Consider the following 56,796-nt stretch of genomic DNA (forward strand, 5'->3'; position numbering starts at 1 on the left):
GCTGCGTGCAGATACGGAGCTGTGGCCGGCCTCCCACGTGGCGGGGGCGCCCCCGGGGGGCCGGCCCGAGAACTGAGCCCGGGGGGGCCCCCCCGGCCCCCCGCGGCCCCCCCCCCCCGGCCGCCCCCCCCCCCACGGCCGGGGGGGTGCGGCTCTTCCCGTCAGCGCAGGGAGAAGACGGCGACCGTACGTCCGGGGACGGTGAAGGTGCCGGTCTCCTTGTCGTACGCGGACTTCCTTACGGTGGCGTCCGTGCCCGCCGCCTGGACGGGGTGCAGGACGTACGCCGTGCCCGCCCGGTCCGCGAGGCGCTGGCTCTCGGTGCCTGGGGTGGCGTTGATGACGACTACCAGCTTGCCGAGGCGCATCGTGATCACACCGGGTGTCTCGTCCGTCCCCGAGAGCGGGAACGACAGCGCGGACTGGACCTGCTCGGTGGTGGGAAGGGAGAACTCCTTCTCGGTGGTCCGGATGGTGAGCAGGTCGCGGTACGCGGCGGAGGCCCCGTCGATCTGCGGGCACCCGGGGGTGAGCGTGGCCGAGGTCAGCAGCGGCTTGGCGTAGGACCACTTGTCCTTGTTGTCGGCTGCGGGCGGGAGCCCCCGGCCGAACCCGTTGCCGTCGCGGCAGTCCCAGTGCAGCGCGTTGAACCAGTCACCGCTGTCGTACGAGTTGCGGTCGAGCGACTTCGAGCGCAGCAGGTCGGTGCCCGCCTGCGAGAGCGAAGGCCCCTGCGACAGCACGGACGCCCCCATGGCCAGCACCTGCATGCGTGCCCGGTCGGCCGCCGGGGTGCCCGCCGGGAGCTTGAAGGCGAGCGCGTCGTACAGCGTCTCGTTGTCGTGGGCGTCGGAGTAGGCGAGGGCGTCGCCGGGGGCCGCCGCGTATCCGGCGGGCGCCCCGTTGTAGTCGACGGCGGAGCCCTTGACCGTACGGCCGCTGCTGTCGGTGAAGGTGTAGTCGGCGAGGTTGCCGGTCAGCCCGACCTTGATCAGGTCCTGGTAGTGCAGCAGCCGGGCCTTCTGCTCGGCCGTGGTGCCGTTGGCCTTCGAGGTGTTCGGGTCGGTGTAGAGCCCGCTGGCGAAGCCCTGGACGCCGGGGTCCTCGTCGAAGGGGCCGCCGCCGCGCACCGCGTCGCGGGCCCGGTCGGAGAAGGTGGCGATGCCGGTGCCGGCCATGTGCTTCTGGGTGGCCTGGACGAAGCGGGCGTCGTCGGCGATCTCACCGAAGTTCCAGCCCTCGCCGTACAGGATGATCTTCTTTCCGTCGACGCCGTCCCTGGCGACGGTCAGCTCGTCGAGGGCTTTGCGGACCGCGAGGATGTTGGCCTTGGGGTGGTGTCCCATCAGGTCGAAACGGAAGCCGTCGACCTTGTACTCCTTGGCCCACGTGACGACCGAGTCGACGACGAGCTTGCCCATCATCGTGTTCTCGGGAGCGGTGTTGGCGCAGCACGTGGAGGTGGCGACGGTGCCGTCCTCCAGGAGTCGCTGGTAGTAGCCGGGCACGATGCGGTCGAGGATCGACTTGTCGTCCTGGCCGGAGGCGACGGTGTGGTTGTAGACGACGTCCATGACGGTGCGCAGTCCCGCACCGTTGAGCCCCTGCACCATCCGGCGGAATTCGACCGTGCGCTTCGTGCCGTCCGGGTCGGAGGCGTAGGACCCTTCGGGGACCGTGTAGTGCAGCGGGTCGTAGCCCCAGTTGAAGGCGTCCTTCCCGGCGGCCTTCGCCACGCAGTCCTGCTGCTCCTCGGAGTCGGGGGCGTAGACGGACAGGTCGCACGCGGGCTTCTGCTGGTCCGCCCTCTTCTCGGGGATGGTCCCGATGTCGAACGCGGGCAGCAGGTGGACGTAGCCGGTGCCGGCGTCGGCGAGCCGCGTCAGGTGCTTCATTCCGTCCGAGCGGGTGTCGGTGAAGGCCAGGTACTCACCGGGGTGCTTGGACGTCTTGTCCGCGACCGAGAAGTCGCGGATGTGCAGCTCCTGGATCTGCGCGTCGCGCAGCGGGACGGCGGCGGGCTTCTTCAGCCCGGACCAGCCGCGCGGGGCCAGCGCCGGGTCGGCCAGGTCGACGAGGAGGCTGCGGGCGGAGCCCGCGGTCAGTGCGGTGGAGTACGGGTCGGTGACCTTGTTGGTGACGGTCTTCTGGACGGTGGGCGCCCAGACCTTCACGACGTACCGGTAGGGCTTGCCGTACCAGCTCTTCTTCCCCGTGACGGACCAGACGCCGGTGCGGTCGTCGCGCCGCATCGGGACGGACGTGCCGTCCAGTTCGAGCGAGACCGTACGGGCGGTGGGTGCCCAGACGGACAGGGTGGGGCGGCCGTGCAGGAAGACCGGGCCGAGGGCGGAGCCGCTTGCCCGCTCCCCGTACAGATCGTCGAGCACGCCGGCGGTCTGCACCCCGGTGGCGGCGAGCAGGGCGCCGTTCGCGGCGCGCTGGGTGGCGATGAGCTGGCCGCGCAGGGAGTCGCGGACCCTGTCCCGGTCGCGTACGTCGACGCTGAACGCCGGGTAGTCCTTGAGGTGCGGGTACTCGGCCTTCTGCGCGTCCGTGAGCGTCGAGGCGTTGAGCCGCAGCCACTGCCCCTCGTCGGAGAGCGCGCCGTCGACGACGGAGATCCCGCCGTCCTTCGCGTACACGAGCTGCTGGCTGGTGGCGTCGGTGGACTTCACCTTCCAGACGACGGTGTCGCTGTCGATCCACTGGGCCGCGGCCTCGGTGAGGTCCGGGGCGGGTGCGCCGCCTGCCTGCGGCAGGAGGTATCCGGGCTTACCGCCGAGCATCCAGACCTCGTGCCCGTGCGACGCGATGTCCAGGGACTGGTCGCTCGGGAGGTCCTTCTCGTCGCCCTTGTGGAGGATGTAGCTGAGCGAGGTGGCACCGTCGGTGAGCGGGACCTCGAAGGTGACGCCGTAGGCGTCCTTCTTCACCGGCTGAAGGGGCTTGGCCCAGTCGGTGGGGTTCTTCGCCCCGGTCCAGGTGTGCAGCCCCCAGCCGTCATAGTCGCCGTCGGTCCGGTGGTAGTTGAGGACGGCCTTCGTGGTGTCCTGCGGCGGCTGGGCACCGTCGGGCGCCTCGGTCGCCTGTCCCTCCTTGCCCTGTTCGATCCAGACCTGGCCGGTCCTGGCGAGGTCGACACTGCGCTGCGGACCGTCGGCGGCGCCGTCCTTCTCCACGGTGTACGGGACGGTGGAGGCGCCTTCGTCGACCGCGACCCAGGCGAACGCCCCGTAGGCGTCACGCCCGATGAAGCCGGCGGTCTTCTCCCCGGCCTTCAGCTGCCAGCCGTCGTAGTCGCCGTCCGCGCGCTTGTAGTGGACGACGGCGTAGTCGCGTTCCACGGCGACGGGCTTCTCGGCCGGCGGGGCCTGGCCCGCGGTGGTCGAGGCGAGCGCACTCGCGGTGCGTCCCGTCCGGTCGACGACAACGGCCTTGTACCGCAGGGTGGTTCCGGCCGCGACCGAGCGGTCCAGGTACTGCGTGACCTTGTACGGGGCGTGGTCGGCGGAGCCGAGCGTGCGCCACTTACCGTTGCCGGTCTGGGCGGCGAACACGACGCGGTTGAGCTGTCCGCCGTCGACGTCGGCGGTGAGCTCGACGGTGCCGGTGGCTCCGGCGGCGGGCGCCTTCAGGGTGAGGGCGGGCGCGGTGGCCGGGGTGCCCAGCGGGCGGTCGGCCCGCAGCACGATGCTGCCGAGCGCCGGCACGGTGACGCTGATCCTCCTGTCGTCCCCGCTGCGCACGGTGCCCGAACCCCCGTACAAGGTACGGAAGTTCATGCCAGCCGACTCGGTGGCGAGCTCGACGGTCCTGGCCTCGGCGGAGTTGTTGGTGGCGACGACGTACTCGTACGGGCGCTTGGCATCCGTACGGGAGAAGGCGTGGACGGAACCTTCCGCGTACCGCTCGGTCTGGGTGCCGTCACGCAGCGCCGGGTGCTCCTTGGTGAGCTTCGACAGGGCGGCGATGGAGCGGTAGACGGGGTGCTGGGTGTCGTACGCGTCGGAGGCGTGCGTACGGTCCGTGCCGAGCTGGTCGTCGTCGAGGTAGTCGGCGGTCTTCGAGGCGAAGAGGGTCTGCCGGGCGTCCTTGTCGCCGCCCGCGCCGGTGAAGCCCTGCTCGTCGCCGTAGTAGATCACCGGGTTGCCGCGGCCGAGGAACATCAGCTCGTTGGCGAGGCGGGCCCTGCTGACGAGTTCGGCGTCGTCCGCGTCCGGGTTGTCCTGCTTGAGGAAGGTGCCGATACGGCCCATGTCGTGGTTGCCGAGGAACGTGACCTGCTCGTAGGCGTTGGCCTTGTCCGTGGTGTAGCGGTAGTCGTCACCGTAGACGGCGGCGAGCTTCGAGGCAGGCGCACCCTGGGAGGCGTACTGGCGTGCCGCCTCCTGGAAGGGGAAGTCGAGCGTGGAGTCCAGCCGTCCTCGCGTCACGTAGGGCGAGGTGATCGCGGTGTCGGCGGAGTAGACCTCGCCGAACATGAAGAAGTCGTCCCGGCCGCGCTCGGCCGCGTACTCGTCGAGGGCGTTCGCCCACTGGGTCCAGAAGTCCAGGTCGACGTGTTTGACGGTGTCGATGCGGAAGCCGTCGATGTCGAAGTCGCGGACCCACTTCTGGTAGATCTTCGCCATGCCGGAGACGACTTCGGGACGCTCGGTCCACAGGTCGTCGAGGCCGGAGAAGTCGCCGTACTCGGTGGACTCGCCCGCATAGGTCGAGTCACCGCGGTTGTGGTACATCGTGGGGTCGTTGAGCCAGGCGGGCACCTTGGTGCCGGTGCTCTTCGGGGTGTACGGGAAGGCGTCCCCGTCGACCTCCGCCATGCCCGCGGTGTCGTCGAACGGACGGCCGTCCTCGTCGAGGTACGGGAAGGCGCCCTTGGGCTTGTAGCCGTACTCCTTCTCGGCGTAGTCGACGGTGTCGGCGGTGTGGTTGGTGATGACGTCGAAGAAGACCTTCATGCCCTTGCCGTGGGCCTTGTCGATCAGCGTCGACAGGTCGGCGTTGGTCCCGAAGTGCGGGTCCACCTGGGTGAAGTCGGTGATCCAGTAGCCGTGGTAGCCGGCCGACGCGTCCTTGCCCGTGCCCTGCACGGGGCGGTTCTTGAAGATCGGGGCGAGCCAGATGGCCGTGGTGCCGAGGCCCTTGATGTAGTCGAGCTTCTTCGTGAGGCCCTTGAGGTCCCCGCCCTGGTAGAAGCCCTTGTCGGTGGGGTCGTACCCGGTCTCCAGCCGCGAGCCCGTGAGCCCGCCGCGGTCGTTGGAGGTGTCGCCGTTGGCGAACCGGTCGGGCATCACGAAGTAGAACTGCTCGCGGGTCAGATCGTGCCGGGCCGGTTCGGAGGCCAGCTTCGCGTCCGACGGCGGGCCGGGAGGCTTCGGTGCGGCGGACGCGGATGCCGCAGGCACGACGGGCATGAGCGCCACGCACAGGGCGGCGACGGCTCCCCGTCTGAGGGTGGTACGGGACACGGGAAGGGTCTCCTTGGGTGTTCGGTGAGTCGGGGAGTTGGCGGCGTCCGGGGAGCCGCCCCGGTGCGCACCCGGACCCCGGGTGCGCGAACGGGGGCGGCTTCCCGTCGGTGTCAGGCGCGCCAGACGTCGGCCGTCAGCGTGACCTTGCCCGTGGCGGGCACCGTCGCCGTGCGGTTGGCGCCGCTCTCCCAGGTCACGTTGCCGCTCGCGTCCTTGCGGACGTACTTGTACTCGAACGACGTGCCCGCGGGCAGGCTCACGTCGAGCTTCCAGACGGGGTACGTGGCGGGGTCGAGCTTCAGCGCGCCGGCCGGGTTCCAGCTGCCGAGGGCGGACTGGTTGCCGGTGACGTAGATGTTCTGGCCGGGCTGGGTGGTGGCGTTGACGCCGAAGGAGGCGCCGGATGTGCCGGTTCCGGGGTCTGTGCCGCCACCGCCGGTGCACGTACGCGCGTTGACGTGCAGGGCGACCGCCGTTCCGGCGCCGAGCGTGGCCGTGAACTGGCCGGAGCCGTTCACCGTGACGCCCTTGCCGGACTGGACGTCGCAGTAGTCACCTGCGGGCAGCGAGGTCTGGAACGTGCGGGTCAGCGCGGAGCCCTCGTGGTTGAGGGCGACGTACGCCTTGGCACCCCGGCCGAACGCGATCTGGTCGCCGCCGTTGTCCCACCAGTTGGAGAGGGCCTGGCCGCGGGCCGCGTTGCGGAAGCCCACCATCGAGGAGATCTCCCGCCAGGAGTGCTGGCACTTCCAGCCGTCGGCGTAACAGGCGTTCACCGTGCCGCCGTTGGGCGGGCCGGCGTCCTTGTCGGTCCACTCGTAGCCGGAGTGGACGTCCGGGGAGCCGTACGGGTGGGCCAGCATGAAGACGCTGGCCAGCGTGTAGGCGGAGCCGTTCTTGTAGTTCAGGGTGTCGCCGCCCCGCTCCGTGTCGTGGTTGTCCACGAAGACGGCCGACTTGCCGGACTCCATGAAGCCCCAGCCGGCACCGAAGTTCTTCAGGTTGGCGAGGTTCTCGCTGGTGAAGACCTGCTTGAGGCCGCGGGCGTAGCGGAACTCCTGGACGTCGCCGCTTCCGAGGTACTCGGAGGGCGAGACGGCCTCGCCCGCACCGTGGATCGCCTCGTGCTTCCAGTACACGCCCGGGTTGCTCAGCCGGGTCTTGATGTCGGCGAGGTCGGCGGCGGGCATGTGCTTGGCCGCGTCGATCCGGAAGCCGTCGACCCCGAGGGAGAGGAGGTCGTTGAGGTACGTGGCGATCCGGCCGCGCACGTAGTTCTCGCCGGTGTCCAGGTCGGCCAGGCCGACCAGTTCGCAGTTCTGGACGTTGCCGCGGTCGCCGTAGTTGCTGATCTGCGACTGGCAGTCGTTCAGGTCGCCGGCGGAGTAGACGCCCGGGTAGTCGTACTTGGTGTACGAGCTGCCCCCGGTGCCGGTGCCCGAGCCCGCCGACATGTGGTTGATGACGGTGTCGGCGATGACCTTGACGCCCGCACCGTGACAGGCGGCGACCATGGCGGAGAAGGCCGCGCGGTCACCGAGGCGGCCGGCGATCTTGTAGCTGACCGGCTGGTAGGAGGTCCACCACTGGCTGCCCTGGATGTGTTCCTGGGGCGGCGAGACCTGGACGAAGCCGTAACCCGCCGGTCCGAGACTGTCCTTGCACGCCTTGGCTATGGAGTCGAACTTCCACTCGAACATCACGGCGGTGACGTCCTTGTCGCCCGGGCCTGCGGCCTGGGCGGTTCCTGCCGGTCCAAGGCCGGTGGGGACGGCGAGGACGGCGGCGCCTGCCACGAGGGCGAGTGCGGCGGACAGAGATCTGCGTGCCATGTCTTTCCTCCTGCTGTGGGGGAAAATGCGGGTGACGGGGCAGCCTCACGTGACAACGCGCCGTGCCCTCAAGGCTCATGAAGGTTCTTGCTGCAAGAATGCAAACCTTGCCGCGGAGCAGACCGTACGAGCCCGTCCTGCCCTGGTCAACCCTTTGGACACCCGCCGCTCACATCCGCGAAACGATGCAGCTTTCTTCCTGCAAGCTCTTTCGCAAAATATTGCGGTCCTGTTAAGTTCAAGGCGACTCCGGTCCGGTCGGCCGGGGGTCCCGGCCGCTTCGGCGCCGGGCCCCACGCGCCCGGCCGGCCGGGCCGGTCACGACAGAGAGAGGCACCCGGAGTCGTTCAACTCCCCGCCGGCCCATCCTGGGCCGACTCCGGTGCCTCTCCTCTGCGTTGCCGCTCGTCCCGCCTCCGGTCAGACCGTACGGACCGCCGCGGTGGAGCCCCGTACGACCAGCTCCGGCTGGAACACGTACTCCGTGCGCTGCACCGGGCTCCCGCCGATCTCCTCCAGCAGGGCCCCCACCGCCGCCGCCGCCATGGCCTGCACGGGCTGGCGCACGGTCGTCAGCGGCGGGTCGGTGAACGCGATCAGCTGCGAGTCGTCGAAGCCGACGACCGAGACGTCGCGCGGTACGTCGAGTCCCCTCCCCCGGGCGGCACGCACCACACCGAGGGCCATCAGGTCGCTGCCGCAGACGATGCCGGTGCAGCCCCGGTCGAGCAGGGCTCCCGCCGCCACCTGTCCGCCCTCCACGCCGAACAGCGTGGAGCAGACCAGGAGTTCGGCCTCGGCAGGGGACAGCCCGAGCAGCGAGACCGCCGACTCGATGAAGCCGTCCCGCTTTCGGCGGGACGGCACATAGCGCTGCGGTCCGATCGCCAGACCGATCCTGCGGTGACCGAGCGCGGCGAGATGCCCGACCGCCATCCGTACGGCGGCGGCGTCGTCCGGCGAGACGAACGGGGCGCTGATCCGTTCGTTGTAGCCGTTGATCAGGACGAACGGCACGCCGCGGTCGGACAGTGCGGCGTACCGTGCCGGGTCCGCCGACAGGTCGGCGTGCAGCCCGGACAGGAAGACGATGCCGCCGACGCCGCGTTCGACGAGCTGCTCGACGAGCTCGTCCTCCGTGGCGCCGCCCGGCAGCTGGGTGCAGAGCACCGGGGTGTAGCCATGGCCGGCCAGGACCTGCTCGACGGACTGCGCGAACGCCGGGAAGATCGGATTGGTGAGTTCGGGAGTCACCAGTCCGATCAGGCCGGCGCTGCGTCGGCGCAGCCGTACGGGCCGTTCGTAGCCGAGGATGTCGAGCGCCGCGAGCACCCGCTGACGCGTGGTGTCCGCGACGCCCGGCTTCCCGTTGAGCACCCGGCTGACGGTCGCCTCGCTGACCGCCGCCTGTCCGGCGATGTCGGAGAGCCTCAGCGCTCCACCGGTACGGGGTGCGGGGACCGTCACACCGTCCACCACACCGTGGTCTCGGCGGGCAGCTCGAACTCGGCGCCGTCGACGGTCACGGGCGCGCTGGCCAGCAGCACACTGCCGCGGACCGGCATCCGTACCGGGTGGGCGGTGGTGTTGACGGTGCAGACGAAGCCGGGGCGTCCGAAGACGAGGACGCCCTCGGGGGCCTCCAGCCACTCCACGCCGGTCCCGGCGCCGAGTCCCGGGTGGGCGCGGCGGGCGGCGATCGCCGCGCGGTACAGCTCAAGGGTGGAACCCTCGACGCCGGTCTGCGCCTCGACGGAGAGCTCGCCCCAGCCGGTGGGCTGGGGAAGCCAGCTGCCACCCTCGCCGAAGCCGTACGAGCTGCCTTCGCGGGTCCACGGGATCGGCACCCGGCAGCCGTCGCGGAAGCCGTCCTGGCCCTCGGCGCGGAAGAACGACGGGTCCTGGCGTGCCTCGTCGGGCAGGTCGGTGACGTCGGGCAGGCCGAGCTCCTCGCCCTGGTAGACGTAGGCGGAGCCGGGCAGCGCCAGCATCAGGAGGGTCGCGGCGCGGGCGCGGCGCAGACCCATCTCACGGTCGCCCGCGGTGCGGATCTGGGTGCCGAGGCCCGGCGGGTTGGCGAAACGGGTGGCGTGCCGGGTCACGTCGTGGTTGGAGAGCACCCAGGTGGTGGGGGCTCCGACGGGACGCATGGCGTCGAGCGAGGTGTCGATGACCTTGCGCAGCTCGGCGGCCTCGAAGGCGGTGCCGAGGTACTGGAAGTTGAACGCCTGGTGCATCTCGTCGCTGCGCACGTAGTTGGCGGTGCGCTCGACGGTGGGCGTCCACGCCTCGGCGACGGCGATCCGCTCACCGGGGTACTCGTCGAGGATGACGCGCCAGCTGCGGTAGATCTCGTGCACGCCGTCCTGGTCGAAGAACGGCATGACGTCGTTGCCGAGCAGCTTGAGCTGGTCGTGCGCGCCGAGGTCGGGCAGGCCCTCGGCCTTGACGAGGCCGTGGGCGACGTCGACGCGGAACCCGTCGACGCCCATGTCGAGCCAGAATCGCAGGATCGAGCGGAACTCGTCGGCGACGGCCGGGTGTTCCCAGTTGAAGTCGGGCTGCTCCGGGGCGAACAGGTGGAGGTACCAGTCGCCGGGCGTGCCGTCGGGGTCGGTGGTCCGGGTCCAGGCGGGGCCGCCGAAGATGGACTCCCAGTCGTTGGGCGGGAGTTCACCGTTCATGCCCTTGCCGGGGCGGAAGTGGTAGCGCTCGCGCAGGGCCGATCCGGGGCCTTCGGCGAGGGCGCGCTTGAACCACTCGTGCTGGTCGGAGGAGTGGTTGGGCACCAGGTCGACGATGATGCGCAGGTCCAGCCCGTGGGCCTCGCGGATCAGGGCGTCGGCATCCAGCAGGGTTCCGAACATCGGGTCGATGGCCCGGTAGTCGGCGACGTCGTAGCCGGCGTCGGCCTGGGGCGAGGCGTAGAAGGGGCTGAGCCAGACCGCGTCGACGCCGAGGCTCTTGAGGTACGGGAGACGGGCGGTGACGCCTGCGAGATCGCCCATGCCGTCGCCGTTGCCGTCGGCGAAGCTCCGTGGATAGACCTGGTAGATCACCGCGTCCTGCCACCAGCCGGTGCGGTGGCCCGGGGCGCCGTCGGACGTGCCGGTGGAGGGGGCAGCGAGGTGCTGGGTCATGTCGTCCCTGGGGTGTCTGGGAGGGGAGCGGCGCCGTGACCGGGTCGGGGCCCCGGCGCCGCGTGACTGGTGCGATCGGTCGTACGTTCGTGCGTGCGGGTGTCCGAGGCCACCCGGCAGGCTCTCAGCCCTTGACGGCTCCGGCGGACATGCCGGTCACCAGGTGACGCTGCGCGAAGAGGAAGACGAGCGCCGCCGGTATCGCGATGAGCACGGACGCGGCGGTCATCGGGCCCCACTGGGCGCCGTACTGGTTGACGAACTTCTGCAGTCCGCCGGCGAGCGTGAGGTTCTCGTCGCCGACCATGAAGGCGGAGGCGTACGCCACTTCGCCCCAGGCGGTGATGAAGGAGTAGAACGCGGTGACGGCGAGTCCGGGCTTGGCGAGCGGCAGGATGAGCCGCCAGAACGTGCCGAACGGGGTGAGGCCGTCGACCTGTCCCGACTCGTCGATCTCCCGCGGGATGGTGTCGAAGAAGCCCTTCATCATCCAGGCGCAGAACGGCACCGAGATGGTGAGGTAGGTGATCACGAGACCGGCGGGCTGATTGAGCAGGCCGATGCTCGACATGATGTTGTAGATCGGCACGATGAGGACGGCGACCGGGAACATCTGGGTGATCAGCAGCGTCCACATCAGCCCGCGCTTGCCGGGGAAGCGGAAGCGGCTGACGGCGTAGCCCGTGGTGGCGGAGACGAAGACACCGATGACGGTGGAGAGTCCCGCGATGATCACGGAGTTGCCGAACCAGCTCAGGAACTCCGTGTCCTTGATGAGGTTCGTGTAGTTGACGAACGTCGTCTCGCGGAAGAAGTCCGTCGTCGTCGCGTACTTGGCGGGCTTCAGCGAGGTCAGCAGGACCCAGAGCACCGGGAAGACCGCGATGACGGACGCGATGATCAGGGTGAGGTGCAGGCCCACGGAGGCGAGCGGGGAGCGGTCACCGCGCTGCCGCGGCTTGCGGACGGCGTGCCGGCCGGAGGTTTCCGTAACGGTGGTCACCAGTTGTCTCCCTGCGTGCGGAGCACTCGCCGGTAGACCACGGCGAAGAGCATCAGGAGTACGAGGATCAGCACGCCCCAGGTGGAGGACTGCGCGAAGTCGCGCGGGCTGATCTCGAAGGAGAATTTGTACGCCTGGGTGACCAGGATCTGGGTGGCTTCGCCGGGTCCGCCGCGGGTCAGCAGGAAGATGACCGGGAACATGTTGAAGGTCCAGATGGTGGAGAGCAGGATCACCGTGGTCGAGACCGGGCGCAGTCCGGGGAGCGTGATGTGGCGGAACCGCTGCCAGGCGGTGGCGCCGTCCATCTCCGCGGCCTCGTACTGCTCAGAGGGTATGGACTGCAGCCCGCCGAGCAGGGCGACCATCATGAACGGGATGCCGAGCCATACGTTGACGGCGATGACGGAGAACTTGGCCCAGGTCGGGTCGTTGAGCCACGGCACGCCGTCGATCCCCGCGCCGCCGAGGATCTTGTTGAGCAGCCCGCGGTCCTCGTTGTAGAGGAAGCGCCAGGCGAAGACCGAGACGAAGCCGGGGATGGCCCAGGGAAGGATGAGTGCCATCCGGTAGGCGGAGCGCCCGGCGAAACGGCGGTTGAGCATGTTGGCGAGGATCATGCCGAGGCAGAACGTGATGCTCACGCAGGAGACCGTCCACACCAGTGTCCAGCCGAGCGTGCCGAGGAACTGGGTACCCGTCAGTGCGTCGACGTAGTTGTCCACACCCACGAACTCGTAGGTGGCGGGCATCTCGTTGACGCCGATGGACCGAGCGACGTTGCGCTCGTTGGCGTCCGTCAGCGACAGGTAGATACCGCGGACCAGCGGATAGCCGATGATCACGCCGATCACGAGGACGACGGGGGCGACCATCGTCCAGGCGTACCAGTGGATCGACAGAGCCCGCCGGAGCCTGCTCGGCGGCGGGGGGTTACCAGTACCGCGGCTCCGGCCGCGGGCGACATCGTCGCCCGCGGCCTTCGCCACCGACTGGCTGGTGTGGACAGCCATCAGCCGGCCTGCCTTCCTGGGTTACTTCCAGCCCTTGAGGAGCTTGCGGTAGGAGTCACCGGTGGCCGACGCGGCCTTCTCCGGCGTGGTCTGGCCGGTGAGGACCTTGGTGTACTCGGTGACGAGCGGCGCGAAGAGGCTGCCGGTCTCCGGGATCCAGGGGCGCTCGACGGCGGTCTCGACGACCGGCTTGAAGAAGCCGACGATCTCGCTGTCCACGGCTTCCTGCTTGGCGTACGCGGAGGTGCGGGTCGGGAGCAGGTTCAGCTCACCGGCGGTCTGCGCCTGGGTCTCCACGGACGTCATGTACTCGACGAAGGCGTAGGAGGCGTCGAGGTTCTTGGAGCCGGCGTAGACGGCGAGGTTGTGGCCGCCCTGCGGGGCACCCTGACCGGCGGAGCCGGCCGGGACCGGGGCGATGCCCAGGTTCGTCTTGTCCTTGAACTCGTTACCGGCGAGCGTGTCGGCCACGGCCCACGGGCCGTTGATCATCATCGCGACCTTGCCGTCCTTGAACGACGACTGCATGTTCTCCCAGCCGTCGGTGGCGTCGGTCTTGGCGGCGCCGGAGTCCACGAGGTCCTTGACGACCTCGAACGCCTTGACGCCCTCGGGCTTGTCGACGGTGATCGACTTGTCGGCCGCGCTGACCAGGTCGCCGCCCTCGCCGTACAGGAAGGAGAGGAACCAGTACGCGTCGTCGCCGCGCAGGTAGAGGCCGGTCTTGCCGGTCTTGTCCTTGATCTTCTTCGAGACGGTCTTCAGGTCCGCGATCGACGCCGGAACCTCGACACCGGCCTCCTTGAAGATCTTCTTGTTGTAGAAGATGCCCATGGAGTCGATGACCTGCGGGACCGCGTACGTCTTGTCCTTGTACTCGGTGGACGCGGCGGCCTGCTTGAGGAAGTCGTCCTGGTCCTTCAGCGCGGTGGTGCCGTCGAGCGGCGCCAGGTAGCCGAGGTCCGCGAACTCCGGCGTCCAGGCGACCTCGGAGCGGATCACGTCGGGGGCGCCGGCGCCGGCCTGTGCGGCGTTCTTGAACTTGTTCTGCGCCTCGCCGAAGGGCACGTTGACGTACTTGACGTCGACCTTCGGGTGCTTCTTCTCGAAGCCCTCGGCCAGCTTCTTGAAGACCTTGTCCTCACTGCCGACGGTGGAGGTGTCCCACCAGGTCACCGTGCCGGAGAGCTCTCCCGAGCTCTTGCTGCCCTCGGACTTGTCGTCGCTGCCGCAGGCGGTCGCCGCGAGCGCCAGGGCCGCAACCAGGGCGGTGGCCGTTATGCCACGTCGCATCTGAACTCCTTCAACTGCCGTACCGCTCCGTCGCGGCGCCGGGTCGACGTGAACGTAACAAGGATGAAAGACGACCGAAAGACCTTGCGGAAGATTTCTGCAAGGCCCGGCGATCGTTACATCCGCGTGTCCTCAAGGTTGCCGTCAGGGCTCTTGACGAGAGCGTCGTACCCCTGCCTCTCGCAGGCCACACCCGGTATATCCGCAGTGCGACTATGTGATTGCGGTCAGCGAACAGCGCTCGCAAGTCCTTGCAAGATATTGCCGACGAAAGGCCGGGGGCCCTCGATTCCACGGGTCCTGAACAGCCCCCACGGCCGATTCCCGCACACGGTGGGCAATCCGACACAGGCCCGGTACAGTCCCCTTTCATGACCGCACGGCTTGCCGATATCGCAACTCAGGCGGGGGTCAGCGAAGCTACGGTCAGCCGTGTACTGAACGGCAAGCCCGGTGTTGCCGCGACCACCCGTGAATCCGTCCTCGCGGCGCTCGACGTCCTGGGCTACGAGCGCCCGGTACGCCTGCGCAGGCGCAGTGCGGGCCTGGTCGGTCTCATCACGCCCGAGCTGGAGAACCCGATCTTCCCGGCACTGGCCCAGGTCATCGGCCAGGCGCTGACCCGGCAGGGCTACACCCCGGTGCTTGCGACCCAGACTCCCGGCGGCTCCACCGAGGACGAACTCACCGAAATGCTCGTCGACCGGGGCGTATCGGGCATCATCTTCGTCTCGGGGCTGCACGCCGACACCTCCGCCGATATGCAGCGCTACGAACAACTGCGCGCACAGGGCGTGCCCTTCGTCCTCGTCAACGGTTTCTCGCCCAAGGTCCAGGCGCCGTTCATCTCCCCCGACGACCGGGCCGCGATGCGGCTCGCGGTGACGCACCTGGTCTCCCTCGGGCACCAGCGGATCGGCCTGGCGGTGGGCCCCAAGCGCTTCGTGCCGGTGCTCCGCAAGATCGAGGGCTTCCACACCACGATGCGCGAGCAGCTGGGCCTCACCGCCGACGAGGTGGAGGAGTTGATCCAGCACTCCCTGTACACGCTGGAGGGCGGCCAGGCGGCCGCCTCGGCGCTGATGGAGCGAGGCTGCACCGCGGTGGTGTGCGCGAGCGACATGATGGCGCTCGGCGCGATCCGCGCGGCCCGCCGGCTGTCGCTGGAGGTGCCGCGCGATCTGTCGGTGGTGGGGTACGACGATTCGCCGCTCATAGCGTTCACCGATCCGCCCCTCACCACGATCCGGCAGCCGGTGACGGCGATGGGACAGGCCGCGGTGCGCACCCTGCTCGAAGAGATCGGCGGGACTCCAGCCCCGCACAGTGAGTTCGTCTTCATGCCTGAACTGGTGGTTCGCGGCTCGACGGCCTCCGGCCCGGGGCCGGATTCCGGCCCTCCCGCCCGCTCGTAGGGTGCAGGGCGTGCAACCGGGGCCCGACCGGAGGATGATCGGGGAGTGTGGGACGTATCTGGCAGACTCTGCGCCTATGGGTGAATCGCAAGTGAAGACACAGGAAGGCCGGACGGCGGCCACCGCGGCACCCACGGTCGACGAGGCAGCGCCCGAACCGAAGCGGAGCAGCGCGTCGACGAGACTCCGGTCGATGCGGTCACCCCGTCGGCCACGGCTCTGGTTCGAGATCCTCCTGATCGCGGTGAGTTACTGGCTGTACTCGCTGGTGCGCAACGCCGTTCCCGAGCAGCGGGCCGCGGCCCTGCGCAACGCGGACTGGATCTGGTCGGCGGAGAAGGCCATGGGCATCGCCTTCGAGGAGACGCTCAACCGGACCGTCAACTCGGTGACATGGCTGATCGTGTCGATGAACTACTACTACGCGACGCTGCACTTCGTCGTCACCATCGGTGTGCTCATCTGGCTGTTCCGCCGGCATCCGGGCCGATACGCGGCGACCAGACTGGTCCTCTTCGCGACCACGGGCGTCGCCCTGCTCGGCTACTACCTGTATCCGCTCGCGCCGCCCCGCCTGATGAACGGCGGGAATTTCATCGACACCGTGCTGCTGCACCAGACCTGGGGCTCGATGGCCTCGGGCAACTTCAAGAACATGTCGAACCAGTACGCCGCGATGCCGTCGATGCACATCGGCTGGTCGCTGTGGTGCGGCCTGACCATCTTCGCGCTGGCCTCGGCGCCCTGGGCGCGCATCCTGGGGCTGCTCTATCCGACGGCCACGCTGGTCGTGATCGTGGCGACGGCCAACCACTTCTGGCTGGACGCGGTGGGCGGCATCGCCTGCCTGAGCTTCGGCTACGCGGTGTCGTACGCCTGGTACGGCTCGCTGCCGCACCGCCTCCCGAAGCTGGTGCCCACCGGCCGTAAACGGCTGGGAGCACTGTCCCCGGAGGCAGCGACGGCGCGGTCCGGCTCCTCCCGGGCCTGAGGAACCGGGCCCACCCGGTCACGCCCCGTAGAACCGCTCCTCCACCACCGCACGGGCCCGCCGCGTGATCCGCCGGTAGTCGTCGAGCATGTCGCCGACGTGCCCCGGCTCGTACCCCAGGTAACGCCCTACAGCCGTGAGCTCCCGCGGGTTCGAGGGGAACGTGTCGCCCGGCCGCCCCCGGGCCAGCATCACCGCGTTGCGCACCCGGGTCGCCAGCACCCACGCGTCGTCCAGCGTCTGCGCGTCCTCGGTCGGGATCAGTCCGGCCGCGCACGCCGCGGCCAGCGCCTCCCTCGTACGCGTCGTCCGCAGCCCCGGCTCGACCCAGCCGTGCTGCATCTGCATCAGCTGTACGGTCCACTCGACGTCGCTGAGCCCACCGCGCCCCAGCTTGGCGTGCAGCGTCGGGTCGGCGCCGCGCGGCATGCGCTCGGACTCCATCCGGGCCTTGAGCCGGCGGATCTCGCGGACGGCGTCGTCCCCCAGGCCCTCCATCGGGTACCGCAGCTGATCGATCAGGTCGATGAACTCGCGCCCCAGCTCCTCGTCACCCGCGACCGGTTCGGCCCGCAGCAGTGCCTGGCTCTCCCAGACCAGCGCCCAACGCCGGTAATACGCCTCGTACGACTTCAGGGTGCGCACCATCGGGCCGCTCTTGCCCTCCGGCCGCAGATCCGCGTCGATCAGCAACGGCGGGTCGGCCGTGGGCAGTTGCAGCAGTCTCCGCATCTCGGACACGACCGTGTTGGCGGCCCGGCTCGCCTCCTGGTCGCTCACGCCCTCGCGCGGTTCGTGGACGAACAGCACGTCCGCGTCGGAGCCGTATCCCAGCTCGTGTCCCCCGAAGCGGCCCATGCCGATCACCGCGAACCGGGTCGGCAGGGTGTCCCCCCAGCGCTCCCGCACGGCGGCGCGCAGGGCGCCCGAGAGAGTGGCGGCGTTCAGGTCGGAGACCGCGGAGCCGACCCGGTCGACGAGTGCGCCCAGGTCCTGTTCGGCGGGGCTCTCCTCCGTACCGTAGGAGCGGATGATGTCGGCGGCGGTCGTCCGGAACAGCTCCCGGCGCCGTACGCCACGCACCACGGCGACGGCGGCCTCGGCGCCGTCGGCCCGCCCCACCGCGGCCAGCACCTCCTGCTCCAGGTGGTCACGGGTGCGCGGCTTCAGGCCCTCCGGGTCACCGAGGATCGCCACCGCTTCCGGGGCCCGGAGCAGCAGGTCCGGGGCGAGGCGCCCGGCCGACAGGACGCGGGCGAGGTTCTCCGCCGCCGCCCCCTCGTCACGCAGCAGCCGCAGGTACCAAGGGGTCTTGCCCAGCGCGTCGGAGACCTTGCGGAAGCCCAGCAGTCCGGCGTCCGGGTCGGCGGAGTCCGCGAACCAGCCGAGCAGCACCGGCAGCAGCGTGCGCTGGATGGCGGCCTTGCGGGACACTCCGGACGACAGCGCCTCCAGGTGGCGCAGGGCCGCGATCGGGTCCGCGTATCCGAGGGCTTCCAGCCGGATGCCGGCAGCCTTGGCGCTGAGCCGGGACTCACCGGGCGCCAGCTGGGCGACGGCGTCCAGAAGCGGCCGGTAGAAGAGCTTCTCGTGCAGCCGGCGTACGACGGACGCGTGGCGCTTCCACGCCTTGTTGAGCTCGGCGACCGGGTCCGTGCGCATCCCGAGGGAGCGGCCGAGCCGGCGCAGGTCGGCCTCGTCCTCGGGCACCAGATGGGTGCGGCGCAGCCGGTAGAGCTGGATGCGGTGCTCCATGGCGCGCAGGAAGCGGTACGCCTCGTCGAAGTGTGCGGCGTCTACGCGCCCCACGTAACCGCCCTCGGCGAGCGCCCGCAGCGCCTCCAGCGTCGAGCCGCTGTGCAGACTCGCGTCGCTGCGGCCGTGCACGAGCTGGAGCAGCTGGACGGCGAACTCGACGTCCCGCAGCCCGCCGGGGCCGAGCTTGAGCTCGCGGTGGACACGGTCGACCGGGATGTTGTCGACGACGCGGCGGCGCATCTTCTGTACGTCGGCGACGAAGTTCTCCCGGTCGGCGGCCTGCCACACCAGGGGCGAGACCGCCTCCACGTACTCGGCGCCCAGCTCGGGGTCCCCCGCGACCGGCCGGGCCTTCAGCAGCGCCTGGAACTCCCAGGTCTTGGCCCAGCGCTGGTAGTACGCGAGGTGGGAGGAGAGGGTCCGGACGAGCGGGCCGTTGCGCCCCTCGGGGCGGAGGTTGGCGTCGACCGGCCAGATGGTGCCCTCGACGGTCGTGTCGGAGCAGATCCGCATCATCTGCGCGGCGAGCCGGGTGGCGGCGGGCACGGCCCGGCTCTCCTCGACGCCGTCGATGGGCTCCCCCACGAAGATCACGTCTACGTCGGAGACGTAGTTCAGCTCATGGCCGCCGCACTTGCCCATCGCGATGACGGCGATCCGGCAGAGGGCGGCGTCGTCGGGAGCGGCCCTTCGGGCGATGGCGAGCGCCGCCCGCAGGGTGGCTGTCGCCAGGTCGGCCAGTTCGGCGGCGGTCTCGGCGACATCGATGGTGCCGCACACATCACGTGCCGCGATGGCCAGCAGGCAGCGGCGGTAGGAGACGCGCAGCGAGTCCGGGTCGACGGCGTCGGCGAGCCCCCGCTCGAATTCGGCGACCCCCGGGTGCAGGTCGGTGGCCTCGTACGTGACGAGCGCCCGCCAGTCACGCGGGTGGCGCGCCAGATGGTCCCCGAGCGCCTCCGAGGCGCCGAGGACCCCGAGGAGCCGGTCCCGCAACGGCTTGGCGGTGACCAGCGTGTCGAGCAGCCTCCGCCGCTCGTCGGCCTCCTCGGCCTCGACCACGCGCACGAGGCTCCGCAGCGCCAGATCCGGGTCGGCGGTCGCGCCGAGCGCGTCGAGCAGGACGGGATCGGACCGTACGGAGGCGAGGGCGTCGAGTTCCAGGAGGCGTTCCGCGGCGGAGGGGTCGGTGAAACCGTGCCGCAGCAGTCGGGTGAACGTACTGCTACTGCGCCCCGGCACCGTCGTCATCCCACGCTCTCCTGCCCGCCGACCTTCATGGACCCGCAGGTCGAGCCTAGCCGGGCACCGATGAATCCGGAGCGGCGGCGGAGTCCGCACATCGGATGCACGATGAGGAAGAGGAGGCCCGCCATGTCGGAGAAGGACCCGGTCACCGAGCTGGACGCCCGCTACAGCAGCGAAGGCGCCACGGCCCGCCCCTGGGAGGAGGCCGCCGCGCTGCTCGCGGAGGCGGAGCTGTACTGGCTGTCCACGGTCCGCCCGGACGGCCGCCCGCACGTCACCCCGCTGATCGGGGTCTGGTCGGCGGGCGCCCTGCACTTCTGCACGGGCCCGGCCGAACGCAAGGCACGCAATCTGCTCGCCAACCCCGAGGTCGTCCTGACCACCGGGGCCAACAGCCTGGGCGGGGGATTCGACCTGGTGGTCGAGGGCCGGGCGGACCCGGTGACGGACGAGGCGGGGCTGTCCCGGCTGGCCGGCGCCTGGGTGGCGAAGTACGGCAAGGACTGGCACTTCGACGTCCGGGAAGGCGCGTTCTTCAGCGAGGCCGGTGGCCGGGCGCTGGTCTTCGCGGTGGCCCCGCGCACGGCGTTCGGCTTCACGAAGGGCGAGCCGTTCGGCCAGACGCGGTGGCGTTTCACCTGACGGGGCCGGGCTCCCGGCCCCGTCAGGTGCCACCTTGCTCAGACCGCCGGTCTGGTGCCGATCACGACGGTGGCGTACAGCTCATCGGAGGTGACCACGCGCGGGATCAGCCCGCCGCTGCCCACCGCCTCCCGCGCACGCGACGCCTGTCGCTCGCTCGTCTCCACGAGCAGGCTGCCGCCCGGCGCCAGCCACCGTGGTGCCTCCGCGGCCACCCGGCGCATGACGTCGAGCCCGTCGCCACCGCCGTCGAGTGCCACGCGCGGCTCGTGGATGCGCGCTTCGGCGGGCAGCAGTTCGACATCGTAGGTCGGTACGTACGGGACGTTGGCGAGCAGTACGTCGACGCGTCCGCGCAGGGAGTCCGGCAGGGGTGCGAAGAGGTCGCCCTCGTAGACCTGCCCGAGGTCGCCGACATTGCGCCGGGCGCACCGTACGGCCGCCGGCTCGACGTCACTGGCGTACAGTTCGACCCCGTCGAGTGCCGCTGCCAGGGCGGCTCCGAGCGCTCCCGAACCGCAGCAGAGGTCGACGACGACGGACGGGGTGGGGGTGAGACCCACGGCCTGCTGGACCAGGAACTCGGTGCGTCGGCGGGGCACGAAGACGCCGGGGCCGACATGGACGCGCAGTCCGCAGAACTCGGCCCAGCCGAGGACGTGTTCGAGGGGCAGACCCGCGACGCGGCGCTCGACCATGGCGGCCAGGACGGCCGGGGTGCCAGCGGTGGAGAGCAGAAGCGCGGCCTCGTCCTCGGCGAAGACACAGCCTGCGGCGCGGAGGGTGGTGACGATCGTCGAGAGGGAAAGCGGTGACACGGAAACCGACATGGAGCGGAGCCTTTCGGAAATGCCGATGGGCGCTCCGCGATCGTCTATGTGGGGTCGACCACGCGATCGTCGGAAGGGAGCACCCAGCCTGATACAGCGGTAATGGGTCTCACCTCCTGAGTACGTCCCCGTGTGGGGGGGGGATCACCTTACCCCAGGGCCTGATGAACAGCGCAGGCCCTGGGGCAGGGGTCAGCGTCGGGTCGAGCGGGGGTCGCGGCCACCGTCGATGAACCGGTTGTGGACGGCTATCGAGGTGTTGGCCGCCCGGGTCTCCCGGATCTCCGCGCTGTGGTGGCGTTCGATCTGCAGGCCGTCGAAGTTCTGCGTGCGGCGTCGCGCCCGCAGGCTCACCTTCACGGCGAGGAAGACGGTCAGTGAGAACAACGTGCCAAGAAGTACGAGCACTGCGGTCATGGGTCCCCCCCGGATCAACGAGGCTTCATTGTCCGCACCCGGTCACGGCCCGTCCAGCGGTAATCGCGCGAAACGGCTGGAGGTCCACGCTGTCGCGCAGCTTCGTCGGCGTCAGGAACATCGAGGCGACGACGCCGAACACGGCGATGGCTGCCGAGATCAGGCAGATGCGGCCCGTCGCGTCCCCGTACGCGGCCCGTACGACCTCCTGGATCTCCGGCGGCATGACCGCCACGTTCAGGGTCGAGCCGCCGGACGACGAGGGGGCCGGGTCGATGCCCGGCTTACCGTGTTCCGGAGGACCAGGACGAGGTTCCGCATCGACATACCGACACCGACGCCGACCGCGGCCATGCCGAACGACACGATCACCAGGGGGGTTTCGTGGCCGATCGTGGACAGACCGAGGAAGCCCAGGGTGAGGACGAAGACTCCGGCGATGATGTACGGCTTGACCTTGCCGGACCTGGAGACCAGGCGCCCGGCCACGGTCGAGGAGAACCCTGCACCCATTTGCTTCCTGACATAATTTCCGCCACCGGAACACTCGCCCGCCACCGGATCAGGAGCATCGGCCCGTGCCGAATCATGACGCGTCAGCACGCTACCTGCGACGCCAGCACCCCACCGAAGTCACCGGTTTCACCTGGGAGTTCACCGGCGAGGCGCTGACGGTCCGCGGCAACTGCCCGCGGTGCGAGGGCGAGACCAGTTACCAGCCCCCGATCGAGGTCCAGGTCGGTGTCACGAAGGGCCCCGGAGGCCCGGCGGAGATCGACTTTATGGGGCCGGAGGAGACGTACGAGGAGACGTACATGGTGTGCCAGTGCGCCCACGCCCATCCCGGGGACACCCAGGAGAAGGGCGGCTGCGGCCTCTCCTGGGTCGCGGTGCGCCCGCCGGCCGCTCCCGCATGAGCGCGGCCGGCCGGTACACGACGGACCAGCTGGACCGGGCCGACGCACGGCTCCGGGAGATGGTCGACGCGCAACTGGACATCGCGCGCCGCCAGGCCGAGGGATGGCGCAACTTCCTCACCCTCGCCACGGGTCTGCTGACCGCGGTCCTGATCCTTAAGGGCCGCGACAACGTCACAGAACTCACCACGGGCTACCGGCCGGCCGTGATCGGCCTCCTCGTGTGCGCCTTCGCGGGCCTGCTGGCAGCCGCGTTCGCCGCGGTGTCCGCGGCGCACGGGAGGCCGGGCGACCATCTGCGGTACGCCGACGCCGTGCGCCTGCTCGACTGGGAGGAGACCGAACGGAAGCGGATCGTGAGCCGCGTCCACTTCGTCCGCTGGGCGACCACCGGCGGCGTCGTCGCGGTCGCGGCGGCCGTCCTGCTCACCTGGACCGCCCCCGCGGCCGAGGAGAAGAAACCGGACCCCCAGCTCGTGACCGTACGGACCCCGGCCGGGCCGGTCTGCGGCGAACTCGTCGCGGTGGACGCGAAGGGCGTCACACTCCGGGTGGTGCCCGCCACGGGAACCGGGAGGAAGGCGAAGGACGACAGGGCGGGCAGCCCGGAGAGGCCCGCGGGCGTCCTGCGCCATCTGCCCTGGGGACCGGACACCACCGAAGCGACCCCGGCCCCCACCTGCTGACCTGCGCCTACAGCACCGGCAGGAGGTTCTTCAGCTCGAAGGCCGTGACCTCGCTGCGGTACTCCTCCCACTCCTGCTTCTTGTTGCGGAGGAAGAAGTCGAAGACGTGCTCGCCGAGCGTCTCGGCGACCAGTTCGCTCTTCTCCATGAGGGCGATCGCCTCGCCGAGGTTCTGCGGGAGCGGCTCGATGCCCATCGCGCGGCGCTCGGCGTCGGACAGGGCCCAGACGTCGTCGTCGGCGCCGGCCGGGAGTTCGTAGCCCTCCTCGATGCCCTTGAGGCCCGCGGCGAGCAGCACCGCGTACGTCAGGTAGGGGTTGGCGCCCGAGTCGATGGAGCGGACCTCGACGCGGGCCGAGCCGGTCTTGCCGGGCTTGTACATGGGGACGCGGATCAGGGCTGAGCGGTTGTTGTGGCCCCAGCAGATGTACGAGGGGGCCTCGCCGCCGGCGCCCGCGGCGCGCGAGGAGCCACCCCAGATGCGCTTGTAGGAGTTGACCCACTGGTTGGTGACCGCGGAGATCTCCGCGGCGTGCTTCAGCAGGCCGGCGATGAAGGAGCGGCCGACCTTGGAGAGCTGGTACTCGGAGCCCGACTCGTAGAACGCGTTGCGGTCGCCCTCGAAGAGGGAGAGGTGGGTGTGCATGCCCGAGCCCGGGTAGTCCGAGAACGGCTTGGGCATGAAGGTCGCCTGCACGCCCTGCTCCAGCGCGACCTGCTTCATGACCAGACGGAAGGTCATGATGTTGTCGGCGGTGGAGAGCGCGTCCGCGTAACGGAGGTCGATCTCCTGCTGGCCCGGTGCGCCCTCGTGGTGGCTGAACTCCACCGAGATGCCCATCGACTCGAGCATGGTGATCGCCTGGCGGCGGAAGTCCATGCCGACGTTCTGCGGGGTGTGGTCGAAGTAGCCGGAGTTGTCGGCGGGCGTGGGCCTGGTCCCGTCGAGCGGCTTGTTCTTCAGCAGGAAGAACTCGATCTCCGGGTGTGTGTAGAAGGTGAAGCCCAGGTCGGAGGTCTTGGCGAGGATGCGCTTGAGCACATAGCGCGGGTCGGCGAACGACGGCGAACCGTCGGGCATGAGGATGTCGCAGAACATCCGGGCCGTGCCGGGCGCCTCCGCACGCCAGGGAAGGATCTGGAACGTGCCGGGGTCGGGCTTGGCGATCATGTCCGATTCGTACACCCGGGCGAAGCCCTCGATGGCCGAGCCGTCGAAGCCGATGCCCTCGTCGAACGCCTGCTCCAGCTCCGCTGGGGCCACGGCGACGGACTTGAGGAACCCGAGGACATCGGTGAACCACAGCCGTACGAAGCGGATGTCGCGCTCCTCGAGTGTCCTGAGGACGAATTCCTGCTGCTTGTCCATAGCCACATCCTTGCAGTTCAGACGGTCTGTGCACCACCGCCCGGGGTAGGGGAGGAACTCCAGTATCACGACCCGGGATTTCACCCAGATTACGCACTCGGTGTGAGAGAGAGCACTCGGCCACCCACTACGATCGGCGCCCAAGGCGTGCAAGGGGGTCCGCGGCTTCGCGACAACCCTCCGCATGCCTGATTCATGACCTGTTTCCCCCCTCTCCCCCTTCGCAGAAGGACTGGCCGACATGAGCTTCGACCGCAGGACCCGCATAGAGCAGATGCGCGACGCCGACCGCGCGCGCGACCGCCGCAACCGGGTCGTCGCCATAGCGCTGAGCACCCTGGTCGTCGCTGGTCTGGTCGGTTTCGGCTCGTACCTCGTGCTGGACAAGTCCGAGGCGAAGGAGCAGCTGCCGGACGCGGCGGCGCAGGACGGCAAGCAGTCCGAGGAGGACGGGGCGGCCCTGGCCGCCGAGCCCGTCAAGGGCGAGAGGTCCTGGGACGCGAAGAAGCTGACCCGCAACCACGTCGCCGGTGAGGTGAAGTACGCCATGAAGCCACCGGTCGGCGGTGACCACAACCAGGCCTGGCTGAACTGCGACGGCGTCGTATACGAGAAGGCCGTCCCCGACATCAACGCCGTGCACTCCCTCGAACACGGTTCCGTCTGGGTGACGTACAACAGCAAGGCCGCCGACGCCGATGTGCACAAGCTGGCGAGCCGTGTCGACAGCACCCCGTTCTCGCTGATGAGCCCGTACGAGGACCAGGCCGGGGCGATCATGCTCAGCGCCTGGGGCAAGCAGGTCACGGTGGACAGCGCCGACGACCGTCGGGTGGCCCAGTTCTTCGCGAAGTACGTCCAGGGCCCGCAGACACCGGAGCCGGGCGCGCCCTGCACGGGCGGGATCGGGGCCGCCGGGTGACGCAGGAGCCCGGCACCGGCACGGAGCCTGCGGACGAGAGCGCTCGGCGCGTGCGGCGCACACGGTGGGTGGCGGGTTCCGCAGTCGCCCTCGCCCTGCTGTTCGCGGGGGCGGCGACGGTCGCCTCCGCACGGGGCGACGGAGCGGGCGACGGGACCGGCGAGGGGTCCGGCGTGGCATCGGCCCCCTCGGCGCGGTCGGCCGACGCGGGCTTCGCGCGCGACATGGCCGTCCACCACCAGCAGGCCGTGGAGATGTCCTTCATCGTGCGGGACCGTACGACGGACGAGGACGTGCGGCGTCTCGCGTACGACATCGCCAACACGCAGGCCAATCAGCGGGGCATGCTGCTCGGCTGGCTGGATCTGTGGGAACTCCCGAAGACCGCCCCCGACGGGCAGCCGCCGATGCACTGGATGGCCGACGGACACGACGGACACAGCGGGCACGGCATGGGCGGCACGGCGGGGACGGAGGGCTCGGGCTTCACCGCCCACGACGGGGCCTTCATGCCCGGCATGGCCACCAGGGCGGAGCTCGACCGGCTCCGCGCGGCCGACGGCAGGCAGGCGGAGGTCCTCTATCTCCAGCTGATGACCGACCACCACAAGGGTGGTGTCGACATGGCCCGCGGCTGCGCCGGCCTGTGCACGGTGAAGGTCGAGAAGCGGCTCGCGCAGGGCATGGCCGATGCCCAGCGGTCGGAGCTGGACCTGATGGCGGACATGCTGGGGGCCAGGGGCGCGAAGCCCCGCACCTGAGCCGTACGGCCGCCCACCCGAACGGGTCGCAGCGGTCGCGTGCCCCGGGCGCCCCCACGACGATGGGTGCGCTCGGGGCCTTACGCCAGTGCCCACCCGGCACACAGGAGGAAACCCTTCATGACGACCGCCAAAGACATCATGCACAACGGGGCCCAGTGGATTCCGGCTCACGAGACGCTCGACCGCGCCGCGCAGATGATGCGCGACCACAACGTGGGCGCGCTGCCCATCTCGGCCAACGGTGAACAGGACCGCATGGTCGGCATCCTCACCGACCGCGACATCGTGGTCGGCTGTGTGGCGATGGGCCGCGACCCGTCGAAGGTGACCGCGGGCGAGCTCGCCCAGGGCACACCGCGCTGGATCGACGCGGACGCGGGTGTCGACGCGGTGCTGAACGAGATGCAGCGGCACCGGATCCGCCGTCTCCCGGTGATCGAGAACAAGAAGCTGATCGGCATGATCAGCGAAGCCGATCTGGCGCAGCACCTCTCCGACGAACAGATCGCGGGCTGGGCCGAGAAGGTCTACTCGCGCAGCTGACGCGCCCCCGCCGTACGTCACCCACGCCGATGTGGCATCCCCTGCATGCACGGCCACACCTTCGCGCCGGCGGGCGGCGCGGCCGGGGCCCGCAAGGACACCCCGGTGGTCCTGCCGAAGCGGCCGCTGACGGTGGACTTCGACGCCGGCAACCCGGGCCTGCGGATGCCGCACTGCCACAACGTCCACCACGCGGAGGCGGGCATGACGACGGTCCTGGGCTCCCGGCGCTGACCGCCCGTCCTGGCGGGCCGGCCCTGCTTTTCCTCCGGCCCGCCAGGACTTTTCCTCCGGCCCGCCAGGACATCGCGTCAGAAAGACGATTAGACTGGACGCGTGCCTCAACTACGCCTCGCACTGAATCAGATCGACTCGACGGTCGGCGATCTCGCCGGGAACGCCGAGTCGATCGTCCACTGGACCCGGCACGCCGCCGAGCAGGGCGCCCATCTCGTGGCGTTCCCCGAGATGGCGTTGACCGGCTACCCCGTCGAGGATCTGGCCCTGCGGTCGTCCTTCGTCGACGCGTCGCGCGACGCGCTGAGCGCGCTGGCCGCCCGGCTCCAGGCGGAGGGCTTCGGTGAACTGCCGGTCGTCGTCGGCTATCTGGACCGCTCCGGGAAGGCCCAGGCCCGGTACGGCCAGCCCGCCGGGTCCCCGCAGAACGCCGCCGCGGTCCTGCACCGCGGGCAGATCGCGCTGAGCTTCGCCAAGCACCACCTGCCCAACTACGGCGTATTCGACGAGTTCCGGTACTTCGTGCCGGGCGATTCGATGCCCGTCGTGCGCGTGCACGGCATCGATGTGGCGCTCGCGATCTGTGAGGACCTCTGGCAGGACGGCGGCCGGGTGCCGGCCGCCCGGTCCGCCGGGGCCGGGCTGCTCCTGTCGATCAACGCCTCGCCGTACGAGCGGGACAAGGACGACACCCGGCTCGAACTGGTCCGCAAGCGGGCGCAGGAGGCCGGTTGCACCACGGCGTACCTCGCGATGATCGGCGGGCAGGACGAGCTGGTCTTCGACGGGGACTCGATCGTCGTGGACAAGCAGGGCGAGGTGATCGCCCGTGCCCCGCAGTTCTCCGAGGGCAGCATGATCCTCGACCTGGAGCTGCCGGCCGCCGCGGCCGAGGCGCCGTCCGGGAGTGTGGACGACGGGCTGCGCATCGATCACGTGGTGCTCTCCGGCGAACCGCTCCCGGCGTACGAGCCGGAGTTGACGGGCGGCTACGCGGAGCGGCTCGACGGCGACGAGGAGCTGTACTCGGCGCTGGTCGTGGGCCTGCGCGCGTACGCCGCGAAGAATGGTTTCAGCAGTGTGCTGATCGGGCTCTCGGGCGGCATCGACTCCGCGCTCGTCGCGGCCATCGCGTGCGATGCGCTCGGCGCGCAGAACGTGTACGGCATCTCGATGCCCTCGAAGTACTCGTCGGACCACTCCAAGGGCGACGCGGCCGAGCTGGCACGGCGGACCGGGCTGAACTTCCGCACCGTGCCGATCGAGCCGATGTTCGACGCGTACATGGGGTCGCTGGAGCTGTCCGGGCTGGCCGAGGAGAACCTGCAGTCGCGGCTGCGCGGCACGATGCTGATGGCCGTCTCCAACCAGGAGGGCCAGATCGTCCTCGCGCCGGGCAACAAGTCCGAGCTGGCGGTGGGGTACTCGACGCTGTACGGGGACTCCGTCGGCGCGTACGGCCCGATCAAGGACGTCTACAAGACGTCGGTCTTCCGGCTCGCGAAGTGGCGCAACCGGGCGGCCGAGGAGCGGGGGCAGCTGCCGCCGATCCCCGAGGCGTCGATCACCAAGCCGCCGAGCGCCGAGCTGCGTCCGGGGCAGGTGGACACGGATTCGCTGCCCGACTACGACGTACTGGACCGGCTCCTGGAGCTGTACGTGGACCGCGACCAGGGCCGGGACGCGATCGTGGCGGCCGGGTTCGACGAGGCGCTCGTGGTGAAGACGTTGCGGATGGTGGACACCGCGGAGTACAAGCGGCGGCAGTATCCGCCGGGGACGAAGATCTCGCCCAAGGGGTTCGGGAAGGACCGGCGGCTGCCGATCACGAATCGGTGGCGCGAGTCGGGGTGATGGGGGGGCGGCTGCCGGGGCCGCCCCGGTGGACGGTCCGTCCTCGACCGCCGGGCGGGCCGGATCGTGCCGGGCGGCTCCCGGGCACGTACGAGCCCGTCCGGTGATCGAGGACAGGTGCCGAGCGGGAGAGGGTCAGTGAGCCTCTGCCCAGGCCTCGGACTCCGCTTCGCGGGTGAGGCGGTCGCCGCCCGCCACGACCCGGGACGTTCCCGGCGTACGGTCCAGGACTCCCGCCGTCACCGCGATCCCCAGGCCGGCCACCGCCAGCACCGCGCCCACGAGTGCCGGTGAGGTCCAGCCCCAGCCGGCCGCGATCGCCACGCCGCCCAGCCACGCGCCGCCCGCGTTGGCGAGGTTGAAGGCCGAGTGGTTGGAGGCGGACGCGAGCGTGGGCGCGTCCTTGGCCTTGTTCATCACGAGCATCTGGAGCGGTGTGGTCGTCATGAACCCGACGCCGCCCAGCAGCACGACCATCACGAGAGCCGCCCACTGCACGTGGACGGTGAACGGGAAGACGACCAGCACGACGGCGAGGGCCGCCAGCGACCCGTACAGCGTGGGCCGCAGGGCGCGGTCCGTGAGGGGCCCCGCCGCGAGCGCGCCCAGGGTCATCCCGATGCCGAACAGCGCCAGCACCAGCGTCACCGAGGATTCGCCGAAGCCCATCGCCTCGGTCGTCATGGCCGAGAGGTACGAGTAGACGGCGAAGACTCCGGCGAAGCCGAAGACGGCCGTCAGCAGCCCGAGGAGCACCTGGCGGTTGCCGAGCGCCCGCAGCTCGCGGCGGACGTTCTGCTGGGCGTCGAGCGGAATCTGCGGAACGAGGCGGGCGAGTGCGGCCATCGCGCCCAGGCCGATCACCGCGACGACCAGGAAGGTCGCCCGCCACCCCAGGTGCTGGCCGAGCAGCGTGGCCGCCGGTACGCCGACGATGTTGGCCACGGTCAGGCCCAGGAACATCGACGCGACGGCCCGCGCCCGGCGCCCCTCCGGCACCAGCGAGGCGGCGACGACAGCGCCGACACCGAAGAACGCGCCGTGCGGCAGCCCTGCCAGCAGCCGGCCCGCGAGCAGCCAGCCGAAGTCGGGGGCGAGCGCCGAGGCCAGGTTGCCCACGGTGAAGAGCGCCATCAGCAGCAGGAGCATCCGCTTGCGCGGGATCCGGGAGCCGAGTCCGGTGAGCAGCGGGGCGCCGAGGACGACGCCGATCGCGTACGCGGACACGAGGTAGCCGGCGGTGGGCACGGACGTTCCCAGATCGTCGGCGACATTGGGCAGCAGGCCCATCATCACGAACTCTGTCGTTCCGATGCCGAAGGCGCTCACAGCCAGCGCGAGCAGGGCCAGGGGCATGGTGATGAACCTCTTTCGGGGCAGGGTGGGGCAGGGCGGCGGAGGCGAGGGCAGCAGGACGCGGCCCGGCCGATAAAGGCCCGGCGGTGGTGGACGTGTGCGGGAAAAGCGGGCCGGCTTCTTTACCGGCACGCCTTAAGTATGTTCTCGGAACAAAGTGTCGCAGACGTTTTATGCCCGGAGGTGAACGGGCCGTTGCGTCAGAGTTCGACGCGGGCGGCGATCGGAAGATGGTCGCTGTCCGTCGCCGGGAGCGTCCACGACGACAGGGGCTCGACGCCCTTCACCATGATCTGGTCGATGCGGGCCATCGGGAACGAGGCCGGCCAGCTGAAGCCGAAGCCGTCGCCCGCCGCGCCCTGGGTGGAGCGCATCTGGGAGGTGACCGCGTTCAGCGAACGGTCGTTCATCGTGCCGTTGAGGTCGCCGAGCAGGAAGACACGGCCGAGCGGTTCGTCCGCGATGGCCTCGCCGAGGGCGTCGGCGCTGTTGTCCCGCTGGTTGGCCGTGAAGCCGGCCTTCACCTTGACCCGCACGGACGGCAGGTGGGCCACGTACACCGCGATCTTTCCCTCCGGCGCGGCGACCGTGGTGCGCATCGCCCGGGTCCAGCCCATCTTGATGTCCACGGGGCGGGTGTCGCTGATCGGATACTTGCTCCACAGTCCGACGGTGCCCTGAACCGAGTGGTACGGATAGCGGGTCGCGAGCGACTTCTCGTACGTCGGCACCTGGCCGCTCGGCAGTTCCTGGAGGGCCACCACGTCCGCGCCGGAGCCCGCCACCTGCTGTGCGGTGCCCGCGGGGTCGGGGTTGTCGGCGTTGACGTTGTGGGTGGCGACGGTCAGGTCGCCACCCGCGCCGGACTTGTCGGTGAGCAGGCCGCCGAAGAGGTTGAGCCAGACCACGACCGGCAGCAGCAGCGCCACCAGAGCGGTCGCGGAGCGCCGAACGAGCCCCAGGACCAGCAGCAGCGGGACGAACACCGCGAGCCACGGCAGGAACGTCTCGGTGAGGCTGCCCAGATTGCCGATGGTGTTCGGAATCTGCGCGTGGAAGATCATCAGGAAGGCGATGAAGACCGAGCAGGCGGCAAGAAGGATTCCGCGCCGCCAGATCCCGCGGTCCGACCTCAGTCTCTCGCGCAGGGTCTGGAAGCGGGTTCCGGTGTGGGGCGGCTCCACGCTGCCGTTGCCGGTGTCCGCTCCGTACGCCTGCACCATCGCGCTGTCCTCACTGCCTTGCCCTACACATCGCCGCGCCCCACGACCCTAGGCGATGAGCGGCGTTTTCCTGCCGTCGACGACGGCCCTACCCCTCACAGGACGACCGGAGCGGTGGCCCGGGTTCCGCTCAGGGCACGGCCGAAGAGCCTTGTGACAGAACGATCACACTCGCCCTGACCTTCGGCGCGTCAGCTGTGACCTGCGGTTACGGGGGCAAGGAGTCCAAGGCGCGCTGAAGGTCCCGTGCGGGTCCACTTCACGGGAACCGGCACGGGATGCCACCATGGAGGGGATCCGGGGACGCCGTCAGGGCGCCTCGAGATGACGAAGGAGCCGTTGGCAATGTCGCTTCAGGCTGCGCACAACTCGTCCGCCACTCCCCCCGCGGGACCCGCCGACAGCAGCAAGGCGCTGTACGGAGGAAAGTCCACGCGCCGCATCACCGTCCACGACATCGCCGCCGCCACCGAGCGCGGCGAGAAGTGGCCCATGCTCACCGCCTACGACGCGATGACCTCGTCCGTCTTCGACGAGGCCGGCATCCCGGTCATGCTCGTCGGCGACTCCATGGGCAACTGTCACCTCGGCTACGAGACCACCGTGCCCGTCACGATGGACGAGATCGCCATGCTCTCCGCCGCCGTCGTCCGGGGCACCAAGCGCGCCCTGATCGTCGCCGACCTGCCCTTCGGCTCGTACCAGGAAGGGCCCGTCCAGGCCCTGCGCAACGCCACCCGGCTGATCAAGGAAGCCGGCGTCGGCGCGGTCAAGCTGGAGGGCGGCGAGCGCTCCCACGAGCAGATCCGCCTCCTGGTCGAGTCCGGCATCCCGGTCATGGGCCACATCGGCCTGACCCCGCAGTCCGTCAACGCGATGGGCTACCGGGTGCAGGGCCGGGGCGAGGAGTCCGCGCAGCAGCTGCTGCGCGACGCCAAGGCCGTGCAGGACGCCGGGGCGTTCGCCGTCGTCCTGGAACTCGTACCGGCCGAACTGGCCGCCGAGGTCACCCGCACGCTGCACATCCCGACCGTCGGCATCGGCGCCGGACCCGACACGAACGCCCAGGTGCTCGTGTACACGGACATGGTCGGGCTGACCGGCGGCAAGGTGCCGCGCTTCACCAAGCAGTACGCGAACCTGCGCAAGGTCCTCGGCGACGCCGCGAAGGAGTTCGCGGACGAGGTCGTCGGCGGGACCTTCCCGCAGCCGGAGCACACGTTCCACTGACCGTCCACTGACCGGCACGGACCATTTCCCGCACCACCGACAGCCCGCCGGCTTCCCCCTCCGGCGGGCTGTCGGCCCGCTGTCGGAAAAATATCGGCGCGCTGTCAGTGGCGGGTGATCCCATGGTGCCCATGACGCGAATCGACAAGAACCCCAGGCGCGGCGGGACCGCCGTCGAGGTACGGGGCCTGGTCAAGCACTACGGGGACACCAAAGCACTCGACGGGATCGATCTCGACGTGCGCGAGGGCACCGTCCTCGGCGTGCTCGGCCCCAACGGAGCGGGCAAGACCACGCTCGTACGCATCCTCTCCACCCTGGTCCTGCCGGACGCCGGACACGCCGTCGTCGCCGGCTTCGACGTGGTGAAGCAGCCGCGGCAGCTGCGCCGCACCATCGGCCTGACCGGCCAGTACGCCTCGGTCGACGAGAAGCTCTCCGGCTGGGAGAACCTCTACATGATCGGGCGGCTCCTCGACCTGCCCCGCAAGACCGCCCGCGCCCGCGCCGACGAGCTGCTGGAGCGGTTCTCGCTCACCGAGGCGGCCAAGCGCCCGGCGATGGACTACTCCGGCGGTATGCGCCGCAGGCTGGACCTGGCCGCCTCCATGATCGGCAGCCCGTCCGTCCTCTACCTCGACGAGCCGACCACCGGGCTCGACCCCCGTACCCGTAACGAGGTCTGGGACGAGGTGCAGCGCATGGTCGCCGAGGGAGCGACCGTCCTGCTCACCACCCAGTACATGGAAGAGGCCGAGCAGCTCGCCAACGAGCTCACCGTCATCGACAAGGGCAAGATCATCGCCCGCGGCGGAGTCGACGAGCTCAAGGCGAAGGTCGGCGGCCGCACCCTCCAGATCCGGCCGTCCGACCCGGCTCAGCTCCCCGCCATGGCCCAGGCGATCAGGGAAGCCGGCCTCGACGGGATCGCGGGCGCACAGGCCGTCCCGGACGAAGGGCTTCTCTACGTACCGATCCTCAGCGACGAGCAGCTGACCGCCGTGATCGGCCTCCTCGGCTCGCGGGGTTTCTCCCTCGCACACGTCGCGACCGCACTGCCCAGCCTGGACGAGGTGTTCCTCGCCATCACCGGCGAGAAGAGCTCGCACACGACCGACACGATTCCCGAGGAGGTCGCGGCATGAGCACGGCGACTCTGACGCCCACCCCCACCGGATCCGCGCCGGTGAAGACCGTGACCGACGAGGGACGGATCGGGCTGCGCGGCAACCTGCGGCACATCAGCGCCCTGGCGCGGCGCAACCTGCTCCAGATCAAGAAGGATCCGGAGTCCATGTTCGATGTGCTCCTGATGCCGATCGTCTTCACGCTGCTCTTCGTGTACGTCTTCGGCGGGTCCGTCGGCGGCAGCATGGGCGGCGGCCGGCAGGAGTACCTCAACTACCTGGTCCCCGGCCTGATGGCGATGATGGGGATGAACATCGCGTCGGCGGTCGGCACGGGAGTCAACGACGACTTCCGCAAGGGCGTCATGGACCGGTTCCGTACGATGCCGATCGCCCGCTCCTCGGTCCTCATCGCGAAGATCGTGGTCGAGCTGGGCAGGATGATGGTCGCCACCTCCATCCTGCTGTGCATGGGTTTCGCGCTCGGCATGGAGCTGGGGACCTCGGTGCTCGGCCTCCTCGCGGCCGTCGCGCTGTCCGCGGTGTTCTCCGCCGCCATCATGTGGATCTTCATCCTGCTCGGGCTGGCCATGAAGACGGCCCAGGCGGTTCAGGGGACGGGGTTCCTGGTGCTGATGCCCCTGCAGTTCGGCTCCTCCATCTTCGCCCCGCCGCAGACGATGCCCGGCTGGCTCCAGACGTTCACCGACTACAACCCGCTGTCCAATCTGGCGGACGCCGTGCGCGGACTGATGATGGGCGGGCCCGTCGCCGACTCGGTGTGGATCACGCTCGCCTGGGCCGTCGGCATCACGGCGGTGGCGGCGCCGCTCGCGGTCAGCAAGTTCCGCAAGAAGACCTGACCGAGGGGCACGGACCGCGGCACACCCGCACCACGCGTCCCGCAGCGTCTACCGATACGCGTCGGCCAGGGCGGTGACCTCATCCAGGGTGAGGCCACCGCCCTCGGCGTACGCCGCCGCGAAGGCCGTCTCACCGATCTCCGCCCGGATGGTCTCCTCCGCCCGGGCCAGGTTCTCCCGCTCCAGCGACGTCAGCAGGTGCCCCTTCGGCGACAGGGCCGCCTGCAGCCCCAGCACCCGCGCCGCGTCCGCGCCCGCCGCCGCGCCGCCCAGTCCGCCCACCGCCCAGGCGACCGAGATCAGGTGCGCTGAGGTCATGTGCGGTGCCACCATCAGCGACAGCCGGTCCCGGGACCGCTCCACCGCACGCAGCGCCCGGCCCAGAGCCGTGGTGTGGTCACCTTCGAGGTTGTCCAGCCAGGCGAGCCCTCCGATCACGAACCCCTCGAACATCGCGACCGTCTCCGAGCGGAACTCCCCGCGCAGCAGCTCGAGTTGCTCCCGCGCCTCGACGAGGCGGCCGGTCCGCCCCAGCCAGAGCCCCAGCAGCATGCGCGCCACGGGCATCGCGTCGTACCCCGGCTGCGGTCCGCCGTCGAGGATGTCCCGGAGGATGCGCTCCGCCTCCTCGCCACGGCCGGTCTCGGTGAGAGCGCCCGCGTACCGCGCCCGCAGCACCGTCACCTGGGCGCGGGCGCCGAGCTGTTCGGCATGGCCGATGGCGGCCCGGTAGTCCTCGGCGGCGCGGATGAAATCGCCGCTGCGCTCATTGGCCTCACCCCGTGAGGAGAGCGATTCCGCGGCACCCCAGGCGTCGCCGAGCCGGACGAAGATCTCCAGGCTCTCGTCGGCGTCCGCCCGTGCCTCACCCGCCCACTCGGGATGGTTGGCCAGCACGTTGGCCCGCATCTGGAGCGCGGACGCCAGCTCCCACTCGTAGCCGAACTCCCGGCAGGCGCGGACCGTTTCCTCCACCAGCTCACGCAGCTGACCGGTCTCGCCGGTGAGCAGGATCGCGTACATCCAGAGCGATCCCGGCGTCCGGCAGGTCTGGGGCTGGCCCACCTGGTACGTGTCGACGATCGCCCGCAGGCGCGCCGTGCTCTCCTCGGTCATCCACGCGTCCAGGTGGTGGTCCATGTTGACCAGCTGGATCAGCCGCACCCCGCGCCGCGCCTCCTGGAGCTGCTCGGGCTCCCAGGGCGGCGGCCGGTCGGTGCACCGCTCCGTGAGCGAGGGCGCCGGACTGCCGGGCGGGGCGAACGGGTCCGGGCCCAGGACGGCGGCGGAATCGGCCCAGTGTCGGGCGTCGGCGCGCAGATCGCGCATCATCCAGTACCAGGACAGGGAGAGGACGAAGCAGAGGACCTCCTGCTCGTCCCCGGCGGCGACGGCGTGCCGCAGTGCGGTGCGCAGATTCTCGTACTCGCGCCGGAACCGGTCGATCGCCGCCCGCTGCCCCGCGCCGCGGAGTTCGGGTTCGGTGGTACGGGCCAGCTCCCGGAAGTACACGAGGTGGCGCCGCTCGACGGCCGCGCGCTCCCCCGCCTCGTCCAGTCGCTCCCCGGCGTACTCACCGACGGTCTCCAGGAGCCGGTAGCGCATCCCGCCGTCGTCGCCGGGAGCCGCGACGACGAGGGACTTGTCGACAAGGAGACCCAGCAGGGCGGCGACATCACGGGACTCGACGGCGCCGGCTGCGGCCGACGCGTCCGCGGCGGCGACGGAACAGACCTCTTCGGCGGCTTCGAGCGCGCAGTCGCCCGCGAAGACCGACAGCCGTCGCAGCACCGCGCGCTCGGCCGTGTCCAGCAGCTCCCAGGACCAGTCGACCACGGCCCGCAGGGTCTGCTGACGCGGCAGCACGGTACGGCTGCCGTTGGTGAGCAGCCGGAAGCGGTCGTCGAGCCGGTCGGCGATCTGGCGCGGGCCGAGCATCCGCAGCCGGGCCGCGGCGAGTTCGATGGCGAGCGGGAGCCCGTCGAGCCGCCGGCAGATCTCCGCGGCGGCGGCTGCCGTCCCGGCGTCGGCGTCGATCCGGAATCCAGGGTTCGCCGCGGCGCCCCGGTCCGCGAACAGCCGCAGCGCCATCGGGTCGGGCAGCGGGCCGACGGGCCGGACGAACTCGCCCGGTACGCCGAGGGGTTCACGGCTGGTCGCCAGGACCGTGAGGTCCGGGCAGTGGGCGAGGAGGTGGTCGGCGAGCGAGGCCGCCGCGTCGATCAGGTGCTCGCAGTTGTCCAGGAGCAGCAGCATCCGGCGCCGCGAGCAGTGCTCGGTGAGCCGTACGAGCGGGTCGCCCGCGTACCGTTCGGCGGCCCGCAGCTCCTCCGCGCCCGCACCTCTCAGCACGGTCTCCCGGGCTCCGAGGGCGCCGAGCACGGTCTCGGCCACACTGTCGGGATCGTCGACGGGGGCGAGCTCCACCAGCCACACACCGTCCGCCCAGCTCTCGGCGAGGGTCTCGGCGACCTCCTGGGACAGCCGGGTCTTGCCCGCCCCGCCGGGGCCGAGGAGGGTGATCAGCCGCGTCTGCGCAAGGTCCTCGCGCAGCGCGGCGATATCGCCTTCCCGTCCGACGAAGCTGGTGAGCCGGGCCCGCAGGTTCCCCCGGGGCGGGGCGGCGGGCGCGCGTGGCGCGTCGGCGGGGGCGGCGGCCGGGACGGGTTCCGGCCGGTCAGGACGGAGCAATTCCGTGTGCAGGCCGCGGAGTTCGGGGCCGGGTGAGGCCCCCAGACGGTCCGCGAGTACGAGGCGGACCTCCTCGTAAGCCGCGAGTGCCTGCGCCGTACGGCCTGCGTCGCGCAGCGCCCGGATGCGCAGCGCCTGGAGGGGTTCGTCGATCGGGTGGGCCGCGGCGAGCGTGGTGAGTTCCGGCAGAGCCTCTCCGGGGCGGCCGAGGGCCAGGACGGCGGCGAGCCGGGTGCGGCGGGCGTCCAGCCGCCGCGCCTCCAGTCCGGCCACGGCGACGGCACGGTCGGGCAGATCGGCGAGTACGGGCTCGCGCCACAGGGCGAGGGCGTCGTCGAGCGCGGCGGCGGCCTGCCGCGCGTCCCCCTGCGCCAGCGCCCGCGCCCCCTCCCCCGCCAGCCGCTCGAAACGGTGCAGGTCCACGTCGTCCGCCTGGGCGGCGAGCCGGTAGCCGCCTTCCACGGACTCGACCGCCGCCCGGCCCAGCACCCGCCGGAGCCGTCCCACGAGTGCCTGCAGGGCGCCCACCGCGTCCGCGGGCGGATCGCCGTCCCACACCTCGTCGACGAGCGCGGCGGCCCCGACCGTGCGGCCCGGGCGCAGGGCCAGGACGGTCAGCAGGGTGCGCAGCCGCGCCCCGCCGAGGGCGACGGCCGTGCCGTCGGGGCGAAGGGCCCGGGTGGTTCCGAGGATGCTGTAGCGCACCCGCCCATTGTCCGTGAACACGGCCGGTCACCGCACCGCACCCGTCCCGTACGCGTCTTGGCGTCCTTCCCGGGGGGCTCCGCGCACCGGCCGGCTGCCGCCCGGCGGTGCGGAACCAACGTCCCGGCGCGAGACGTTCCCGACGTGTCGCGCCGTACTGTCGGGGCTCGCCGCATTCCGTCCAGCCACCAGGAGTTCCACCGATGACCACCGCAGCCACTCGCAGCGACCGGAGGATCAGCCCGATCTTCCTCGCGATCGTCGCCGTCATGGCGGTCTCGGGCTGGGCGGTGTGGACGGACTTCGCCGAGCAGACCGGCTTCGCGGTCTTCCTGTTCGTCACGGCGGCCTGGATCGTCTCGCTCTGTCTGCACGAGTACGCCCACGCCCGTACCGCGCTGCACAGCGGGGACATCTCCATCGGGGCGAAGGGCTATCTGACGCTCAACCCCCTGAAGTACACGCATGCCCTGCTCAGCATCGTGCTGCCCGTGCTCTTCGTGATCATGGGCGGGATCGGGCTGCCGGGTGGCGCGGTCTACATCGAGCGGGGCCGGATCACCGGCCGCTGGCGGCACAGCCTGATCTCCGCGGCCGGGCCCCTGACCAACGTGCTGTTCGCGGTCGTCTGCACGGCGCCGTTCTGGCTGGACGCCCTGGACGGGGTGCCGACCGCCTTCCGGGACGCGCTGGCGTTCCTGGCCCTGCTCCAGGTCACCGCCGCGATCCTGAACTTCGCGCCGGTCCCGGGTCTTGACGGCTACGGCGTGATCGAGCCGTGGCTGTCGTACAAGATCCGCCGCCAGATCGAGCCGTTCGCACCGTTCGGGCTGATCGCGGTCTTCGGCATCCTGTGGATTCCGGAGGTGAACATCGCCTTCTTCGACACCGTGGACGCACTCCTGCGCGGGCTCGGCGTCAGCGAGATCGAGTCGTACTGCGGGCAGGACTCCTACCGGTTCTGGCTGGAGTTCTGGGACGAGCAGAACCCGGTCTGCTCGCTGAGCCGCTAGGGCCTGTCGTTGGCCGCGGCCGTCGCGAGGCGGCTCTGGCGGATGTGGAACCACGCCATGTTCGAGGAGAGCCCGGCCAGCAGCACCCAGATGATGCCGAGCCAGCTGCCCTGGACGAAGGAGACCACGGCTGCGGCGACGGCGAGGACGCAGACGACGAGGGCGTAGAGGGCGAGGCGGGGCATGGGGGGCTCCTGTCCGGGGATGGTGCGCGATCCCGTCCAGTGTCCCTCATGCCCGATTCCGCTCGGTGTCCGGTCCGGGGCCGCCCGACGTGTGGCCGGCCCCGGAGCCCGGTCACACGTCGGTGGTGCGCAGTCCCGCGTGCGCCTTGTAGCGGCGGTTGACGGAGATCAGGTTGGCGACCAGCGACTCGACCTGGTGCGCGTTGCGCAGCCGTCCCGCGAAGATCCCGCGCATCCCGGGGATGCGGCCCGCGAGGGCCTGGACGAGGTCGGTGTCGGCGCGGGCCTCGCCCAGGACCATCACATCGGTGTCGATCTCGTCGATCGTGGCGTCCTGGAGCAGTACCGCCGAGAGGTGGTGGAAGGCCGCGGTGACACGGGAGCCGGGCAGCAGGGCGGCGGCCTGCTCGGCGGCGCTGCCCTCTTCGGGCTTGAGGGCGTAGGCGCCCTTCTTGTCGAAGCCGAGCGGGTTGACGCAGTCGACGACGAGCTTCCCGGTGAGTTCCTCGCGCAGGGATTCCAGGGTCTTGGCGTGGCCGTCCCACGGCACGGCGACGATCACGATGTCGCTGCGCCGTGCGCAGTCCGCGTTGTCGGCTCCTTCGACGCCGAGGCCGAGCTCGGCGGCGGCCGTGCCGGCTCGTCCGGCGTCCCGGGAGCCGATGATCACCTTCTGGCCGGCGCGGGCGAGCCGGTAGGCGAGGCCGCGGCCCTGCGGGCCGGTCCCGCCGAGCACGCCTACGGTCAGTCCGGAGACGTCGGGAAGGTCCCAGGGGTCCTTGGCGGGGGGCTTGGGCGCACTGCCGCTGTCGTGGGTAGTCATGGCCCCGACACTACTGCCAGCCAGGGGCCGGAACGCGGCGGCGTGCGCCGGAACGGCGGGGTGTCCAAGGGCTCCCGTTCGGGTGGGTTCGCCGCCAACGCCGGGTGGTGCGGCGGGCCTTGGGGCATCATGCCGGACCATGGACGCCGTACGTGTCGCGCTGCTGCGTGAAGTGCTCGCCGGGACCGAGTGGCCCGCCGCGACCCGGCGTTTCGCCGGGACGCTCCGCTCGTCCGTGGTCCCGCACGGCGGCGGGCTGCTGCTCGTGGGGACCGAGGTGTACGAGCCGTGGCATCTTGCCGCGCATCTGGTCGACGAGTCCACCTGGTCGGGGCTGCCGGAGCTGCGGCCGACCCTGGTGCGGCACCGGGTGGAGGCGGGTGACCCGGTGCATCTGGCCGTCGGCCTGGGCCGGATCGAGGCGGCGCGACGCGGCGAGACGCTGCTCGTGGTGGCTCCCGGGCGGCCGGACGGCGGGTTGCTGGAGCGGGTGCACGACGCGCGGCGGGCGGGGGCGACCGTACTGGCACTGGACGGCGGCGACCCGGAGGTGCGGGGGCTGGCCCATGAGTCGCTCTCGGTCACCGGGGAGGACGATGTGGACCTCGACACCGTGCAGCACCTGGTGAGCGCGGCGGCCGGGGAGAACAGCAGGCCCGCGCCGCGCGGTCGCCGCTCGTTCCGGGACCGGCTCTCCCGGCTGGCCGACCAGCTGACGGCGCCGCCGCCCGCCCGCTGGTAATCCTGTTGCGCCGGGTGCGCGGGCGGCCGGAGCATGGCCCCTCGTGACGTCCCCGCTCCCTTGGCAGGCCAGGCTTGCCGCGCTGCTTCCCGACCTTTCGCCCTGGCGCTCATCGGCCGACTTCAGACTGCTGTGGAGCCAGGGGCTGATCACCTACTTCGGCAGTTTCATGGCCCTGATCGCCCTGCCGCTGCAGATCAAGCACCTCACCGGATCGCCGCTGGCCGTCGGCGCGATGGGCGCGGTGGAGCTGGTGCCGCTGATCGTGTTCGGGCTGTACGGCGGGGCGCTGGCCGACGCGGTGGACCGACGCAAGGTCATCCTGGGCACGGAGGCGGGGCTCGGGCTGCTTGCCGTGATCCTGCTGGTGAACGCGCTGATGCCCGAACCGGCGCTCTGGCCGCTGTACGTGGTGGCCGCCGGGGTCGCCGGCCTGGCGGGGCTCCAGCGTCCCGCACTGGACTCGCTCATCGCCCGGATCGTGCCGCACGACCAGCAGACCGCGGCGGCGGCGCTGAACTCCCTGCGCTGGCAGGTCGGGGCGATCGCCGGGCCCGCGCTGGCGGGGCTGGTGGTGGCCTATGCCGGACACGCCACGGCGTACGCGGTCACGGTGGTCACGTTCGCCGTATCCGTCCTGCTCTGTCTGCGGCTCACCCCCGCGCCGCCGGCCCGTGACGCGCGGAAGCCGTCGCTGCGCGGGATCGCGGAGGGCGCGCGGTACGCGTGGAGCAGGCCGGTGCTCCTGGGGACGTACGCCATCGACCTGGCGGCGATGCTCTTCGCCTTCCCGAACGCGATCTTCCCGTTCCTGGCGGACGAGCTGGACGCGGAGTGGTCGCTCGGCCTGATGTACGCGGCGGGCTCGGTCGGCTCCCTGGCACTTGGCCTGACCAGTGGCTGGACCTCGCGGGTGCGGCGGCACGGACTGTTCGTGGTGTTCGGCGCGGGCGTCTGGGGTCTGGCGATCGCCGCGGCGGGCTGGTTCGGCGAGGTGTGGATGGTGCTGGTGTGCCTGGCGGTGGCGGGCGCGGGCGACATGCTGAGCGGTCTGGGCCGGGCGACGATCTGGAACCAGACCATTCCGGAGGAGCTGCGGGGCAGGCTCGCGGGCATCGAAGTGCTGTCCTACAGCGTCGGCCCGCAGCTGGGGCAGGTCAGGGCCGGCGCGATGGCGGGCTGGACGGGGACGCGGCCGGCGATCTGGACCGGTGGGGTGGCATGCGTGGCATCGGTCGCCCTGCTGGCGGCCGCCTTGCCGAAACTTCTGTCGTACGACTCCGAGACGGACGAGGACGCGGCCCGGCGGCGGGCGCAGCACGCGGACCCCTCCGGCGTCTGACGCGGTGGGACCGGAGGGCGGTGCGGAGCGCGTCCGTCAGTCGGCCGAAGGCTCTTCGGGGGCCGTCTTGTCGTGCCACTTGGGGTCGGTCTCCCACTCCAGGTTCCGCTCCTGGGCGGTATCCATGGCGCGGCGGGCCTCCTCCGGCGTCGCGTAGGGGCCGAACCGGTCCTTCGCCGGGCACTCGGGGCCTTCCTCGACCTTCTTGTGCTCCAGGCAGTAGTACCACTCGCCCGGTTTTCCGGCGGTGCGCTTCTTGAACAGGGCCATCGCCACTTCCTTTCCTTACGATCATGCTGCCCCGAGCCCGCTGGTTACACTCGCTGGCATGTCTGGCCAGTCGCTGCTCGTACCAGGGGAGATCACTCCCATTCGTTCCGTCCCCGGAAGCATCCGGCGCCCCGAGTATGTGGGCAAACCGGCTCCGGCGCCCTACACCGGCCCCGAGATCCAGGACGCCGAGACCGTCGAGCGGATGCGGATCGCGGGCCGTATCGCCGCACAGGCGATGGAGGAGGCCGCGAAGCACATCGCTCCTGGTGTCACCACCGACGAGCTCGACCGGGTCGCCCACGAGTTCATGGTCGATCACGGCGCGTACCCGTCGACGCTCGGTTACCGCGGTTTCCCCAAGTCGCTCTGCTCCTCGCTCAACGAGGTCATCTGTCACGGCATCCCGGACTCCACCGTGCTGCGGGACGGCGACATCGTGAACCTCGACGTGACCGCGTACATCAACGGCGTGCACGGCGACAACAACGCCACGTACCTCTGCGGCGATGTCGACGAGGAGTCGCGGCTGCTCGTCGAGCGCACCCGGGAGGCGCTGAACCGCGCCATCAAGGCGGTCCGTCCGGGGCGCCAGATCAATGTGATCGGCCGGGTCATCGAGTCGTACGCGAAGCGCTTCGGTTACGGGGTGGTCCGGGACTTCACCGGCCACGGGATCAATTCCTCGTTCCACTCCGGTCTCATCGTTCCCCATTACGACAGCCCGCATGCCACCACGGTGATGCAGCCCGGGATGACGTTCACGATCGAGCCGATGCTGACGCTCGGCACCCATGAGCACGACATGTGGGACGACGGCTGGACCGTGGTGACGAAGGACCGCAAGCGGACCGCGCAGTTCGAGCACACGCTCGTGGTGACGGACACGGGGGCGGAGATTCTCACACTTCCGTAACCCTCCACGCGGGTGCGTCCGGGCGTATCGTTTTTACCGACAGCCCGTCGGGAACCAGTTGACTTAGGTAAACCTAAGTAGGAAGATCGACGTATCGCAAGCACTGCTGCCTGTCGGCGGCAGCGGATTCCGATATGTCCGTCTCCTTCTGGACTTCCCGTCCCCTTGGTCTTCGGAGGCCCGCCTTGGACGCACCCGGCACCGCCACCCCCTTCTCCACGCTCATCCGCACGGCGTCGCACGAGCAGCACACCGAGGCCGAGACCTCGACGTTCATGGGCGACCTGCTCGGCGGACGCCTGGGGGTGGACGCGTACACGCGCTACACCGAGCAGCTGTGGTTCGTGTACCGGGCGCTGGAGGACGGTGCGGAGACCCTGCGGAACGATCCGGTCGCCGGGCCCTTCATACAGTCCGAGCTGATGCGCGGCTCCGCGCTGGAGCGCGACCTGGCGCACCTGCGCGGTGCCGGCTGGCGCGAGGGCCTGGAGCCGCTGCCCGCCACCGCCGCGTACGCGGAGCGGGTCGCCGAGTGCGCCCGCACCTGGCCCGCCGGATACATAGCGCACCACTACACGCGCTACCTCGGTGACCTCTCGGGCGGCCAGATCATCCGCGACAAGGCGGAGAAGACCTGGGGCTTCGCGCGCAGGGGTGACGGGGTGCGGTTCTACGTCTTCGAGGAGATCGCCAACCCGGCCGCGTTCAAGCGGGGTTACCGGGAGCTGCTGGACGCGGTGAACGCGGACGATCTGGAGAAGCAGCGCATCATCGACGAGTGCAAGCGCGCGTTCGCGCTCAACACTGCCGTCTTCCGGGAGCTGGGCGAGGTCTTCCCGCTCAGCGCGTAGCCCCCGCGGCCGGCCTCACGCTCCGGCCTTACCCGCGTGCACCAGAAGGACGCGGCCCCCTACCTCCACCGTGCCGTCCGGCGCGGGTGCTGTGAGGAGCTGGGAGCCGCGCCCTTGTCTGATGTTCAGGGCGCGGCCGAGCGCGGCGCTGAGCAGCAGCGCCGCCGCGCCGGTCGCCTCGTCCTCCACGATGCCCCCGGCGTCGCGCTCATCACCGCGCCGGGGGAAGGCGCGGGCCCTGACGCGCCCCGCGGCCTCGTCCTCCCAGGCCCACACGTAGAGCCATCCCTCGCCGGGCGGCGGTCCCGTCAGCGCCTCGACCTCGGCCGCGGACGCGTAGCGCTCCAGCGTCCTCGGCGGTGCCCATTCGGGACGGGCGGTGATCCAGGTGAACTCGCCGTCCTGGCGGGCGAACACGTCTCCCACCGGCAGCTCCAGAACCTCCAGGTCGAGCAGCCAGGCCGCGCCGACGAGCGGATGCCCGGCGAACGGCAGCCGCAGCCCCGGGGTATGGATGTCGACGCGCCCCCGCTCCGGGTCGTCGACGAACACGGTCTCGCTGAAGCCCAGTGCGCGCGTCAGCGCCTGCCGGGACGTCTCGTCGGGGTACGCGGACCCCTCGCGCACGACGCCGAGCGCGTTGCCGTGCCGGCCGTCCGGGCCGCAGAACACACGCAGTACGTCGATGCCGTCGGGTACGCCGAAGTCGTTCACGTGCGCATTCAAGCACCGTGCCCACTCCCCGACGCGACAGGGCCGGTCGGTCGTACCGAAAGGGGCCTCTTGACCGTTGCTTGACCAGTCCCTGGGTCGCTGGTGGGTCGACTGTGACCAGGCCGTTCTCCAGCACCGGGGGTGAGAGCTGAATCACCGCACGAGGGGGTACGGGTCAGGTAAGGCTCGGTTAAGTTAGGTCGGCCTCACCCGGCTTTGCCCGGCTGTTCCCCATTCTCTTTACCTCTTCTGTGGAGCCCGCATGCGAGCCGTTCGTTTCTCCGTCGTCACCGCTGCCGCGACCGTGGCCGCACTGACCGCCGTCACCGGCTGCGCCGAGAAGAGCGACGGCAAGGGCGACGGCGCGGTCCGGGTCGTCGCGAAGGACGACTCCTGCGAGGTCTCGAAGACGAAGATCCCCGCCGGCCATGTCGAACTGGCCGTCGAGAACAAGGGATCCAAGGTCACCGAGGTCTACGTCCTCTTCCCGGACGACCGCATCGTCACCGAGCGCGAGAACATCGGCCCCGGCACCAAGGCGAAGATCACCGCCGAGGTGAAGGCCGGTTCGTACGAGATCGCCTGCAAGCCCGGCATGAAGGGGCACGGCATCCGGCAGAAGATCGAGGTCACCGGCGCCTCGGCGGCCAAGCGCAGCCCCGAGATGGACAAGGCCGTCGCCGAGTACCGCACCTATGTGCAGGCGCAGGCGGACGAGACGCTGCCCAAGGTGAAGGTCTTCACCGACGCCGTCGCCGCAGGTGACATCGAGGCCGCGAAGAAGGCGTACGCCGACTCCCGGATCGGCTGGGAGCGCACCGAGCCGGTCGCCGAGTCCTTCGGCGACATCGACCCGAAGGTCGACGTGCGCGCGGACGGCCTGGAAGAGGGTCAGAAGTGGACGGGCTGGCACCGTCTGGAGAAGGCGCTGTGGGAGGACAAGAAGCTGGGGGCCGAGGAGAAGGCCCTCGCACCCGTCCTCTACAAGGACCTCGTCGACTGGCAGAACCGCGTGGGCAAGGCGGAGATCACCCCGACCTCGATGGCCAACGGCGCCAAGGAGCTCCTCGACGAGGTCGCCACCGGCAAGGTCACCGGTGAGGAGGAGCGCTACAGCCACACCGACCTCGTCGACTTCAAGGCGAACGTCGAGGGCGCGGAGAAGTCGTACGCGCTGCTGAAGCCGATCGCGTCGAAGAACGACACCGCGCTCACCGCCTCCCTGGACAAGCAGTTCGCCGCTCTGAACACGCTGCTGGACCAGTACCGCGAGGACAAGAACTCCTACGAGTTCACCTCGTACGACAAGGTCGGCGAGGCGGACCGCAAGGAACTCTCGGACGCGGTCAACGCGCTCGCCGAGCCGCTGTCCAGGCTCGCCGCCGCGGTGACGAAGTAACACGGGCGAGGAGGCCGCCACTCATGTCCGAGGACGTACAGAAACCATCCGAAGCACCGGACCCGCCCTCCGCGGACGCGCATGACGGCCCGTCGCGCCGGGCCCTGCTCGGCTGGGGCGGCTCCGGGCTCGCGCTCGGCGCCGTGGCGGCGGGCGCCGCGGTCGCCTCGGTGCGCTCCGACGGGGGCACGGCCCCCGCCGGGCTGAGCGGTGCCGCGGTGCCGTTCCGCGGTGCGCACCAGGCCGGGATCGCCACCGCCGTACAGGACAGGCTGCACTTCGCCGCGTTCGACGTGACGACGAAGGACCGGGCCGAACTGGCCGCCCTGCTCCAGGAGTGGACGCGGGCCGCGGAGCAGATGACGGCCGGGCGCCCGGTGGGCGAGGGGGCGTACGGGGGGCTCCCGGAGGCTCCGCCGGACGACACCGGCGAGGCGCTGGGCCTCAAGCCCTCCCGCCTCACCCTCACCATCGGCTTCGGCCCCTCCCTCTTCACGAAGGGCCGGTTCGGGCTGGAGGACCGGCGCCCCGAGGCGCTCGTCGAGCTGCCGAAGTTCCCCGGTGACAACCTCGACGCGAGCCGCAGCGGCGGCGATCTCTGCGTCCAGGCGTGCGCGGACGACCCGCAGGTCGCTGTGCACGCCATCCGCAACCTCGCCAGGATCGGCATGGGGCGTACGGCGATCCGCTGGTCGCAGCTGGGCTTCGGCAAGACCTCCTCGACCACGCCCGACGAGCAGACCCCCCGCAACATGCTCGGCTTCAAGGACGGCACCCGGAACATCGCGGGCACCGACGCGGCCGCCCTGAAGAAGCACGTATGGGTCGGCCCGGACGACGACTCCGGCTGGATGACGGGTGGTTCCTACCTCGTCGCCCGGCGCATCCGGATGCACATCGAGACCTGGGACCGCACCGGACTCCAGGAGCAGGAGGACATCTTCGGACGCGACAAGGGCGAGGGCGCCCCGGTCGGTAAGTCGAAGGAGCGCGACGAACCGTTCCTCAAGGCGATGCTGCCGAGCGCGCATGTGCGTCTCGCGCACCCGGACACCAACGACGGGGCGACGATCCTGCGCCGCGGCTACTCCTTCACCGACGGTACGGACGGTCTCGGCCGGCTCGACGCGGGCCTGTTCTTCCTGGCGTACCAGCGCGACGTCCGCAAGGGCTTCATTCCGGTGCAGCGCAGTCTGGCGGCGCACGACGCCCTCAACGAGTACATCCAGCACGTGGGTTCGGCCGTCTTCGCCGTCCCGCCGGGCGTCCGCGACGGGGACGACTGGTGGGGCCGGGCACTGTTCTCGTGATCCCCGCCCCCATGATCCGTACAGCGGAAGGACCGGCATGTTCGGCAACTATCTGATCGGCCTGCGCGAGGGTCTTGAGGCCAGTCTCGTCGTCTGCATCCTCGTCGCCTATCTGGTCAGGACGGAGCGCCGCGACGCGCTGCGCCCGGTGTGGGCGGGCATCGGGATCGCGTGTGCGATCTCGCTGGCCTTCGGCGCCGCGCTGGAGTTCGGCTCGCAGGAGATGACGTTCGAGGCGCAGGAGGCGCTGGGCGGTTCGCTGTCGATCGTCGCGGTCTGCCTGGTGACGTGGATGGTCTTCTGGATGCGGCGCACCGCGCGGCACCTCAGGGCGGAGCTGCACGGGAAGCTCGACGCGGCGCTCGCGATGGGCACCGGCGCGCTCGTGGCCACGGCGTTCCTGGCGGTGGGCCGTGAGGGGCTGGAGACCGCGCTGTTCGTGTGGGCGTCGGTGCGGGCGAGCGGGGAGGGTTCCTCGTCGCCCCTGATCGGGGTGCTGCTGGGCATCGCCACCGCCGTCGTGCTGGGCTGGCTGTTCTACCGCGGGGCACTGCGGATCAACCTCGCGAAGTTCTTCACCTGGACGGGCGGGATGCTGGTCGTGGTGGCGGCGGGCGTGCTGGCGTACGGCGTGCACGACCTCCAGGAGGCGGAGTTCCTGGGCGGGCTGCAGAACAAGGCGTTCGACGTCAGCGCCACGATCCCGCCGGACAGCTGGTACGGCACGCTGCTGAAGGGCGTGTTCAACTTCCAGCCCGACCCGACCGTTCTCCAGGTCACGGTGTGGGCGCTGTATCTGATCCCCACGCTCGCGCTGTTCCTCGCCCCGGTAGGGTTCGGACGGTCAGTGCGGGCGACGGATCAGAAGGCGCAGAAAGCAACGGATGACAAGGCTGGGGCGACTGGCGGCGGGGCTCGCGACGGCGACAGTGCTGAGCGTGACGGCGAGCGGCTGCGTGACGGTGCACGGCGAGCTGGAAGTCGTGCCGGGAGCGACGAAGTCTGAGGCCGCGCAGGCCCTGGAGGACTTCACCACCGCCTACAACGAGGCGGACAAGGCATACGATCCGGCGCTCGACGCGGACCGGGTGACCGGTTCGCTCGGCGCGATCAACCAGGCCGGCCTCACGGCGCGGCAGAAGAACAGCCCGGACGGCAACGCGGCCCACCGGCCGCTGGAGCTGACCGACGCGTCGTTCACCATCCCGAAGAAGGCCGGCTGGCCCCGCTGGTTCGTCGCGGACACCGACTCCAACCGTGACCAGGACGCCGGGAAGCTGGACACCCGCTGGCTGCTGGTGTTCGTACGGACCGGTCCCGACGCGCTGTGGAAGGCCGCCTATCTGGCGGTCGTCACCCCCGCCCAGCTCCCCGCCTTCCGGGTGGACGCCGACGGCTGGGCGGAGCCGGTGGACCCCGAGGCCGGTGAACTGGCCGTGGCCCCCGCAGACCTGGGCACCACGTACACCGGGTATCTGAAGGACGGCGAGCCGGACGTGTTCGCTCCCGGACCGGCCACGTCGGCCTGGCGGGATACGCGCAAGAACACGCGCGTGGCCGGTTTCTCGTACCAGTACGTCGACCAGCCCCTGAACACGGGGACGTTCGCACCGCTCGGTCTCACGACCGAGGACGGCGGGGCTCTGGTCTTCTTCAGCAGCAAGCACTTCGAGCGGCAGACGGCGGCCCAGGGGCTGAAGCCGGCGCTCAACTCCGACGTCGAGGCGCTGCTGACGGGCGAGGTGAAGAACTCCCTCACCAAGGAGCGGGTCTCCAGCCAGCTCGTGTACGTCCCCGCGCGGGGCGCGGCGGACTCGGGCGGCAAGGTGCGCGTACTGAACCGGCTGCCCGGCCTGACGGCCGCGCAGGGTTCGTAACCGCCGGGCACCCGGTCCGGGACGAGCGGTCACCGGACGCACCGGTCACCGCCGCGGCTAACGGCTCAGCGGCCAGGCCACCGAATCGTGGTCCAGATCGCTCTGCTCCGCGGAGTCCGCGTACTGCGCGCACGCGTCGGTGAGCGTCTCCAGCAGGGTCAGCGGGTCGGGCAGTGGATGCTCGGGGCCCCGGAGCCAGTGCACGTCCAGCTCACCGGGGAGCCGTGCGGGCGGCAGGAGGACATAGCTGCCGCGGCAGTGCCAGCGAAGCCCCGGGTGCTCGTCCATGGTCTCGGGATGGCAGTCCAGCTCGCAGGGCCACCACTCGTCCTCGTCCTCGGGGGTGCCGCGGGTGGCGGTGAAGAAGAGCATCCGGTCCTGGCCGGACCGGGCGACGGGGCCGACGTCGATCCCTGCGGCGATGAGCCGTTCCAGGGCTCCCGCGCCGGCGGTCAGCGGGACGTCCAGGACGTCGTGGATCATGCCCGTCGCGGTGATGAAGTTGGCCAGGGGCTGGCCTTCGGCCCAGCGTTCGATCTGCGCGCGGTCGGTCGTGGACTGCGTCTGCCAGGCGAACGAGATGGGGTGGCGCGCGGGAGTGGGGCATCCGATGCGGTCGCACGAACATCGGTAGCCGTTCGGATGCGCGGCGGGCGAGATCGGCATGCCCGCCTCGGCGACGGCCAGCAGCAGCTCCAGGCGGGCCGTGTCATCGGCCTCGGCCCGCTGCGGTTTGGGTCGTCGCCGCAGCCACTGGGAAATCCTGTTCTCTGTGCCGCGATAACGGCCGGAATCGGCGCCCATCTATCCCCTCACCTCAGCGTTGCTTCTCCATCGTCCCACCATCCTGCGCCTCGGGTGGCCAGAGTTCTCAAGCGGGTACGGGGGAGACGCGCCAAGGTGAGTACCATCACGCCCGATGTCAGGACATACCGGGTATCGCTCAGCGCTCCGCCGAGAGGCCCCGGAGGGCGTAGTCGACCACCGAGTCGGCGTACTCGTGCGTCAGCGGGAGGGTCCGGAGCAGCCAGCGGTGGGTCAGTGGTGCGATCAGCAGCTCCAGGGCGATGCGGGGGTCGATGTCGGCACGCAGCTGTCCGGCCTCCTGGGCGGCGCGCAGTCGTGTGACATAGAACCGGAGCTGGGGTTCGAGGAGTTTCCCGGTGAACTCGGCGCCCAGCTTCGGATCGACGATCCCCTCGGCGGTGAGCGCGCGGGTCGGCGCCTCGAAGGCCGGGTCGTTCAGCTCGTCGACGGTGGCCCGCAGGACGACCTTGAGGTCGGCCGCGAGATCCCCGGTGTCGGGAAGCCCGCGCAGCTCCCCGGCGGCCTCCGCCGCCCGCTCCGCGAGGTCCGTGAACGCCTCCAGCAGTACGGCCGCCTTCGACGGCCACCAGCGGTAGATCGTCTGCTTGCCGACCCCGGCGCGGGCGGCGATGCCCTCGATCGTCGTCTTCGCGTAGCCGTCCTCCACGACCAGGGCCAGAGCGGCGTCGTGGATGGCGCGGCGGGAGCGGTCGCTGCGGCGGCTGGAGTCGGGTGCCTTGGTGGGTGCCATGTACGTCAATCTAGCGTGGAGTCAGCCGATACGTCTCGTCTCGGTTCGCCGGGTGTCCCCCGCGCGAACCACCCGATCGGTCCACTGCGGATCGGCCCGGCACGGCGCACCATGAGCTCACGCACTGACCGTGCGTCCCACCGTTCCGCAGCCGAGGCTGCCGTTCGAGAGGAGCCCGCATTGACTCGTGACGCCACCCCTCGTCGCTATCTGATGTGCGCCCCCGACCACTTCAGGGTCACCTACTCCATCAACCCGTGGATGGACCCCTCGAAACCGGTCGACCTGCCGCTGGCCCGGACCCAGTGGGAGGACCTGCGCGACCGCTACCGCACGCTCGGGCACACCGTCGAACTGCTCACGCCCCGGCCGGACCTGCCGGACATGGTCTTCGCCGCCAACGGGGCCACCGTGATCGACGGCCGCGTGCTGGGCGCCCTGTTCGCCTACCAGGAGCGGTACGCGGAGGCGGAGGCCCACCGGGACTGGTTCCGGGAAGCCGGTTTCACGGAGATCCGGGAGCCGGATCACGTCAACGAGGGCGAGGGGGACTTCGCGGTCACCTCCTCGTACCTCCTGGCGGGGCGCGGCTTCCGCTCCAGTCCGCTCTCGCACGACGAGGCGCAGGAGTTCTTCGGGCGTCCGGTCATCGGTCTCGATCTGGTGGACCCGCGCTACTACCACCTGGACACGGCCCTGTGCGTCCTCGACGAGGCGGGCGACGAGATCATGTACTACCCCGGTGCCTTCTCGCCGGGCAGCCGGTCCGTGCTGGCCCGGCTCTTCCCCGACGCGCTGATCGCCACGGAGCCGGACGCGGCGGCGCTCGGGCTCAACGCGGTGAGCGACGGACTCCACGTCCTGCTGCCGCAGGCCGCCACGGGGCTGTTCGACCCGCTGCGGGACCGCGGCTTCGATCCGGTGCCGATGGATCTGGGCGAGCTGCTGAAGGGCGGTGGCAGCGTGAAGTGCTGCACCCAGGAGCTACGGCTGTGAGGGGCCGGGCGGCCAGGAGTCACCCCACGCGGTGTCCCTGGCCGCCCGGTACAGCTCGCCGTGCCGCTTGGTGACCGTGGAGCGCTGGAGGGCCTCGTCACGGGTGCAGAGTTCGAGGAGCACCTGGCCCTTGCGGATCTGCGGTCTGCGGGTGACCCGGGCGGCGGCCGGCGTCACGGGGAAGCGGGTCGCCACGACGTAACTGAACTTCTCGTCCTCGTGGCTCAGGGAGCCGCCCTTCACCTGCCGGTGCAGCGAGGAGCGGCTGACCCGGGCGGAGAAATGGCACCAGTCGGTGCCCGGCTCGATGGGGCACGCGTCGTCGTGCGGGCAGGGCGCCGCGACGGTCAGCCCGGCGGCGATCAGCCGGGTACGGGCCTCGATGACGCGCTCGTAGCCGTCGGGGGTGCCGGGCTCGACGATCACCACGGCCTGCGAGGCGCCCGCCGCCGCGTCGACCAGCTCGGCCCTGGCCCCCGGGGTGAGCTCCTTGAGTACGTACGAGACGGTCACCAGGTCCGTCGGCGCGAGGTCCAGCGCTGCGCCGATCCTGGCCTGCTGCCACCGGGCGCCGCGCAGTCCGGGGAGGTCCGAGGCGGCGGCCAGCTCACGGCCGAGGACGAGCGCGGGCTCGGCCCAGTCCAGGACCGTGGTCGCCGCCCCCTGCCAGGCCCCGGCCACCGCCCAGCTCGCGGCCCCCGTACCGCCCCCGACGTCGGTGTGCGTGGCGGGCGCCCAGTGCGGGGCGGCCTCGCGCAGCGCGGCGAGTGCGGACCGTACCGCTTCGAACGTCGCGGGCATCCGGTACGCGGCGTACGCGACGACGTCGGACCGGTCGCGCAGGACCGGGGCGTCCGTGGGGGTGGTCCCGCGGTAGCTGGCGATCAGCCGGTCGACGGCCTGGGTGGCCTGCTTGGGCGGCAGCCCGTCGAGCAGCGCGGCCAGGGCGGCGCGCAGGGCTTCCGCGGTGGGGGTGGAGGCGTTCACCGCCGAATTGTAGGCGCAGGCGACCGGCCGGTCGCAGTCCGTCCGCCGGTACGGAACCGGGACGGAACGGCGACGGAACCGAACTGCTTTTCCCCTGAGGGCTGTTGTTACGCTGACCGCCGCGAGGTTCGGGGATTGCTCATCGGGGGGACCATGAGACAGAGGATCGTGCGCCTGGCTCTGGCCGGGGGGGTGCTGGTCCTGGCCCTGCTGCTCCTGCTGGCGACCTGCGGGGGTGACAGCGACAGGAGCGACAGGAAACCGAAGAAGCCCACGAAGAAGAGCGCGGGCCCTTCGACGCGGCTCATCGTTCCGCCGGAGTACACGACGGCGCACGGCTGGGAGATCATCGGGGCGGCGCCGGAGTACGCGGTCTCCCGCTCGACGGGCCGGCTGGCCTTCCTCGTGACGGCATCCGGGAACCGCTACCGGCTGCGCACCATCGACGCGGCGTCCGGAAAGCTCGCGTGGAGCGGCACGGCCTGGCGCCCGCCGGACCCGCTGCACTTCCCGAAGCTGCTCTCCGTCGCCACGGCGGACCGGCAGTACTTCGTGACCTGGGCGTACGGGAAGGTCGGCGACGGCCTCTCCGCCACGGACACCTTCGTCTCCCTCGACGTCTACGACGCGGCCGACGGCACCCGGCGCCGCGTCGAGGTGCCGTGGAGCGGAGCGCCGAAGGTCACCGCCACCGGGCCGGACATCCTGATCAGTGACGGGCGCGCGAACAGTGCCGTGATCGACCCGGCCACCGGTGAGGTGTCACGGGTCGCCGCGACCGCGCTGAAGTATCCGAAGGGCTGCCCTGCCTGCAAGCAGCTCACGGAGGTGCGCGGCCAGACCGGGCAGGGGCTGCTGGTGAGCGGGGCGCGGGAGTTCTGGGTACGGGGCGGCTGGTTCAGCCGGAACGTGGCGCCCAAGGGCACCGACCGGCAAAGCGGGGTGCCGACGTCCGTGGCACCGGGGTGGATTCTGGCGAAGTGGCAGCTGGCCAAGGGCGCGAAGCGGGCCGCCGGCCACGAGCTGTGGGCGGTGCACGAAGCGGCGACGGGGAAGCCGGTGGTCTCGGTCGAGTGCCACAAGCCGGCGATCGAGCCGGGGCAGTATCCCCAGGCCGTCGTGGCACCGTCGGACGGCTACCTCGTCGCCGGGAACCTCGCCTTCGACCTGGGAGCGGCGAAGGGCTTCTGCCTGGAGGACGAGGACGGCTCGACCTCGGTGACGCTCGCGTCGGTGACGGACCGGGGGGTGGCCTACGGCGCGAGGAACGTGCGCGACGCCTCGGACGCCCTGGAGGGCGGCGGGGAGCCGGTCGAGATGGAGTTCACGACCGGGGCGGTCTCGCCGCTCTCACCGAATGTGCGCCTGCCGGGGATGGAGACGGCGGGCGTCGGGCTGTTCCGCTGGATGGACCGCAGGGACCGGCTCCATCTGATCGGCTACCCCCGCAACGGCTGACCGGGGCGGGCGGGCGGGCGCTCGCGCCGGCCCGTACCCCCGCCCGCCCGCGCGTCAGAGACCGCCCGCGGTGGAGGCCCGCTGCCACGGCCTGCACAGCGCCAGGAAGCACACCAACGCCCCCAGGGCGCAGACCACCTGCACCACGGCCATCGGCACGGCCGTCCGCTCCCCGGCGATACCGACGAGCGGCGAGGCGATCGCCCCGATCAGGAACGACGAGGTGCCGAGCAGCGCCGAGGCCGAACCGGCGGCGTGCTTCGTACGCATGAGGGCCTGCGCGTTGGTGTTGGGCATCGCGAGACCCATCGCCGACATCAGCACGAAGAGCCCGGCCGCCACCGGCACCAGACCGACGTCACCGAAGACCCCCGACGTCATCAGCAGGAGTGCGACGGCGGCCAGCGAGATGACGCCGAGTCCGAAGCCGAGCGCCTTGTCCAGACTGACCCGGCCCACCAGTACCTTGCCGTTGATCTGGCCGACGGCGATCAGACCGATCGAGTTGATGCCGAAGAGCAGGCTGAAGGTCTGCGGCGAGGCGCCGTAGATCTCCTGCACGACGAACGGCGAGGCACTCACGTAGGCGAAGAGCGCGGCGAAGGCGAGGCTGCCCGCGATCATGTAGCCGGTGAACACCCGGTCGGCGAGCAGGCCGCGCATGGTGCGCAGTGCCTCGCCGACGCCGCCGGTGTGGCGTTCCTCCGGCGGCAGGGTCTCGTGCAGCCACTTCCATACGACCAGGGTGAGCACGACACCGACGCCGGTGAGGACGACGAAGATGCCCCGCCAGTCGGTGAACCGGAGCACCTGACCGCCGATCACCGGCGCGATGACGGGGGCGACTCCGGAGATCAGCATCAGGGTGGAGAAGAACTTGGCCATCTCCACGCCGTCGTAGAGGTCACGCACCACGGCCCGGGAGATCACGATGCCGGCGGCACCCGCCAGTCCCTGGAGGAGACGGAAGCCGATGAGGAGTTCGGCGGTGGGCGCGAACGCGCAGATGGCGGTGGCGACGACGTAGACGATCATGCCGAGGAGCAGGGGTCTGCGCCGGCCCCACCGGTCGCTCATCGGTCCGACGACGAGCTGTCCGAGTGCCATGCCCGCCAGGCAGGCGGTCAGCGTGAGCTGGACGGTGGAGGCGGGGGCGTGCAGGACGTCGGTGACCTCCGGCAGCGCCGGGAGGTACATGTCCATGGAGAGGGGCGGCAGCGCGGTCAGTCCGCCGAGAACCAGGGTGACCAGCAGTCCGGTCCGCCGGGCGGCGGGGGTGGACGTGATCGGGGCGGTGCCGGGTCCGGCGCCGGCCCCTGTCGTGGGTATGTGCTCTTTCTGGGCCCGGCTTCCGCCGCTGTCCGGCATTCTCATCTCCGCATCGTTGAATCCGCATCTATGCTCTCAGCTCAACCACGGTGGTCGGAACCGTTTACTTATGGGGGCGGACATGAGCAGAACTGTGCGATGGGGCGTGCTGGCGACGGGCGGTATAGCCGCGCGGTTCACCGAGGACCTCCTCGGGATGCCGGACGCCGAGGTGGTGGCGGTGGCCTCCCGCACGGACGCCTCCGCGAAGGCGTTCGCCGAACGGTTCGGGATCGGCCGGGCGTACGGGAGCTGGGCGGAGCTCGTCGCCGACGACGAGGTCGACGTGGTGTACGTGGCCACGCCGCACTCCGCGCACCGGGAGGCGGCCGGGCTCGCTCTCGAAGCCGGAAAGCACGTGCTGTGCGAGAAGGCGTTCACGCTCAACGCCCCGGAGGCCGAGGAGCTCGTGGCGATGGCCCGGGAGCGCGGGCTGTTCCTGATGGAAGCGATGTGGACGTACTGCAATCCCGTCATCCGGCGGATGACGGAGCTCGTGCGGGACGGCGCCATCGGCGAGATCCGCACCGTCCAGGCCGATTTCGGCTTCGCGGGCGCGTTCGACACCGGGCACCGGCTGATCGATCCGGCGCTGGGCGGCGGCGCCCTGCTGGACCTCGGCGTCTACCCGGTGTCGTTCGCCCAGCTGCTGCTGGGCGAGCCGGACCGGGTGCGGGCCGACGCGCTGCTCTCCCCCGAGGGCGTCGACCTGAACACCGGGATGCTGCTGGGCTGGTCCGGTCGGGGTGCCACCGCGCTGCTCGCCTGCTCGCTGGTCGGTGACCACCCGACGACCGCGTCGGTCACCGGGACGGCCGGGCGGATCGACTTCCCGCAGGGCTTCTTCCACCCGGAGCGATTCGTGCTGCACCGGCCGGGCCGCGAGCCCGAGGAGTTCGACTCGGGGCCCGGACCGCAGGGCCTTTCGGGGATGCAGTACGAGGCCGCCGAGGTGATGCGCGCGGTACGGGCGGGCGAGACGGAGTCCCCGCTCGTGCCGCTGGACGGCTCGCTCGCGGTGATGCGGACGCTCGACGCGGTGCGCGAACGCATCGGTGTCCGCTATCCCGCCGACGTGCGCGTCTGAAAACACCGGGCCCGCCCGCGTACCTACGCGGGCGTGAGCCCCGGGTTCCCCGCCTCGGTCACGAAGGAGGCCGCCGTCGTCACGGGCGCACCGGGCGTCGTGACCGCGGAGACCGTACGGAAGTCGGCGCGGGCCTCCTTCGTACCGAGGGTGATGAGGGCGTAGCCGCGGCGGCCGTTGTAGAACCTCATGTGCGGGTTGGCCTGCGTCAGGTTGCTCCAGTTCGCGGGCCGCTCGGCACCGTCCTTGCCGCTGCTGATGGACGTGGCGACGATCTCCGTACCGATCGTGCGGGAGGACGGGTCGTCGAAGTCCTTCTTGAGGTCGAGGCCGTAGCCGACGTGCACATCGCCG

Annotated in this window: 47 protein-coding genes and 2 pseudogenes (1 of these 49 running past the window's edge); 25 read left to right on the plus strand and 24 right to left on the minus strand. The window is 70.7% G+C overall.

Going from position 1 to position 56,796, the window contains the following annotated elements:
* Positions 1-161: 161 nt before the first annotated feature.
* From pulA to ACFWSK_RS18440, 7 genes are all read right to left on the minus strand, one after another.
* Positions 162-5,420 carry a pullulanase-type alpha-1,6-glucosidase gene (pulA, locus tag ACFWSK_RS18410; protein WP_383787195.1) on the minus strand — a complete coding sequence of 1,753 codons (5,259 nt, stop codon included), beginning with the start codon at positions 5,418-5,420 and terminating at the stop codon, positions 162-164.
* Between the two features lie 167 nt (positions 5,421-5,587).
* Entirely contained in the window at positions 5,588-7,309 is a 1,722-nt protein-coding gene (locus ACFWSK_RS18415) for a carbohydrate-binding module family 20 domain-containing protein (protein ID WP_383787004.1), read from the minus strand.
* Between the two features lie 420 nt (positions 7,310-7,729).
* Positions 7,730-8,788 carry a LacI family DNA-binding transcriptional regulator gene (locus ACFWSK_RS18420; RefSeq protein WP_383787007.1) on the minus strand — a complete coding sequence of 353 codons (1,059 nt, stop codon included), beginning with the start codon at positions 8,786-8,788 and terminating at the stop codon, positions 7,730-7,732.
* The gene (locus ACFWSK_RS18425) at positions 8,773-10,449 is read right to left on the minus strand and encodes a glycoside hydrolase family 13 protein (RefSeq protein ID WP_383787010.1); all 1,677 of its coding nucleotides are present in this window, start codon (positions 10,447-10,449) and stop codon (positions 8,773-8,775) included. Before ACFWSK_RS18425 ends, ACFWSK_RS18420 begins: the two co-directional genes overlap by 16 nt.
* 124 nt (positions 10,450-10,573) lie before the next feature.
* Complete coding sequence (locus tag ACFWSK_RS18430) at positions 10,574-11,452, minus strand: sugar ABC transporter permease (protein WP_383787013.1); 879 nt, start codon at positions 11,450-11,452, stop codon at positions 10,574-10,576.
* On the minus strand, positions 11,449-12,465 hold the full coding sequence (locus tag ACFWSK_RS18435; protein ID WP_383787016.1) for a carbohydrate ABC transporter permease: 1,017 nt from the start codon (positions 12,463-12,465) through the stop codon (positions 11,449-11,451). Before ACFWSK_RS18435 ends, ACFWSK_RS18430 begins: the two co-directional genes overlap by 4 nt.
* A 21-nt stretch (positions 12,466-12,486) precedes the next feature.
* Positions 12,487-13,758 (minus strand): extracellular solute-binding protein, encoded by a 1,272-nt coding sequence (locus ACFWSK_RS18440; RefSeq protein ID WP_383787019.1) that lies wholly within the window; start codon positions 13,756-13,758, stop codon positions 12,487-12,489.
* A 371-nt stretch (positions 13,759-14,129) separates the two neighbouring features.
* Between ACFWSK_RS18440 and ACFWSK_RS18445 the strand changes: the two genes are divergently transcribed.
* Positions 14,130-15,173, plus strand: coding sequence for a LacI family DNA-binding transcriptional regulator (locus ACFWSK_RS18445; RefSeq protein WP_383787021.1), 1,044 nt, complete (start codon positions 14,130-14,132; stop codon positions 15,171-15,173).
* A gap of 76 nt (positions 15,174-15,249) precedes the next feature.
* Positions 15,250-16,164, plus strand: coding sequence for a phosphatase PAP2 family protein (locus ACFWSK_RS18450; protein ID WP_383787024.1), 915 nt, complete (start codon positions 15,250-15,252; stop codon positions 16,162-16,164).
* An 18-nt stretch (positions 16,165-16,182) separates the two neighbouring features.
* On the opposite strand, the gene ACFWSK_RS18455 is transcribed toward ACFWSK_RS18450, so the two are convergent.
* Entirely contained in the window at positions 16,183-19,173 is a 2,991-nt protein-coding gene (locus tag ACFWSK_RS18455; RefSeq protein ID WP_383787027.1) for a bifunctional [glutamine synthetase] adenylyltransferase/[glutamine synthetase]-adenylyl-L-tyrosine phosphorylase, read from the minus strand.
* Between the two features lie 123 nt (positions 19,174-19,296).
* On the opposite strand from ACFWSK_RS18455, the gene ACFWSK_RS18460 reads away from it, so the two are divergent.
* Complete coding sequence (locus ACFWSK_RS18460; protein WP_383787029.1) at positions 19,297-19,812, plus strand: pyridoxamine 5'-phosphate oxidase family protein; 516 nt, start codon at positions 19,297-19,299, stop codon at positions 19,810-19,812.
* A 38-nt stretch (positions 19,813-19,850) separates the two neighbouring features.
* Here the strand turns inward: ACFWSK_RS18460 and ACFWSK_RS18465 are convergent, their stop codons facing one another.
* From ACFWSK_RS18465 to ACFWSK_RS18475, 3 genes and pseudogenes are all read right to left on the minus strand, one after another.
* A complete protein-coding gene (locus ACFWSK_RS18465; RefSeq protein ID WP_383787032.1) occupies positions 19,851-20,642 on the minus strand; it encodes a putative protein N(5)-glutamine methyltransferase in 792 nt (263 codons plus the stop codon).
* Between the two features lie 192 nt (positions 20,643-20,834).
* Entirely contained in the window at positions 20,835-21,059 is a 225-nt protein-coding gene (locus ACFWSK_RS18470) for a hypothetical protein (protein ID WP_383787035.1), read from the minus strand.
* A gap of 25 nt (positions 21,060-21,084) precedes the next feature.
* Positions 21,085-21,569 (minus strand): annotated as a pseudogene (locus tag ACFWSK_RS18475) (EmrB/QacA family drug resistance transporter); the annotation flags it as partial.
* Between the two features lie 68 nt (positions 21,570-21,637).
* On the opposite strand from ACFWSK_RS18475, the gene ACFWSK_RS18480 reads away from it, so the two are divergent.
* Both ACFWSK_RS18480 and ACFWSK_RS18485 read left to right on the plus strand, forming a co-directional pair.
* Positions 21,638-21,976 carry a hypothetical protein gene (locus ACFWSK_RS18480; protein WP_383787038.1) on the plus strand — a complete coding sequence of 113 codons (339 nt, stop codon included), beginning with the start codon at positions 21,638-21,640 and terminating at the stop codon, positions 21,974-21,976.
* Positions 21,973-22,662, plus strand: coding sequence for a hypothetical protein (locus tag ACFWSK_RS18485; protein WP_383787041.1), 690 nt, complete (start codon positions 21,973-21,975; stop codon positions 22,660-22,662). Before ACFWSK_RS18480 ends, ACFWSK_RS18485 begins: the two co-directional genes overlap by 4 nt.
* Positions 22,663-22,669: 7 nt before the next feature.
* Here the strand turns inward: ACFWSK_RS18485 and glnA are convergent, their stop codons facing one another.
* Positions 22,670-24,031 carry a type I glutamate--ammonia ligase gene (gene glnA / locus ACFWSK_RS18490; protein ID WP_382734398.1) on the minus strand — a complete coding sequence of 454 codons (1,362 nt, stop codon included), beginning with the start codon at positions 24,029-24,031 and terminating at the stop codon, positions 22,670-22,672.
* A 241-nt stretch (positions 24,032-24,272) separates the two neighbouring features.
* Here glnA and ACFWSK_RS18495 point away from each other — a divergent pair, with 241 nt between their 5' ends.
* The 5 genes and pseudogenes from ACFWSK_RS18495 to ACFWSK_RS18515 all read left to right on the plus strand — a co-directional run bounded on the left by ACFWSK_RS18495 (position 24,273) and on the right by ACFWSK_RS18515 (position 28,351).
* Complete coding sequence (locus tag ACFWSK_RS18495) at positions 24,273-24,953, plus strand: DUF3105 domain-containing protein (protein WP_383787044.1); 681 nt, start codon at positions 24,273-24,275, stop codon at positions 24,951-24,953.
* Entirely contained in the window at positions 24,950-25,714 is a 765-nt protein-coding gene (locus ACFWSK_RS18500; protein WP_383787046.1) for a DUF305 domain-containing protein, read from the plus strand. The genes ACFWSK_RS18495 and ACFWSK_RS18500 overlap by 4 nt, the downstream gene beginning before the upstream one ends.
* A 120-nt stretch (positions 25,715-25,834) precedes the next feature.
* Positions 25,835-26,260: a CBS domain-containing protein gene (locus ACFWSK_RS18505; RefSeq protein ID WP_383787049.1), complete on the plus strand. Its 426-nt coding sequence runs from the start codon at positions 25,835-25,837 to the stop codon at positions 26,258-26,260.
* 17 nt (positions 26,261-26,277) lie between these two features.
* A pseudogene (locus tag ACFWSK_RS18510) lies at positions 26,278-26,494 on the plus strand (multicopper oxidase domain-containing protein); the annotation flags it as partial.
* 102 nt (positions 26,495-26,596) lie between these two features.
* Positions 26,597-28,351 (plus strand): NAD+ synthase, encoded by a 1,755-nt coding sequence (locus tag ACFWSK_RS18515; RefSeq protein WP_383787051.1) that lies wholly within the window; start codon positions 26,597-26,599, stop codon positions 28,349-28,351.
* A 135-nt stretch (positions 28,352-28,486) separates the two neighbouring features.
* On the opposite strand, the gene ACFWSK_RS18520 is transcribed toward ACFWSK_RS18515, so the two are convergent.
* Together ACFWSK_RS18520 and ACFWSK_RS18525 are read right to left on the minus strand one after the other, a co-directional pair.
* Complete coding sequence (locus tag ACFWSK_RS18520; RefSeq protein WP_383787054.1) at positions 28,487-29,707, minus strand: MFS transporter; 1,221 nt, start codon at positions 29,705-29,707, stop codon at positions 28,487-28,489.
* 200 nt (positions 29,708-29,907) lie between these two features.
* A complete protein-coding gene (locus ACFWSK_RS18525) occupies positions 29,908-30,930 on the minus strand; it encodes an endonuclease/exonuclease/phosphatase family protein (RefSeq protein ID WP_383787057.1) in 1,023 nt (340 codons plus the stop codon).
* 345 nt (positions 30,931-31,275) lie between these two features.
* Between ACFWSK_RS18525 and panB the strand changes: the two genes are divergently transcribed.
* From panB to ACFWSK_RS18540, 3 genes are all read left to right on the plus strand, one after another.
* Positions 31,276-32,160 carry a 3-methyl-2-oxobutanoate hydroxymethyltransferase gene (panB, locus tag ACFWSK_RS18530; protein ID WP_383787060.1) on the plus strand — a complete coding sequence of 295 codons (885 nt, stop codon included), beginning with the start codon at positions 31,276-31,278 and terminating at the stop codon, positions 32,158-32,160.
* Positions 32,161-32,282: 122 nt separating this feature from the next.
* Positions 32,283-33,305: an ATP-binding cassette domain-containing protein gene (locus tag ACFWSK_RS18535; RefSeq protein WP_383787062.1), complete on the plus strand. Its 1,023-nt coding sequence runs from the start codon at positions 32,283-32,285 to the stop codon at positions 33,303-33,305.
* Positions 33,302-34,150, plus strand: coding sequence for an ABC transporter permease (locus tag ACFWSK_RS18540; RefSeq protein WP_383787064.1), 849 nt, complete (start codon positions 33,302-33,304; stop codon positions 34,148-34,150). Before ACFWSK_RS18535 ends, ACFWSK_RS18540 begins: the two co-directional genes overlap by 4 nt.
* A gap of 48 nt (positions 34,151-34,198) precedes the next feature.
* Here ACFWSK_RS18540 and ACFWSK_RS18545 read toward each other — a convergent pair whose 3' ends face one another.
* Positions 34,199-37,546 (minus strand): BTAD domain-containing putative transcriptional regulator, encoded by a 3,348-nt coding sequence (locus ACFWSK_RS18545; protein WP_383787067.1) that lies wholly within the window; start codon positions 37,544-37,546, stop codon positions 34,199-34,201.
* 203 nt (positions 37,547-37,749) lie between these two features.
* On the opposite strand from ACFWSK_RS18545, the gene ACFWSK_RS18550 reads away from it, so the two are divergent.
* Positions 37,750-38,559: a site-2 protease family protein gene (locus ACFWSK_RS18550; RefSeq protein WP_383787070.1), complete on the plus strand. Its 810-nt coding sequence runs from the start codon at positions 37,750-37,752 to the stop codon at positions 38,557-38,559.
* Here the strand turns inward: ACFWSK_RS18550 and ACFWSK_RS18555 are convergent.
* Both ACFWSK_RS18555 and npdG read right to left on the minus strand, forming a co-directional pair.
* Positions 38,556-38,744, minus strand: a complete 189-nt coding sequence (locus tag ACFWSK_RS18555) for a hypothetical protein (protein ID WP_383787075.1) — start codon at positions 38,742-38,744, stop codon at positions 38,556-38,558. The two genes, ACFWSK_RS18550 and ACFWSK_RS18555, sit on opposite strands and share 4 nt — an antisense overlap.
* A gap of 112 nt (positions 38,745-38,856) precedes the next feature.
* Positions 38,857-39,567 carry an NADPH-dependent F420 reductase gene (gene npdG / locus ACFWSK_RS18560; RefSeq protein WP_383787078.1) on the minus strand — a complete coding sequence of 237 codons (711 nt, stop codon included), beginning with the start codon at positions 39,565-39,567 and terminating at the stop codon, positions 38,857-38,859.
* Positions 39,568-39,706: 139 nt separating this feature from the next.
* Here npdG and ACFWSK_RS18565 point away from each other — a divergent pair, with 139 nt between their 5' ends.
* The gene (locus ACFWSK_RS18565) at positions 39,707-40,309 is read left to right on the plus strand and encodes a hypothetical protein (RefSeq protein WP_383787080.1); all 603 of its coding nucleotides are present in this window, start codon (positions 39,707-39,709) and stop codon (positions 40,307-40,309) included.
* 43 nt (positions 40,310-40,352) lie between these two features.
* Positions 40,353-41,651 (plus strand): MFS transporter, encoded by a 1,299-nt coding sequence (locus tag ACFWSK_RS18570; protein WP_383787083.1) that lies wholly within the window; start codon positions 40,353-40,355, stop codon positions 41,649-41,651.
* Between the two features lie 36 nt (positions 41,652-41,687).
* Here ACFWSK_RS18570 and ACFWSK_RS18575 read toward each other — a convergent pair whose 3' ends face one another.
* Complete coding sequence (locus tag ACFWSK_RS18575) at positions 41,688-41,921, minus strand: hypothetical protein (protein WP_383787086.1); 234 nt, start codon at positions 41,919-41,921, stop codon at positions 41,688-41,690.
* 58 nt (positions 41,922-41,979) lie between these two features.
* Between ACFWSK_RS18575 and map the strand changes: the two genes are divergently transcribed.
* Positions 41,980-42,837, plus strand: a complete 858-nt coding sequence (map, locus tag ACFWSK_RS18580) for a type I methionyl aminopeptidase (protein WP_383787089.1) — start codon at positions 41,980-41,982, stop codon at positions 42,835-42,837.
* A gap of 185 nt (positions 42,838-43,022) precedes the next feature.
* Positions 43,023-43,688 (plus strand): heme oxygenase (biliverdin-producing), encoded by a 666-nt coding sequence (locus ACFWSK_RS18585; protein ID WP_383787093.1) that lies wholly within the window; start codon positions 43,023-43,025, stop codon positions 43,686-43,688.
* Between the two features lie 15 nt (positions 43,689-43,703).
* Here the strand turns inward: ACFWSK_RS18585 and ACFWSK_RS18590 are convergent, their stop codons facing one another.
* Positions 43,704-44,402 carry a PhzF family phenazine biosynthesis protein gene (locus ACFWSK_RS18590; protein ID WP_383787096.1) on the minus strand — a complete coding sequence of 233 codons (699 nt, stop codon included), beginning with the start codon at positions 44,400-44,402 and terminating at the stop codon, positions 43,704-43,706.
* A gap of 262 nt (positions 44,403-44,664) precedes the next feature.
* On the opposite strand from ACFWSK_RS18590, the gene efeO reads away from it, so the two are divergent.
* The 4 genes from efeO to ACFWSK_RS18610 are packed head-to-tail and all read left to right on the plus strand — an operon-like array spanning position 44,665 to position 48,988.
* Complete coding sequence (gene efeO, locus ACFWSK_RS18595) at positions 44,665-45,801, plus strand: iron uptake system protein EfeO (RefSeq protein ID WP_383787099.1); 1,137 nt, start codon at positions 44,665-44,667, stop codon at positions 45,799-45,801.
* Between the two features lie 23 nt (positions 45,802-45,824).
* Positions 45,825-47,111, plus strand: a complete 1,287-nt coding sequence (gene efeB / locus ACFWSK_RS18600; RefSeq protein WP_383787102.1) for an iron uptake transporter deferrochelatase/peroxidase subunit — start codon at positions 45,825-45,827, stop codon at positions 47,109-47,111.
* Between the two features lie 37 nt (positions 47,112-47,148).
* Entirely contained in the window at positions 47,149-48,117 is a 969-nt protein-coding gene (efeU, locus tag ACFWSK_RS18605; protein WP_383787104.1) for an iron uptake transporter permease EfeU, read from the plus strand.
* Positions 48,005-48,988, plus strand: a complete 984-nt coding sequence (locus ACFWSK_RS18610) for a hypothetical protein (RefSeq protein ID WP_383787197.1) — start codon at positions 48,005-48,007, stop codon at positions 48,986-48,988. The genes efeU and ACFWSK_RS18610 overlap by 113 nt, the downstream gene beginning before the upstream one ends.
* 57 nt (positions 48,989-49,045) lie before the next feature.
* Here ACFWSK_RS18610 and ACFWSK_RS18615 read toward each other — a convergent pair whose 3' ends face one another.
* Both ACFWSK_RS18615 and ACFWSK_RS18620 read right to left on the minus strand, forming a co-directional pair.
* Positions 49,046-49,792, minus strand: coding sequence for a bifunctional DNA primase/polymerase (locus tag ACFWSK_RS18615; RefSeq protein ID WP_383787107.1), 747 nt, complete (start codon positions 49,790-49,792; stop codon positions 49,046-49,048).
* A 139-nt stretch (positions 49,793-49,931) separates the two neighbouring features.
* Positions 49,932-50,546, minus strand: coding sequence for a TetR/AcrR family transcriptional regulator (locus tag ACFWSK_RS18620; RefSeq protein WP_383787110.1), 615 nt, complete (start codon positions 50,544-50,546; stop codon positions 49,932-49,934).
* Between the two features lie 111 nt (positions 50,547-50,657).
* Here ACFWSK_RS18620 and ddaH point away from each other — a divergent pair, with 111 nt between their 5' ends.
* A complete protein-coding gene (ddaH, locus tag ACFWSK_RS18625; protein ID WP_383787113.1) occupies positions 50,658-51,542 on the plus strand; it encodes a dimethylargininase in 885 nt (294 codons plus the stop codon).
* Here ddaH and ACFWSK_RS18630 read toward each other — a convergent pair.
* Positions 51,531-52,529: a small ribosomal subunit Rsm22 family protein gene (locus ACFWSK_RS18630; protein ID WP_383787116.1), complete on the minus strand. Its 999-nt coding sequence runs from the start codon at positions 52,527-52,529 to the stop codon at positions 51,531-51,533. The two genes, ddaH and ACFWSK_RS18630, sit on opposite strands and share 12 nt — an antisense overlap.
* 153 nt (positions 52,530-52,682) lie before the next feature.
* Here ACFWSK_RS18630 and ACFWSK_RS18635 point away from each other — a divergent pair, with 153 nt between their 5' ends.
* Entirely contained in the window at positions 52,683-53,987 is a 1,305-nt protein-coding gene (locus ACFWSK_RS18635; protein WP_383787119.1) for a hypothetical protein, read from the plus strand.
* 54 nt (positions 53,988-54,041) lie between these two features.
* Here ACFWSK_RS18635 and ACFWSK_RS18640 read toward each other — a convergent pair whose 3' ends face one another.
* Complete coding sequence (locus ACFWSK_RS18640) at positions 54,042-55,355, minus strand: multidrug effflux MFS transporter (RefSeq protein WP_383787200.1); 1,314 nt, start codon at positions 55,353-55,355, stop codon at positions 54,042-54,044.
* Positions 55,356-55,437: 82 nt separating this feature from the next.
* Between ACFWSK_RS18640 and ACFWSK_RS18645 the strand changes: the two genes are divergently transcribed.
* Positions 55,438-56,442: a Gfo/Idh/MocA family protein gene (locus ACFWSK_RS18645; RefSeq protein WP_383787121.1), complete on the plus strand. Its 1,005-nt coding sequence runs from the start codon at positions 55,438-55,440 to the stop codon at positions 56,440-56,442.
* Positions 56,443-56,465: 23 nt separating this feature from the next.
* On the opposite strand, the gene ACFWSK_RS18650 is transcribed toward ACFWSK_RS18645, so the two are convergent.
* Positions 56,466-56,796, minus strand: the 3' end of a protein-coding gene (locus tag ACFWSK_RS18650) for an alkaline phosphatase D family protein (protein ID WP_383787124.1). Its footprint extends 1,337 nt past the window's final position; only the last 331 of its 1,668 coding nucleotides appear in the window; its start codon lies off the right edge, out of view; its stop codon occupies positions 56,466-56,468.

It is taken from the genome of Streptomyces sp. NPDC058620, from assembly GCF_042717135.1.
GTDB lineage: Bacteria > Actinomycetota > Actinomycetes > Streptomycetales > Streptomycetaceae > Streptomyces.

What these genes read in the sequence shown, in the direction of transcription:
- pulA (WP_383787195.1), bottom strand. Translation starts at nt 5,420, where the DNA reads ATGCCCGTCGTGCCTGCGGCATCCGCGTCCGCCGCACCGAAGCCTCCC.
- ACFWSK_RS18415 (WP_383787004.1), bottom strand. Translation starts at nt 7,309, where the DNA reads ATGGCACGCAGATCTCTGTCCGCCGCACTCGCCCTCGTGGCAGGCGCC.
- ACFWSK_RS18425 (WP_383787010.1), bottom strand. Translation starts at nt 10,449, where the DNA reads ATGACCCAGCACCTCGCTGCCCCCTCCACCGGCACGTCCGACGGCGCC.
- ACFWSK_RS18435 (WP_383787016.1), bottom strand. Translation starts at nt 12,465, where the DNA reads ATGGCTGTCCACACCAGCCAGTCGGTGGCGAAGGCCGCGGGCGACGAT.
- ACFWSK_RS18440 (WP_383787019.1), bottom strand. Translation starts at nt 13,758, where the DNA reads ATGCGACGTGGCATAACGGCCACCGCCCTGGTTGCGGCCCTGGCGCTC.
- ACFWSK_RS18445 (WP_383787021.1), top strand. Translation starts at nt 14,130, where the DNA reads ATGACCGCACGGCTTGCCGATATCGCAACTCAGGCGGGGGTCAGCGAA.
- ACFWSK_RS18450 (WP_383787024.1), top strand. Translation starts at nt 15,250, where the DNA reads ATGGGTGAATCGCAAGTGAAGACACAGGAAGGCCGGACGGCGGCCACC.
- ACFWSK_RS18455 (WP_383787027.1), bottom strand. Translation starts at nt 19,173, where the DNA reads ATGACGACGGTGCCGGGGCGCAGTAGCAGTACGTTCACCCGACTGCTG.
- ACFWSK_RS18460 (WP_383787029.1), top strand. Translation starts at nt 19,297, where the DNA reads ATGTCGGAGAAGGACCCGGTCACCGAGCTGGACGCCCGCTACAGCAGC.
- ACFWSK_RS18465 (WP_383787032.1), bottom strand. Translation starts at nt 20,642, where the DNA reads ATGTCGGTTTCCGTGTCACCGCTTTCCCTCTCGACGATCGTCACCACC.
- ACFWSK_RS18470 (WP_383787035.1), bottom strand. Translation starts at nt 21,059, where the DNA reads ATGACCGCAGTGCTCGTACTTCTTGGCACGTTGTTCTCACTGACCGTC.
- ACFWSK_RS18485 (WP_383787041.1), top strand. Translation starts at nt 21,973, where the DNA reads ATGAGCGCGGCCGGCCGGTACACGACGGACCAGCTGGACCGGGCCGAC.
- glnA (WP_382734398.1), bottom strand. Translation starts at nt 24,031, where the DNA reads ATGGACAAGCAGCAGGAATTCGTCCTCAGGACACTCGAGGAGCGCGAC.
- ACFWSK_RS18495 (WP_383787044.1), top strand. Translation starts at nt 24,273, where the DNA reads ATGAGCTTCGACCGCAGGACCCGCATAGAGCAGATGCGCGACGCCGAC.
- ACFWSK_RS18505 (WP_383787049.1), top strand. Translation starts at nt 25,835, where the DNA reads ATGACGACCGCCAAAGACATCATGCACAACGGGGCCCAGTGGATTCCG.
- ACFWSK_RS18520 (WP_383787054.1), bottom strand. Translation starts at nt 29,707, where the DNA reads ATGCCCCTGGCCCTGCTCGCGCTGGCTGTGAGCGCCTTCGGCATCGGA.
- ACFWSK_RS18525 (WP_383787057.1), bottom strand. Translation starts at nt 30,930, where the DNA reads ATGGTGCAGGCGTACGGAGCGGACACCGGCAACGGCAGCGTGGAGCCG.
- panB (WP_383787060.1), top strand. Translation starts at nt 31,276, where the DNA reads ATGTCGCTTCAGGCTGCGCACAACTCGTCCGCCACTCCCCCCGCGGGA.
- ACFWSK_RS18535 (WP_383787062.1), top strand. Translation starts at nt 32,283, where the DNA reads ATGGTGCCCATGACGCGAATCGACAAGAACCCCAGGCGCGGCGGGACC.
- ACFWSK_RS18540 (WP_383787064.1), top strand. Translation starts at nt 33,302, where the DNA reads ATGAGCACGGCGACTCTGACGCCCACCCCCACCGGATCCGCGCCGGTG.
- ACFWSK_RS18550 (WP_383787070.1), top strand. Translation starts at nt 37,750, where the DNA reads ATGACCACCGCAGCCACTCGCAGCGACCGGAGGATCAGCCCGATCTTC.
- ACFWSK_RS18555 (WP_383787075.1), bottom strand. Translation starts at nt 38,744, where the DNA reads ATGCCCCGCCTCGCCCTCTACGCCCTCGTCGTCTGCGTCCTCGCCGTC.
- npdG (WP_383787078.1), bottom strand. Translation starts at nt 39,567, where the DNA reads ATGACTACCCACGACAGCGGCAGTGCGCCCAAGCCCCCCGCCAAGGAC.
- ACFWSK_RS18565 (WP_383787080.1), top strand. Translation starts at nt 39,707, where the DNA reads ATGGACGCCGTACGTGTCGCGCTGCTGCGTGAAGTGCTCGCCGGGACC.
- ACFWSK_RS18575 (WP_383787086.1), bottom strand. Translation starts at nt 41,921, where the DNA reads ATGGCCCTGTTCAAGAAGCGCACCGCCGGAAAACCGGGCGAGTGGTAC.
- map (WP_383787089.1), top strand. Translation starts at nt 41,980, where the DNA reads ATGTCTGGCCAGTCGCTGCTCGTACCAGGGGAGATCACTCCCATTCGT.
- efeO (WP_383787099.1), top strand. Translation starts at nt 44,665, where the DNA reads ATGCGAGCCGTTCGTTTCTCCGTCGTCACCGCTGCCGCGACCGTGGCC.
- efeB (WP_383787102.1), top strand. Translation starts at nt 45,825, where the DNA reads ATGTCCGAGGACGTACAGAAACCATCCGAAGCACCGGACCCGCCCTCC.
- efeU (WP_383787104.1), top strand. Translation starts at nt 47,149, where the DNA reads ATGTTCGGCAACTATCTGATCGGCCTGCGCGAGGGTCTTGAGGCCAGT.
- ACFWSK_RS18615 (WP_383787107.1), bottom strand. Translation starts at nt 49,792, where the DNA reads ATGGGCGCCGATTCCGGCCGTTATCGCGGCACAGAGAACAGGATTTCC.
- ACFWSK_RS18620 (WP_383787110.1), bottom strand. Translation starts at nt 50,546, where the DNA reads ATGGCACCCACCAAGGCACCCGACTCCAGCCGCCGCAGCGACCGCTCC.
- ddaH (WP_383787113.1), top strand. Translation starts at nt 50,658, where the DNA reads ATGAGCTCACGCACTGACCGTGCGTCCCACCGTTCCGCAGCCGAGGCT.
- ACFWSK_RS18635 (WP_383787119.1), top strand. Translation starts at nt 52,683, where the DNA reads ATGAGACAGAGGATCGTGCGCCTGGCTCTGGCCGGGGGGGTGCTGGTC.
- ACFWSK_RS18640 (WP_383787200.1), bottom strand. Translation starts at nt 55,355, where the DNA reads ATGCCGGACAGCGGCGGAAGCCGGGCCCAGAAAGAGCACATACCCACG.
- ACFWSK_RS18645 (WP_383787121.1), top strand. Translation starts at nt 55,438, where the DNA reads ATGAGCAGAACTGTGCGATGGGGCGTGCTGGCGACGGGCGGTATAGCC.